We start from the raw sequence: 57,533 nt of genomic DNA, 5'->3' as shown, positions 1-57,533 counted from the left end.
AATTGGCCGAAGCCGACGCCATGATCACTGGGTTGATCCATGACAACAGCCTCGCCGCACCCAAGGCTGTGCAACGCTAATGAGCAATAACGCCTCCTTCACGCCACCCAGCCTGTTGATGGCCACTATTGGCCTGTCGCTGGCGACTTTTATGCAGGTGCTCGACACCACCATCGCCAACGTGGCGTTGCCGACCATCTCCGGCAACCTCGGCGTAAGTTCGGAGCAGGGCACTTGGGTAATCACCTCGTTTGCGGTGAGCAACGCCATTGCCTTGCCGCTCACTGGCTGGCTGAGCCGCCGGTTTGGCGAGGTGAAGTTGTTTTTGTGGGCGACCATCCTGTTTGTGCTGGCCTCGTTCCTGTGCGGTGTTTCCACTTCGATGCCTGAGTTGATCGGTTTCCGGGTGCTGCAAGGCTTGGTGGCGGGGCCGTTATACCCGATGACTCAGACATTGCTGATCGCGGTCTACCCGCCCGCCAGGCGCGGCATGGCCCTGGCGTTGCTGGCGATGGTCACGGTGGTGGCGCCGATTGCCGGCCCGATCCTCGGTGGCTGGATCACCGACAGCTACAGCTGGCCATGGATCTTCTTTATCAACGTGCCGATCGGCATCTTTGCGGTCATGGTGGTGCGTTCGCAGTTGAAGAAACGCCCAGTGGTCACCAGCTACCAACCGATGGATTACGTCGGGCTGCTGAGCTTGATCGTCGGTGTCGGCGCCTTGCAGATCATCCTCGACAAGGGCAATGACCTGGACTGGTTCGAATCCAACTTTATCCTCGTGGGTGCGGCGATTTCGGTGATCGCCCTGGCAGTGTTCATCATTTGGGAAATGACCGACAAACACCCGGTGGTCAACCTGCGGCTGTTTGCCTACCGCAACTTCCGCATCGGCACCATCGTGTTGGTCCTGGGTTATGCGGGTTTCTTCGGCATCAACCTGATCCTGCCGCAATGGTTGCAAACCCAGATGGGCTACACCGCCACTTGGGCGGGTCTGGCGGTGGCGCCGATCGGCATCCTGCCGGTATTGATGTCGCCTTTTGTCGGCAAGTACGCGCACAAGTTCGACCTGCGCTTGTTGGCGGGCTTGGCGTTCCTGGCGATTGGCTTGAGCTGCTTTATGCGGGCTGGCTTCACCAATGAGGTGGACTTCCAACATATCGCTCTGGTGCAGTTGTTTATGGGGATCGGTGTGGCGTTGTTCTTTATGCCGACCCTGAGCATCCTGATGTCTGACTTGCCGCCAAGCCAGATTGCCGACGGTGCGGGCCTGGCGACCTTCCTGCGGACCTTGGGCGGCAGCTTTGCAGCCTCGCTGACCACCTGGATCTGGATTCGTCGGGCGGACCAACACCATGCGTACATGAGCGAGAACATGACCACCTATGACTCGGCCACCCGTGATGCGTTGAACGCGCTGGGCGGGGCAGGGCACAAGGCGTATGCGCAGTTGGATCAGATCCTCACCAGTCAGGCCTACATGATGTCCACCGTGGACTACTTCACGTTGCTGGGGTGGATGTTCATGGGCTTGTTGCTGCTGGTGTGGCTGGCGAAACCGCCGTTTGGGGCGAAGGCGGGGCCGGAAGCGTCCGGGCACTAAAGGATAATGATCGTTCCCACGCTCCGCGTGGGAACGCCTCCAGTGGCGCTCCGCGTCACGACTCTCAAAGCGGACGCAGAGCGTCCTGGACGGCATTCCCACGCAGAGCGTGGGAACGATCAGTTGAGAAGGAGGGGGGTGAAGTCGAACGCCGCCAACTGAAAACCTTGCTCATCCACCTGCAACGCCCACCCTTGCTTATCCCAATCCCCCAGCACAATACGCTTGGCCGCCTGGTCACCAATCTGCAACTTGTGAATGGCCGGGCGGTGCGTATGGCCGTGGACTAGCGTGCGCACGCCAAATTGCTGCATCACCCGAGGCACTTCCTCGGGCGTGACATCAACAATATCGTTGGCTTTCATGCGGGTCTGCGCGCGGCTCTCGCTACGCAGTTTGCGCGCCAGCTTGTGCCGGGTGCGCAAAGGCAGGTGTCGCAGGATAAACAACACAATCGGGTTACGCAGGATGCGCCGCAGCTTCATATAGCCGACGTCGCGGGTGCAGAGGCTGTCGCCGTGCATCAGCAGTACGGGCTCGCCTGCGAGCTGCACGACACTCGGGTCCTTGAGCAAGGTGGCACCTGCAGCTTTGCAGAACGCCTTGCCGATCAGGAAATCGCGGTTGCCATGCATGATAAAAATCGGGGTGCCGCTGTCGCTCAGCTCGCGCAGAGCCTCGCAAATCGAACGTTGGAAGGGTGTCATCCCGTCGTCGCCAATCCAGGCTTCAAAGAAGTCCCCCAGAATGTACAACGCCTGGGCGCCACGGGCGCGACCGTGAAGCAAATCCAGAAACGCCCGGGTTATATCCGGGCGCTCCTCTTCCAGATGCAAATCTGAAATCAGCAATATCACCCAACGATCTCGGCTTTCTCGACGATAACGTCTTCTACCGGAACGTCCTGGTGACCGGCTTTACCGGTGGTCTGCACGCCTTTGATCTTGTCAACGACGTCCTGGCCTTCGGTGACTTTACCGAACACGGCGTAGCCCCAACCCTGCACGTTCTTGCCGCTGTGGTTCAGGAAGGCGTTGTCGGCAACGTTGATAAAGAACTGCGCGGAGGCCGAATGCGGCTCCATGGTACGGGCCATGGCAACGGTGTACTTGTCGTTGGAAAGGCCGTTGTCCGCTTCGTTCTGGATGCTTGGGCGCTTGTCTTTCTTTTCTTTCATGCCAGGCTCAAAACCGCCGCCCTGGACCATGAAGTTACCGATCACACGGTGGAAAACGGTGTTTTCGTAGTGGCCGGCTTTAACGTATTCGATGAAGTTGGCGACGGTGATCGGCGCTTTCTCGGCGTTCAGCTCGATGACGATGTCACCGTGGTTGGTGGTCAGTTTGACTTGAGTCATGTTCACTACTCTTTTCAGGGAATTCGTGGGTGTGGACGCCGGGGCGCCTTACCGATTTGGCGAAACTTCGGCCAAGGCGCGCAGTTTAGCGCGCCCTGCAGGAATTTCGAGGTGGTTTTTTACCAGCGGGCTAATAAATGCGGCAGTTTTGGGTCGTGCTCTGTCAGGTAGTTGACAGCATCGGCTATGATAAGCGCTTTGTTTTATCGGCCCTACTTCTGGCCAAGCACTTCGTCTGTTCAAGGATCCTATGAGCAAGCCCACTGTCGACCCTACCTCGAATTCCAAGACCGGACCTGCCGTCCCGGTCAATTTCCTGCGCCCGATCATCCAGGCGGACCTGGATTCGGGCAAGCACACGCAGATCGTCACCCGCTTCCCGCCAGAGCCTAACGGCTACCTGCACATCGGTCACGCCAAGTCGATCTGTGTGAACTTCGGCCTGGCCCAGGAGTTCGGTGGCGTCACGCACCTGCGTTTCGACGACACCAACCCGGCCAAGGAAGACCAGGAATACATCGACGCCATCGAAAGCGACGTGAAGTGGCTGGGTTTCGAGTGGTCCGGTGAAGTGCGCTATGCCTCGCAATACTTCGACCAGTTGCACGACTGGGCCGTCGAGTTGATCAAGGCCGGCAAGGCCTACGTCGACGACCTGAGCCCGGAACAAGCCAAGGAATACCGCGGCAGCCTGACCGAGCCTGGCAAGAACAGCCCGTTCCGCGACCGTTCGGTAGAGGAGAACCTGGACTGGTTCGCCCGCATGCGCGCCGGTGAGTTCCCGGACGGTGCCCGCGTACTGCGCGCCAAGATCGACATGGCCTCGCCGAACATGAACCTGCGCGACCCGATCATGTACCGCATCCGCCATGCCCACCACCACCAGACCGGTGACAAGTGGTGCATCTACCCGAACTACGACTTCACCCACGGTCAGTCGGACGCCATCGAAGGCATCACGCACTCCATCTGCACCCTGGAGTTCGAAAGCCATCGTCCACTGTACGATTGGTTCCTGGACAGCCTGCCGGTCCCGGCGCACCCGCGTCAGTACGAATTCAGCCGCCTGAACCTGAACTACACCATCACCAGCAAGCGCAAGCTCAAGCAACTGGTTGATGAAAAGCATGTACATGGCTGGGACGACCCGCGCATGTCGACCCTGTCGGGCTTCCGCCGTCGCGGTTACACCCCGGTGTCGATCCGCAATTTCTGCGACATGGTCGGCACCAACCGTTCCGACGGCGTGGTTGACTTCGGCATGCTCGAATTCAGCATCCGTCAGGACCTGGACGCGAACGCTCCGCGCGCCATGTGCGTGCTGCGCCCGTTGAAAGTCGTGATCATCAACTACCCGCAAGACAAGGTCGACAACCTCGAGCTGCCGCGTCATCCGCAGAAAGAAGAGTTGGGTGTGCGCAAACTGCCATTCGCGCGTGAAATCTACATCGACCGTGATGACTTCATGGAAGAGCCGCCAAAAGGCTACAAGCGTCTGGAGCCGAATGGCGAAGTGCGCCTGCGCGGCAGCTACGTGATCCGTGCCGACGAAGCGATCAAGGACGCCGATGGCAACATCGTCGAACTGCGTTGCTCCTACGACCCGGAAACCCTGGGCAAAAACCCTGAAGGCCGTAAAGTCAAAGGCGTGATCCACTGGGTGCCGGCCGCGGCCAGCATCGAGTGCGAAGTGCGACTGTACGATCGTCTGTTCCGCTCGCCGAACCCTGAAAAGGCCGAGGACAGCGCCAGCTTCCTGGACAATATCAACCCTGATTCCCTGCAAGTACTCACTGGTTGTCGTGCTGAGCCATCGCTTGGCGACGCACAGCCGGAAGACCGTTTCCAGTTCGAGCGCGAAGGTTACTTCTGCGCGGATATCAAGGACTCGAAACCAGGTCAGCCGGTATTCAACCGTACCGTGACCTTGCGTGATTCGTGGGGCCAGTGATCAAGTCTTAAGGGAAATGTCGTGCTAACGATCTACAACACACTCAGCAAGACCAAAGAAGTCTTCAAGCCGCTGGACGGCAACAAGGTGCGCATGTACGTGTGCGGCATGACCGTGTACGACTACTGCCACATCGGCCACGGCCGCAGCATGGTTGCCTTCGACCTGGTGACCCGCTGGTTGCGTTTCAGCGGCTATGACTTGACGTACGTGCGCAACATCACCGACATCGACGACAAGATCATCAACCGTGCCAACGAAAACGGCGAGTCGTTCGACGCGCTGACCGAGCGCATGATCGCCGCCATGCACGAGGACGAGGCGCGCCTCAACATCCTCAAGCCGGACATGGAGCCGCGTGCCACGGACCACATTCCTGGTATGCACGCGATGATCCAGACCCTGATCGACAAGGGTTACGCCTACGCCCCAGGTAATGGCGACGTGTACTACCGCGTTGCCAAGTTCATGGGGTACGGCAAGCTGTCGCGCAAGAAGATCGAAGACCTGCGCATCGGCGCACGCATCGAAGTCGACGAAGCCAAGCAAGACCCGCTGGACTTCGTGCTGTGGAAAGGCACCAAGCCCGGCGAGCCGAGCTGGGAGTCGCCATGGGGCGCCGGGCGTCCGGGCTGGCACATCGAATGCTCGGTAATGTCCACCTGCTGCCTGGGTGACACCTTCGACATTCATGGCGGCGGCAGCGACCTCGAGTTCCCGCACCACGAAAACGAAATCGCCCAAAGCGAAGCCGCCACCGGCAAGACCTACGCCAACGCCTGGATGCACTGCGGCATGATCCGCATCAATGGCGAGAAGATGTCCAAGTCCTTGAACAACTTCTTCACCATTCGCGACGTGCTGGAAAAGTACCATCCGGAAGTGGTGCGGTATCTGTTGGTGTCGAGCCACTACCGCAGCGCGATCAACTATTCGGAAGACAACCTCAAGGACGCCAAAGGCGCTCTGGAGCGGTTCTACCATGCGTTGAAAGGCTTGCCGGCTGTTGCTCCTGCGGGGGGTGAGGCGTTTGTTGAGCGTTTTACCCAGGTGATGAACGACGACTTCGGCACGCCGGAAGCCTGTGCGGTGCTGTTTGAGATGGTGCGTGAGATCAACCGTCTGCGTGAGAGTGATCTTGATGCAGCGGCTGGGCTTGCTGCTCGCTTGAAAGAGCTGGCCAGTGTGCTGGGCGTGTTGCAGATGGAAGCGGATGACTTCCTGCAAGCGGGTGCTGAAGGGCGTGTGGATGCGGCTGAGGTTGATGGGCTGATTCAGGCGCGTTTGACTGCTCGGGCTAATAAAGACTGGGCGGAATCCGACCGGATCCGTGACCAACTGACCGCGATGGGTGTGGTGTTGGAAGACGGGAAGGGTGGGACGACGTGGCGGTTGGCTGATCAGGCTTGATCGGTAAACGCTGAACAAAAAACGCCCCGACTGGTTCGGGGCGTTTTTTTGCGCCAGAGAAACTCAATCCAAATGTGGGAGCGGGCTTGCTCGCGAATGCGGAGGATCAGTCAGCTCATGTGTAACTGACCCACCGCATTCTTCGTAAAACCCTCATTTCTTTTGACGCCCACCGCATCGTGCTTTTAGATGGTCGCCACGACCAAACCCATGATGAAACTGGCGGTGATTTAAATGGATTGTATTTTCTGCAGCATTGTTCGAAAGACCTCTCCGGCCCACATCCTGTGGGAAGACGAACACCATATGGCGTTCCTTTCGATTTTCCCCAACACCCCCGGTTTCAGCGTGGTGATCCCCAAGCAGCATTACGGCAGTTATGCGTTTGCGCAGTCGGATGAAGTGCTGGCGGATCTCATCGTGGCGACCAAGAAGACCGCGCTATTGATCGACCGGGCGTTTCCAGATGTAGCGCGCACGGGGATGATGCTGGAGGGGTATGGTGTGGATCACCTGCATGCGAAGCTGTTTCCCATGCATGGGACAGGATCGGACAGTGCATTCAAGCCTTTGAGTTCGAAAGTGGATAAGTTTTTCGAGGCGTATGAAGGCTATATCTCGTCACATGATCATGTCCGGGCGGATGATGCCGGGTTGGCGGAACTGGCGGCCAGAATTCGATCTTTCGCCTAGCGCAAAACCAAATGTGGGAGCTGGCAAGCCAGTTCCCACATTTTGACCGTGCTCACTTCAGGTGTCAGCGGCGGCTGCTGACTTCGGCGGGCACGTCATCCCCAGCCATACGCTTACGGAACAGCGCAGTGCGGGCGAGCAGCAGGGTCGTCACCGGCACCGTGATCGACAACAAAATCGGAATCAGCCACCCGTGCAATACCGGGCCGGACTTGAGCTCCGAAAAGTAAATAATCGACGCCAACGCCACACACCACGCCCCCAATGTCGAGGCCAGCGCCGGCGGGTGCATGCGCTGGAAAAAATCCTTCATCCGCAACAGGCCAATCGCACCAATCAGCGCAAACACGCTGCTCAGTATCAGCAGCACCGCCACGATCACTTCAACCCATAACGGCATCATTCAATCACCTCGCCACGCAGCAGGAATTTCGCCAGTGCAAACGAGCCCACAAAGCCAAACAGCGCAATCAGCAGCGCCGCTTCAAAGTAAGTATCACTGGCATAGCGAATGCCCAGCACCAGCATCATCAGCATCGCCAGGATGTACAGATAGTCCAGCGCCAGAACCCGGTCTTGGGCGGACGGACCTTTGAACAGTCGTATCAAGGTCAGCACCATGGCCAGGGAAAACAGGAACAGGCTGAACAGGATCGCATTGGAGAACAGGGCGCTCATTCGAAGATCTCCATCAGGGGCCGTTCGTAGGCGTGTTTGAAGTGCTCGATAAACTGCGCTTCGTCATCTAGGTCGAACACGTGCAGCAGCAGAATGCTGCGGTCCAAGGCGAGTTCCGACCAGACGGTGCCGGGTGTTACGCTGGTGATCATCGACAGCACCGCCAAGCCGTTGGCGTCTCGCAGGTCCAGGGGGATCTTGATAAAGCGCGAGCGCGGTGGGCGCGAGCCGCAGATCAGGATGCCCCAGGCCACGGCGAGGTTGGAGATGATCACGTCGCGGCCCACCAGAAAGAACAGGCGGATGATCACGCCAGGGCGACGGATGCGGACCGGCAGCGGGCGCAGCGGCGCCATCAACAGCGGCGCAAGAAACCCCATCAGTGCGCCCAGCAGCAGATTGCCGGGGCTGACGGACAGGTTCAGCACCAGCCACAACAACCACAGCGCGAGCGATAGCCATGGGGCAGGGAACAGGCGCTTCATGGCTGTACCTCCGTTGCGGCGGCCTTGGCTTCAGGGCTTGGGATCGGACGCGTTGCCATAACGGCCATCACATAGTGTTCCGGGTTGTTCAGGCTCTCGGCAGTGGCTTGGGTGTAGCGCATCAGCGGTTCGGCTTTGAACGTCAGGGCGATGCTCAGACCCAGCAGGAAGAAGATCGGTATGCACTCATAGCGACGCAGCAGCGGCGATGGGCGCTCCTCGGGGGTCCAGAAGCGCTGGATACCCAGGCGGGCGAAGGCAATCAGCGAGGCTAGGCCGGACAGGATCAGCAGCGCTACCAAGCCCCAGGCCGCAGGGCGGATCGGTTCATCAACGCTAGCCCCAAGCCCCAGCGGATTGACCAGTGCACTCAACAAGCTGAGTTTGCCGATAAACCCGGACAGCGGCGGCATGCCGATAATCAGCAGCGCGCAGGCGATAAAGCTCAGGCCCAGGAACGCCATGGTCCAGGGAATCACCTGCCCGACCACAGCCTGTTGTTCATCGTCGAGGTTAACGCCGGGGCGTGGATGCAGGGACTCCATTGCCTTCGGCAGCGCATCAATTTCTTCATCCAGAGGCAAATCGTTGGCCGAGCGCGAACGCTCGATCAATTCGGCCAGCAGGAACAATGCGCTCAACGCCAGCGTCGAGCTGACCAGATAGAACAACGCGCCTGCCGTCAGGCTTGGCTGGGCAAAGCCCACCGCCGACAGCAGAATCCCGGCCGACACCAGAATGCTCAAGCTGGCCATACGCTCCAACCGCTGCGCAGCGACCATTGCCAGCCCGGCGCAGATGATGGTTGCCATGCCGCCATACACCAGCCAATCGCCGCCAAACAACGCCGACGCACCGGCTTGGCCGGAGAACAGCAAGGTCCACAACCGCAGCACGGTGTACACGCCGACCTTGGTCATGATCGCGAACATCGCCGCGACCGGCGCACTGGCCGAGGAGTAGGCGGGCGCGAGCCAGAAGTTCAGCGGCCACATGCCGGCCTTGGCCAGGAACGCAGTGGCGAGGATTGCAGCACCGGCATGCAACAGGCCGCGGTCGGCTTCCGGCACCAGTGGGATTTTCAGCGCCAGGTCGGCGAAGTTCAGCGTGCCGGTGACGCCGTAGATCATCGCCGCGCCGATCAGGAACAACGATGACGCCAGCAGGTTGATCGCGATGTAATGCAAGCCCGACGACACCCGTGCGCGGCCTGAACCGTGCAGCATCAAGCCATAGGACGCCGCCAGCAGCACCTCGAAGAATACGAACAGATTGAACAGGTCTGCGGTGAGGAAGGCACCATACAAACCCATCATTTGGATCTGGAACAACGCGTGGAAACTGGTGCCCGCACGGTCCCAACGGGCCATGGCGAACAACAACGCACTTACGCCGATAATCCCGGTGAGCACCAGCATCAGCGCCGACAGTTGGTCCACCACCAGCACAATGCCGAACGGTACCTGCCAGTTGCCCGGCAGGTACACGCCAATGGAGCCGGGGCCGCCTTTTTGTGTCCAGTACAGCAGCAAGATGGCAATGCCCAGACCGATCAGGCTGGAAAACAGGTTGATCTGCGCTTTGAGCGGGCGGCGCTTCTCGCCGAGCATCAGCATCAATGCGGCGGTCAGCAGCGGCAGCAGGATCGGCGCGACGATCAGTTGATTCATCCAGGTCATTCCTTGGGCTCCCGGCCGTCCACATGGTCGGTGCCGGTCAGGCCCCGGGATGCCAGCAGCACCACCAGGAACAACGCGGTCATGGCGAAGCTGATCACGATCGCCGTCAGCACCAGCGCTTGGGGCAGGGGATCGGTGTAGTGGAGCAGGTCTTGCGGCACGCCATCCTTGATGATCGGCTCTTTACCGATAAACAGGCTGCCCATGCTGAAAATGAACAGGTTGACCCCGTAGGACAACAGGCACAGGCCCATTACCACCTGGAACGTTCGTGGCCGCAGGATCAACCAGACGCCGGAGGCCGCCAGGACTCCAATGGCAATTGCGATGACTTCTTCCATCAGGCGGCTCCTTCCGTTGCGGCAATGGCCTTGGCCTGGTTGCTCGGTTTATGCGCTCGTACCGACTGGTGACCGAGGGCTGTGAGCATCAGCAATGTCGAGCCTACGACCATGGCGTACACGCCGATATCGAAGAACAAGGCGCTGGCGATATGGATATCGCCGAGCACCGGCAAACTGACATGCCAGGTATGAGTGGTGAGGAACGGATAACCTGCAAACAATGCGCCGAGCCCGGTCAGGGTCGCCGACAGCAGGCCAAAGCCCATCCAGCGCATCGGGCGAAGGCTCATCTGCGCCTCCACCCACTGCGTACCCGCCACCATGTATTGCAGGATAAACGCCACCGACATCACAAGACCTGCGACGAAACCACCGCCCGGTTGGTTGTGGCCGCGCATAAACAGGTAGAACGACACCACCAGCGCAATTGGCAGCAGCAGGCGCACCAGCACCGCCGGCACCATCATGAAGCCCAGGGCGGTGTCGCTGGCCTGACGCGGGTTGACCAAATCAGTGGCCACATCCGGTGCCAATTGGCGCTGTTGCGCGGGCAGTTGCATGCTTTCTTTCGAGGGGCGGAAGCGCCGCAGCAGCGCGTAGACCGTCAGCGCCACGGCGCCGAGCACGGTAATTTCGCCGAGGGTGTCGAAGCCACGGAAATCCACCAGCATTACGTTCACCACATTGCTGCCGCCGCCTTCGGGCAGGGCGCGGCTCAAGTAGAACGAGGAGATATCGTTGGGGGTCTGGCGCGTCAGCATCGCGTAGGACAGCAATGCCATACCGCCACCCACCACGGTGGAGAGCAGGAAGTCACGCAACCTTCGGATGCGTGCCTTGGGCAACGAGCTAGGCAGTGGCGAGACTTCTTCGATCCGCCGTGGCAGCCAGCGCAGGCCCAGCAGGATCAGCACGGTGGTGACGACTTCTACAACCAACTGCGTCAGCGCCAGGTCCGGCGCCGAGAACCACACGAAAGTGATGCAGGTCATCAGGCCGCACACGCTGACCATGGTCAGGGCTGCCAGCCGGTGGTACTTGGCTTGCCAGGCAGCGCCCAACGCACAGGCAATCGCCAGCAGCCACAGGGTGACGAACACGATGGAACCGGGGATCTTCGGCCGGTCGCCCCAACTGATGCCGCTGTGCAGCATCGGGATCAAGCCTGCGATCACCGCCGCCAGCACCAGCAGGAACAGCTGGGTTTGCAGGCGCTTGGTGCTGATGCGTTTTTCTATCTTGCGCACACCGCGCATCATCACCACCAGGCAGCGCTCGAACATGCGCTTGCCGTTGAAGTAGCTGATGATTGGTGGGTACTTGAAGCGGCCGCGCTTGAGTTGCTTGCGCAGCAGCAGGTACAGCACCACGCCGCCGGACATGGCCACCAGGCTCATGATCATCGGCGCGTTCCAGCCGTGCCAGATCGCCAGGCTGTACTCCGGCAGCACGCCACCAACCACAGGCAGCGCGGCGGCAGCGAGGATCGAACCGACGACCTGGGCCGGGAATATCCCTACCAGCAGGCAAGTGAACACCAGCAGTTCAACCGGTGCGCGCATCCAGCGCGGCGGCTCATGCGGTGTGTGTGGCAGATTGGTCGCTGTGGGGCCGAAGAACACATCGACGGTAAAACGCAGCGCATAGACGACGCTGAACGTGCCGGCGATGGTTGCGATCACCGGCAGGGCGATTTCCACCCAAGCGGTGGCAGAGATAAATACGGTTTCAGCGAAGAACATCTCTTTGGACAGGAAGCCATTGAGCAACGGCACCCCGGCCATGGACGCACTGGCGACCATCGCCAGGGTCGCGGTAAACGGGATCAACCGCACCAGGCCACTGAGTTTGCGGATATCACGGGTGCCGCTTTCGTGGTCGATAATCCCCGCCGCCATGAACAGCGAAGCCTTGAAGGTCGCGTGGTTGAGGATATGGAACACTGCGGCGACAGCAGCCAGCGGGCTATTGAGGCCCAGCAGGAGGGTGATCAAACCGAGGTGACTGATGGTGGAATAGGCCAGGAGGCCCTTGAGATCGTTCTGAAAGATGGCGCAGTAAGCGCCGAGGAGGAGGGTAATGGCGCCGGCACCGCCGACGATCCAGAACCATTCTTCGCTGCCGGACAGCGACGGCCACAGGCGGGCCAGCAGGAACACGCCGGCCTTCACCATCGTCGCCGAGTGCAAGTAGGCCGAAACCGGCGTCGGTGCCGCCATCGCGTGGGGCAGCCAGAAGTGGAAGGGGAACTGCGCGCTTTTGCTCAACGCGCCGATCAGCACCAGAGCGAGCATGACCGGGTACAGCGAGTGCGCGCGAATCTGATCGCCCGCCGCCAGCACCTGATCCAGGTCATAGCTGCCGACGATATGCCCCAGCAACATGACGCCCGCCAGCAGGCACAAACCGCCCGCGCCGGTGACCATCAACGCCATGTACGCACCGCGCCGCGCATCGGCGCGGTGGTGCCAATAGCCGATCAGCAGGAACGAGAACAGGCTGGTCAGTTCCCAGAAGAACACGATCTGGATCAGGTTGCCGGAGATCACCAGGCCGAGCATGGCGCCCATAAAGGCCAGGAAAAACGCGAAGAAACGCGGCACCGGGTCTTCCGGCGACATGTAGTAACGCGCATACAGCGACACCAGCGTGCCGATGCCGAGCACCAGCATCGAGAACAACCAGGCAAAACCGTCCATGCGCAACACGAAGTTCAGCCCAAGGCTGGGCAACCACATGAATTCTTCGCGGATCACGCCACCATGGGCGATCTGGGGGTAGAGCAGGGCGACTTGAATGGTGCCGACCAGAGCCACGAGGCCGGCCAACAGGGATTCGGTGTTACGTGCATTATGCGGCAGCAAGGCCGCCAGACAGCTGCCGATAAAAGGCAGAAGCAGTAGAACTATCAGGGACATAGGCTTCTAATCTGCGGGAGTTTGGGATGCATCATACGTGCCGCTTTCTCGATCACCAAACGGCAAGATGTGGCAGGATCCTACAAGGTAGGCTGAAAACTGCCGTTTGGCATTGTTTCAATGCTCCGCTTAGCCCTGACGCTCCTGTTCCAGCTCATTGTCCAATTCGACTGCCTTCTGCCCGCGTGTTTTCATCTCACTGACAATCACCGCCACCACAATCAACGCCGCCCCGACCATCGCAATCGGCGGGAAGCGCTCCCCGGCAATCCGCCCGATCACCCCGGCCCACACAGGCTCACCGGCATAAATCAACGTGGCTCGGGTGGGTGAAACACTCTGCTGCGCCCAGTTCATCGCTACCTGGATCACCGCACTGGTCAAGCCCAGGCCCACCGCACTGAACAGCAACAACCACGAAAACCCCGGCAGCGCCTCGCCCATCGGCACCACCATCATGAATGACAGCGCAGAAGCGGTGGCCAGTTGCACCACGGTTACCCGGCGCACATCCACTTGGCCCGCAAACGCGCTGATCAAAATAATCTCGGCTGCAACCGCTATGGCGCATATCAGCGTGGCGATTTCACCCGCGCTGAAATTCAGCGAGGCGCCTGCCGGACCGGTTAACAGCATTAAGCCGGTAAACGCCAGCATGATGCCGATGCTCGGCATCAAACCAGGGCGCCGGCCCAGCACCAGCCATTGCAGCAGCGGCACGAACGGCACATATAAGGCGGTTATAAACGCTGACTGGCTGCTCGGAATGCTCTGCAAGCCAATGGTCTGCAAGCCGTAGCCAAACATGATCGACACGCCGATAAACACCCCAGCCTTCAATTCCAGCAGGGTCAGTTCGCGCAAGGTTCGCAAGGTAAAAAAACCGACCACAATCGCCGCCGCCGCAAAGCGCAGACCCACGAAAAACATCGGCCCGCTGACGGTCATGGCATTTTGCACCAGCAAAAAGGTGCCGCCCCAGATCATGGTGATCATCACCAGGATGCATTCGGCTTTGCTGAAACGCTTGAAACGCGCTGAGGAATTCGGGGAGGTCATGGCGGCTCGGTCTTGCAAGGGAAAGGCACGGACCGCACAATGCGCCGCACGCTGGGCAGTATACTGCGCACACCCACTCTATGAGCAATATAGTGCACAAAGAAAATCCACAACGGGCTTCAGTCCTGCAACACGTTAGCCAGAACGTCCGTCGTCTGCGGCATGCTGCGGACTTGAGCCAGACCGCACTATCGGAAAAGTCCGGGGTCAGTCGGCGCATGTTGGTGGCCATAGAGGCGGGGGAGAAGAATGTCAGCCTGTCCACGCTGGACCGCGTAGCCGAGGCGTTGGACGTGGCGTTCAGCGACCTGATCCAGGCCCCGGATGCGGGTGACCACAGTCGTATCAACGAGCTGGCCTGGGCCGGTGATATTCCCGGCAGTAAAGCGGTGTTGCTGGCCAAGGCCACCGCCCGTCGCGAAGTGGAACTGTGGGAGATGCGCCTGGAGCCGGGTGACCGCTACAGCCCCGAACCGGACCCTGAAGGCTGGAGCGTGCAGCTGTTTGTCTTCGAAGGCAGTTTGACCCTGATACTCGATGACGAAGAAAAACACGTCACAGCCGGTGAGTTTTTCATGTTCGCCAGCCGTCAGGCTCACGGCTATCGCAATGACGGCGACGTGGCAGTGCGCTTTGTGCGCAACGTAGTGATCTAACTGTTGGTGGCGCAACAGTGGATGGACACTTTGCTGGTTTGAAACGCGGCATATAGCCTGATTTTTAAAGTAACCAGCTGATTTTATTGGTTATTAAATTCAGGCACGACTCCTGCAATCACACAGGTATCTCATCGGAGCCTGGAGTCGGCCCATGTCAGCCCATCCTCAACACCCTGCCCATATCATTCGCTCGGACGCGGAGGCCATCGAGGTTGCTAAGCGCTTGGCCGCACGTTTCGCCGTCGACGCCAGCGTGCGCGACCGCGAGCGACGCCTGCCCATTGCCGAGCTCGACGAGTTCTCCGCCAGCGGCCTGTGGGGTATCACCATTCCCAAGGCCTACGGCGGCGCCGAGGTGTCCTATGTGACTGTGGCCGAGGTGATCAAGTTGATCTCCGCCGCCGACCCATCATTGGGGCAGATCCCGCAAAACCACCTCGGTGTGGTGGACATCCTCCTGCAAACCGCGACCGAGGAGCAGAAGCACCATTACTTTGCCAAGGTCCTGGCGGGTTACCGTTTCGGCAACGCCTTCTCCGAAGCCAAGAGCAAACACGCCGGTACCTTCGACACCCAGATCCGTTTCCACGGTGACACCGCCCAGGTCAACGGCGAAAAGTTCTACTGCACCGGTGCGCTGTTCGCGCACATCGTGCCGACTGTCGGTAACAACGAAAACGACCAGGCGTTTATCGCCTTCGTTGAGCGTGACGCCCCGGGCCTCACAGTGATCGACAGCTGGGACGGTTTCGGCCAGCGCACCACGGCCAGCGGCGGTGTGACCCTCGACGGCGTAACCGTGCCCCTGAGTGCGGTGATCCCCGCCCACCAAGCCTTCGACCAACCCACCGCCAACGGCCCGATTTCGCAAATCATCCAGGCAGCCGTCGACACCGGCATCGCCTTGGGGGCCCTGGAGCACGCCAAGATCTACGCCCGCCAAGCGCGCCCGTGGATCGACAGCCAGCAGGATCACGGCTGGCAAGACCCGTTCACCATCGCCGCCATCGGCGATCTGGAGTGGCGCGTGCACGGCACCGAAGCCATCCTCGCCAAAGCCGGCAAGGCGGTGGACCACGCCCTCGCCGAGCCGAATGAAGACAGCGTGGCCCACGCCTCACTGGTCGTCGCCCAAGCCAAAGTGTTGTCCGCCGAAACCGCCTTGCTCGCCAGCAGCAAACTCTTCGAACTGGCCGGCACCCGCTCGGTCACCGGCAAGCACAACCTCGACCGCTTCTGGCGCAACGCACGCACCCACACCCTGCACGACCCGGCCCGCTGGAAATACCACCTGATCGGCAACTTCGTGCTCAACGGCGTGAAGCCCGCGCGCCACGCCTGGAATTGAGGAGTCCTACCCATGACCGTACTGAATCAGGCGCGCCAACTGTTGGAAAGCACCCGGCGTTTTGTTCAAACCAGTGATGACCCCTACGTGATCAGCCGCTTCGGCGATTTGCAGATCCGTGTCGACGTGGCCGCCGCGTTGTTTGAGCGCGCCGAAACCCACCCAAGCCCGGTTGCCTTGACCGAGGCGCAAATCGCCGCCGCCGAAGCGCTCATTGCCGCCAGCAACGCCGAATTCGAACTGACCGGCCAACGCACTGCGCTACCGCCGACCCTCGATGACCCATTGCGCTGGAAATACCAGATTGTCGGCAACTACCACCTCAACGGAGTGCTTTGATGTCCCGTGAAATCCGTTTGAATGCCTTCGACATGAACTGTGTCGGCCACCAATCCCCAGGCCTGTGGGCGCATCCCCGCGATCGTTCCTGGCAGTACAAAGACCTGGAGTATTGGACCGACCTGGCAAAAATCCTTGAGCGCGGCAAATTCGACGGCCTGTTTATCGCCGACGTGCTGGGCATCTACGACGTGTACAACGGCAACGGTGACGCGGCGATTCGCCAGGCGGCCCAAGTGCCGGTCAACGACCCGCTGTCGCTGATCGCGCCGATGGCGTTGGTCACCGAGCACTTGGGTTTTGGCCTGACGGCTTCGCTGTCCTTTGAACACCCATACCCGTTCGCCCGGCGCCTTTCCACCCTAGATCACCTGACCAAGGGCCGCATCGGCTGGAACATCGTCACCTCCTACCTGGAAAGCGGCGCCAAAAACCTCGGCCAGAAAGCCCAAACCGAACACGACGCGCGCTACGACTACGCCGAGGAATACCTGGAGGTTTGCTACAAACTCTGGGAGGGCAGTTGGGAAGAGGGCGCCGTGCTGCGTGATCGCGAGCGTCGGATTTTCAGCGACCCGAGCAAAATCCACGAGATTCGCCACGTCGGCAAACACTTCCAGGTGCCCGGCATCCACCTGTGCGAGCCCTCGCCGCAGCGCACACCGGTGCTGTACCAGGCCGGTGCGTCGAGCCGTGGCAAGCAGTTTGCCGCCGAGCAGGCCGAGTGCGTATTCGTGGCCGCGCCGTCCAAAGTGCTGCTGAAAAAGACCGTCGCCGATATCCGCCGCCGTGCGGCCGAGGCCGGGCGTGATCCGAAGAAAATCCTGATCTTCAACTTGCAGACGGTGATCGTTGGCGAGACCGATGCCAAGGCCAAAGCCAAGTTTGACGAATACAAATCCTACGTCAGCTACGAAGGCGCGATGGCGCTGATCTCCGGCTGGACCGGCATCGACTTCAGCCAGTTCAAGCCCGATGAGCCGCTCAAGCATGTGCACACCAACGCGATTCAATCGGCGGTGGAGGCGTTTTCCACTGCCGATCCGAACAAGGTCTGGACGCCGAACGAGCTGGCGGACTGGGTCGGCATTGGTGGCTTTGGCCCGCTGTTCGTCGGCGGCCCGCAAACCGTGGCCGACCTGTTGCAGGAATGGGTCGAGGAGACTGATGTGGACGGCTTCAACCTGGCCTATGCGTTGACCCATGAAACCTTTATCGACGCCGTGGACTTGCTGGTGCCGGAGCTGCAAAAGCGCGGTGTGTACAAGACCGAATACGCCCAGGGCACGTTGCGCGAGAAGCTGTTTGGCGACGGCGCGCGACTGGGGGCGAACCATCCGGGTAGCGAATATCGCAACCTTGCAGCGTTACGTAAGGCAAGCGTCGCGTAGCCGCTGTCGAGTGAAACGGTAAGTGAAGTTCCACCTACTTCGGCCAGCGGACCACCGCACGCTTAGCCACCCAATAGGAGCATCACCCCTATGAGCGTGCATCAACTCAAACGTCCGCTGGTTCTGGAGTGGCCCGCCGAACGGCTCGGCAATCTGCCCAAGGCTCAGGAGCAACTGCATCATTGGGCGCAGATCACGCCGCTACAAACTGCCCTGCGCCACAAGCGTCAGGGCCAGTGGTATGCCTGGCGCTGGATCGACGCCTTGCGTGATGTCGAGCGCCTGGCCGATGGCTTGCGCCAGCAAGGGTTCAGTGAGCAATCGCGGTTGGCCCTCAGCGGTGCTTTTGAGCCGAACCTGTTGCTGTTGGCTTTGGCTGCCCAATCGATTGGTGGGCAAGTATTGACCCTGGCTGATGACCTTGAGCCTGAGGTCCTGCGCCAACAGCTATGGCGCATTCGCCCCACGCATTCTTATGTGCAGGGTCGCCAGCAAATGCGGCATTGGAAGTCCGCTAACTTGGTGGATTTCGCTCAATTACTGGGCCCTGCAGACCCCGCGCAACACCTTAGCCGCTGGTGGCAGCCCACCGGCGAAACTACGCTGTGGAGCGAGGAGGGCACCCACTGGCAAGGGGGCCTGGCGGTGGTATTGGAGCAGTGGTTGAACAGCGGCCATGGCTTGGCGTTTCCGGAAACCCTGGCGTCGTCCCGCCGTGATCGCAGCGAAGTCGCCCCCACCGGCTTGCTGTTATCCCCTGAGCGTTTGCAGCACCTGGCCGACGACATCGAAAGCCGTCTCGCACCCCAGGGCACCTGGCGTCGACGTTTGTGCGATTGGGCCATCGCCCACCCGCAAAGCGGCCTGCGCCGGTTGTTTAAAAAACGTGTGCGCAAGCTGCTGGGTTTGCAGCGCCTGACCTACATCTGGCAACCACCGAGCCCTCACAACATCGGCAGCTATGCGTCCCAGGGCTACGTGCTGGATACTGGGCGAGTGGTCCTGGGTGGCAGCGCTGCTGAACGGCTCGCGCGAGGCGATTTGCATGACATTTATTTGGGTAAACAGTAAGGGCGAATGTGCATGACTGAATCCATCCGCAACGCTGATGTCTTGATCATCGGCGGCGGCCTGAGCGGCACGATGCTGGCTGTGCAGCTGTTACGCCTGCCCGGTCAGCGCCGGATCCTGGTGATCGAACCGCGCGCCGAGCTCGGTCGCGGCGAAGCTTACAGTGCCGTCGAACTGGGCCATACGTTGAACGGCAACGCGGCGCGCATGAGCGTCGACCCGGACAACGCCGATGACCTGACCCAATGGCTCACTGCCTACATCGGCGCTGGTGGTTGGCCGGAGTCCGACCAGCAGCACGTGCCAATCAGCGAACTGTTCCCGCCACGCGGGATTTTTGGTTTGTACGCGCAGCAAAGATTGGCCGAAGCGAAGGCGTTGTCTGCGTCCACGGTGGAGCATATCCGCGCCGAAGTGGTTGACCTTCAAATTGATCAAACCTCAACGTTGCTCACGCTGGATAACGGCCTGCAACTGCGCGGTGCCTACGCGGTCTTGGCCACCGGCATGTTCCCGGCGGCGCGCACGCCGCAGACCAAATCCAGCGGCTTGAACGCCGCCGCGGTAGACCCGTGGGACGTCAAGGCCATGACCCAGATCGACCCACAGGCGACGGTGCTGATCATCGGCTCCGGGCTGACCATGGTGGATGCCGTGGTTTCCCTGGAGCAGGCTGGCCATCGCGGGCCGATCGAGATTTTTTCGCGCCACGGTCTGTTGCCCCATGTGCGCCGGCAACCGCCGAGCTGGGTCGACTTCCTCGCCGACGATCACAGCCTGCGCAGCCCTCGGCAACTGCTGCGTGAGGTGCGTCGCCAATGCGGTATCGCGCTGGCGCAGGGCATCGATTGGCAGTCACCGCTGGACACCGTGCGCGCGCATATCGGCCGGTTGTGGAGCCAGGCCAGTGAGCGCGAGAAACGCCAGTTCGTGCGTCATGTTCGGCCGTGGTGGGAAAGTCATCATCACCGTTCGCCGCCTTTGAGTGCGCAGTTGGTGGCGCGGCTGCATGGGGAAGGGCGGTTGCGGATTCAGGCGGCGTCGTTCAAGGGGGTAGAGCCTTCGGCCGATGGCGTGAGCATCCGCCTGCGTTACCGGGGCGAACAGGCGATTACTCAGGTGTCGGGTGCGGCCCTGGTCAACTCCAGCGGCATTGAATACGACTGGCGCCGCGTGGCCCGACCATTGCCGCAGCAGTTGCTCAAGCGGGGGTTGATCCAGCCTGGGTCGTTGGCGTTGGGGATTGCGGCGGATAAGTCGGGGGCTGTCGTTGATGCTCAAGGGCAGGTCAGCCAGCGACTATTCGCCATGGGCCCGCCGTTGCGGGGTTTGTGGTGGGAGAGCACGGCGGTGACGGATGTGGCGATTCAGGCCAAGGCGCTGGCCGCAAAGTTGGCGCAAATCTAAATGTGGGAGGGGGCTTGCTCCCTCCCACATGTGGGTCTTCATTTACCTTGAGGTCGTGTCCACTTTTACGAAACCGGGCTTGAGCCCAAACACTTCGACCCCCTGCGCCGTCGATTGCCCGGTAGTCACCTTCACCCGCTCCACCGGTTTATCCATCGCCGCGCGATACTCCACCGTCATGTCATCACGGTGGATCGACTGGCTCGGAACAACGATCGCCTGTTCGTTGTTGTAGGTGACGATGGTCAACCGCGCACTCATCCCCAATCGGACCCGCTGCAACTGTTGTGCTGTGAGCTTGGGGATCGCCAATGTCACTGGGAACTGCGCGCTGCCCTGGCTATCGCCGGTAATCGCCAAGCCACTGACCACGCTGACAGACCCGGTCAGCCGCTCGCCATCGAACCCATCGCCCATGACTTCCACGGGCTGACCCTGATGCAGTTGGTTGATGTCCAGCTCCGAAACCTTGGCAACGATTTTCAGCCGTTCGATGTTGGCCAGGCCAAACAGCACTTGCCCTTGGCTCACCTTGCTGCCGGCCTGTACCGGTGCATTAGTGTTGGCGCCGCTTTGGGATGACGCGTTGCTGCCGGGTGCAGGCACCACGATGCCGGAGAACGGCGCCTTGACCTCCTTACCATCGAGCAGCTTGTGCAGGGCGTCGTACCTCACTGTGGCATTGGTCAATTCCATATCGGCGATCTGTCGGTATTCGCCTTTGCCCTGATCCAGCGCCTGTTGCAGTTCACTGCGTGCCGCTGCCAGGTCAAGCTGTTGCTGTTGAGCCTGTTGCTTGAGGTCATCGAGTTCATTGCGTGGGATGATGCCGCGTTTGAACAGGTTTTCGCTTTCGGTGAGTTTGCGCTGGGTGTTGCCGGCGGTCATTTCGGTGGTACGCAGGCTGCGGCGCGCCCGGCTGACGGCGGGGCTGCTGTCCCAATCCTGCATTTCCTGCACGGTACGCCGGGCCTTGAGCTGGGCGGACAGGGCGTCGCGCAGTTGCACTTCAAGGGTCGCCGGGTCCATTTGCAACAGCACCTGGCCGGCCTCGACCCGTTGGCCTTGCTCTACCCGATTGTCCAGCACGTTGCCGTCGAAGGGGGCCGTGAGGGTGATGGTGGAGTCGGGCTCGATCTTGCCCACCAGGCCAATCTGATGCACCAGCGGGTCGGGCTTCACCGCCAGCCATTGTTCGGCAGCGGTGGCCAGGTTGGCGGCCGGGCTGCGCAGGCTGAAGAAGGCAATCCCCGCACCTGCCAGCAAGACGGTCAACACGGCGCCGAGCAGGCGTTTATTTTTAGTAGTCATTGAGGGCGATTTCCCAACTTTCCAGCGTCATGCCCAGGGTCAAGTCGAGCTGGGTCTGGGCGTTCAGATAAGCGATCAGTGCATTGAGCTGCGCGTTTTCGGCGTTGCGCAAGTCGGTCTCGAAACTCAGCACCTGGAAGTTGGTGGAGCGTCCGGCGCTGAGCTTTTCCCGTTCGATCTCGATCTTGCGCCGCGACAGTTCAACGGCGCGCTGGGAGATTTCATACTGGCGCCAGCGTGTGCCGAGATCGCGCACCACGTCGTTGACGCTGCGCTCCAGTGCCTGGCGTGCATCGGTGATACGAATCTCCTGGTCTTCCACATTGACCCGTGCCCGCACTTCGGCCTGGCGGGTGCTGATATCGCCGATAGGGATCTGCACCTGCACCCCGGCGTAACTGTCCCAGTTGCGGTTATTGGTATTGCCGTTGTCGTTGTTGTAGGCATCGCGAATCTGGTTGGCCCCGGCCACCAGGTCCACTTGCCAGCGCCCGGAGTCCTTGGCGATCACCAGGTTGAGGTCAGCCTGCTGGCTGCCGAGCAGGGCGGCGAGGTATTCCGGCTGCTGGTTCTGCGCCAGGTTGAAGGCTTGTCGCTTGTCGATGGTCATCGGTCTGGCCTCCAGGGCTTCGCTGGCGCGGATCGGCGTCGACAGGTCCAGGGCCAGCAGGCGAAGCAGGGCCAGGCGGCTGGTATCCAGTTGATTGCGGGCTTCCTCTACGCCCAGTTGCTGGGTGGCGATATCGGCTTCGGTCTGCACGATTTCGAACTCGGCCATGCGTCCGGCACTGATCAACGCCTTGTTCACCTCCAGCAAGGTGCCGGAACGCTTGAGCGCGTCTTGCACGATGCTCAGTTGCTCCTGGGCGCGCAGCAGTTCGCGGTAGGTGGCGATGATTTGGCTGATGGTCTGCGCCACGGTGGCCTTGAGGTTCAGGCGGTTGGCCTGCTCCGACAGGCGCGAGAGGCGCAACGGTGCGGTGGTGGCGTCCCAGCCTGCGCCGCGCATCAGCGGCTGGATGAGCGCCAGGTCCAGGCCATCGCTGCGGTAGCGGCCGGCGCGGTCGGCGTTGTTCAGTTGCTGGGTCCAGGCCATGCTTAGCCGGGTGCCGTACTCGCCGAGCAACGTCGCGTTCGGGGCCAGGTTGGCATTGCGCGAGTTGTCGTTCGAACCACGGCTGTTGCGGTAATAACTGTTGAGGGTGAGCTTGGGGTTGAACACGTCCTCGGCCACCCGCAGGTCGAACTTCTGCGCCACCCGCTGCAGGTAGGCGCTGCGGATCGCCGGGTTGTTGCGCAAGCCCAGGTACACCGCATCGCCCAGGGTCATGGTGGTGGCCTGGGCATTCAACGACACGCCTCGGTCGTAACCGCTACGGGTGGTGCTGGGCGCCGAAGGGTTGATCACCACGTCGGCTGCCACGGCGGGCAGGCTCACCAGTGCGAGCAACCATAGCCATTTATTCATCACGCAAGGCCTCCACCGGCTGCAACCGTGAGGCAGAAACCGCCGGGTAGATGCCAAAGAACAAGCCCACCAGCAACGTGCTGCCCACCCCCAGTGGCAGGGCGGCGGCGGCCAGGGCAAATTCCCAGCCCGACAGCCAGGCGTAAAGCCAGGCGGCAGTCATGCCCAGCACCGCGCCGCACAGTGCGCCGACGGCGGTGAGGGTGACCGCCTCGAGCAAAAACAGATTGCGGATGTCTCGTTGGCGTGCGCCCAAGGCCATACGGATGCCGATCTCACGGCGACGCTCCGAGACATTCATCAGCATCACGTTCATCACGCCGACGCCGCCACCGACCAGGGAAATGGCGCCCAAGGCCAGCAGCAGGTAGGCGAACGTGCGGCTTTGCCGGGTCATGCCGTCGATCATTTGCTGGGGCACCTGGATATCGACATCGTGGTCGGTGAGTTGGCTTTTGAGCGCCGTAGCGGCGTCGCGCGCGATGCGTTCCATGTCCTGGCCTGGCGCCGCGCGGATGATCACGTTGCCGATTTGCGGGGAGGGGTAAATGCGGCGCATGCCTTCGGCGGGGATGAACAGCGAATCGTTGGCTTGCACCGGCATCAGCATGGCTCGGGGTTGGTTGTGCAGGATGCCCACCACCAGGAACAGGTAGTCGTTGATGCGAATGCGGTCCCCCAGCTTGAGCGGGTCGCCAGGTTTACCCAACGCCTGGGCGATCTGGTCACCGATCACACCGTAGGTTTCATTGGCATCGAACGGCGACAGAAAGCGCCCGTCGCGCACGACCAGGCGCATAGCGTCCTTGATGTCCGGCGTGCTGCCGACAAAATTGGCGATGACCGCGCGGCCATTGAACACGATGGGCCCGCTGAACTGGGTGAGCGCGCCGATATGGGCGATACCCGGCACCGCCTGGCGCACGGCCTCAAGGTCGAGACTGGCGCGCATGGGTGCGGTGCTGCTGCCCTTGGGCGGGAACTGGGCGATCAGGGTATCGGTGCCCATGTCCTTGAAAATCATCGCGGCATCCACCGCCGCGTTATGGCCGATATTGATCAAGGCCACCACCGACGAACTGCCGATCACAATGCCCAGCAGCGCCAGGACCGAGCGTTTGCCCAGGGTGCGCAGGCTGACGAACGCTTCATGCAGCAGCTGGCTGAGGCTCTGTTCGACCCGCAAGCTCATAGGCGCCCGGCCTCATGCACCACACCATTGCGCACCAGGATCTTGCGCTCCAGGCGCTCGGCGATATGCGGGTCGTGGGTGACGATGATCAGCGTCACCTGCTGCTCGCGGTTGAGGGCCAGGAGCAGGTCCATGATGTCTTGGGCGGTGGTGCTGTCGAGGTTGCCGGTGGGTTCGTCGGCGAGAATCACCGAAGGCTTGCCAACCAACGCACGCGCAATCGCCACGCGTTGGCGCTGGCCACCGGAGAGGTCGGCGGGGCGGTGGTGGGCGCGGTCGGCCAGGCCGACTTGCTCCAGCATGCGTAACGCCTGTTCCAGCGACTCATGGCGCGACACACCGCGGTAACTCAAGGGCAGGGCGACGTTGTCCAGGGCGCTGAGGCGCGGCAGCAGGTTGAAGCTCTGGAACACGAAACCGATCTGTTGGTTGCGGATCGCCGCAAGCTGATCGGGGCTGGCGTTGAAAATGTCGTGGCCGGCAAAGTGATATTGGCCGCAGTTAGGCAAATCCAGCAGGCCGAGGATATTGAGCAGGGTGCTTTTGCCGGAACCGGAAGCCCCGAGAATGCCGCAACTGTCACCGCTGGCGATGGTCAGGCACACATCATTGAGAATGGACAGGTGTTGCCCGGCAAGCTGATAGCTTTTGCCGATGCCTTGCAGGGAAATCAAGCCTGGGTGCGCGAGGGTATCTGTCATCATGACTACGCCTGCAGTCTCGACGGTGCCGTCATGCCCCCGGTAAAGCTTTGTAACAAGTTCGGGAGCTAGCTGGTTCACGCCACGGACTGGTTTTATTTCTTGTTTTTAAAATATTGTTTGAATAGTAACCGCGTTCAATCCGCTTCGCCAGCCATGGATGTAGAGCGGTTTTACCCTTTGAAACGAATTTTCAGCGGCTTGCTTCAAGCGCGTAAAAAATCCGTCGACTACCCTCAATAGGCCCGGCTATAAGGGCTTTTAGGTGTATGGCGCAGTGTCACTACTTGCTTTCGAAGGACGGCCCCGGTATAAAAAATCAAATTATTTTTTAAAACAATATTTCCGATGTGGAACCCCTATGGTCGCGAAGAAACTCAGCGCTCCAAACGTTACCAAGACTCGACTGCTGGATGCGACAGAGGCTCTCTTCATCAAGTACGGCTATGACGCCGTTCTGCTACGGCAGATTACCGAGCGTGCCCAGGTGAACCTGGCCGCCGTGAACTATCACTTCGGGGACAAGGACTCCCTGATGAAAACCCTGCTGATGCAGCGCCTGGAGCCGCTCAACGAGCAGCGCCTGGAATTGCTGGCGCGCTGCGAAGCCGAATCCGACGGGCCTCTCGATTGCGACACTTTGCTCGGCGTGCTGTTCGCCCCGGCCATGGGCCTGGAGCGCAGCGACCCGGGCAGCGGGGAAGGGCGTTCTTTTATTCGTTTCCTGGGCCGGGTCTACAGCGACACCTCGCCGTTTATCCAGGAATACCTCAAGGTGCATTACCAGCCGGTGTTCCAGCGCTTCTTCGAAGCGTTCGCACTGGCCTTGCCGGACCTGCCGCGCAATGAATTGGGGGTGCGCCTGCAATTTGCCCTCAAGGCGATTTCCGGGGTAATGGCCGGCACGGAGCTGCGCCTGCTGATGAACTCCATGAGCCTGGGCCGCCCGGCCACGGATGCCGAGGTGATGGCCAAGTTGATCACCCTGGTGTCGGCGGCGATTCGTGTGCCGCAGCAAAGCCCGGAAGCGGAAACAGCGCTGGCGCGGGTGCTGGATACCCAGCGCGCGATTCGCGAACACGCCGCAGTGCCCGCCGCTAAAGCCTCTCGTTGAGCCCAAATTACAGGTAAAAAAAAGCCCGCTGGGGCGGCGGGCTTGATGTGCAACATTTGTAACGGATGAGGCTTCACCCTACGGTGGTAGATGTGAATAAGTCGTGAAAAAAATGTGAGAAAAAGACTGGGTGAGGAGAGATTTACAATTACTTCGGTACCTGCCTGATATGCCTGGCATTTCTACCACTCGTCGCCACTGTCAATTCTGACAGTAGATTCGGATATTGCCCCAGGCGCCTTATTTACCTTGCCCGTCGCGTGGTTTCCGCGCGCCCTAATCCAGCAAGGTGATGGCAATGTCTACTCCTCCTGATGACTTTGACGAACTCGATGACCAGGCCTATCCGGTGCCTAGCTTCATAGACTTGAGCTTTAAAAAATATCCTGAGCCAGCAAAAAAGGGTTTGGGGCGTCGAGCTTTGATACCTTGGTCATACTGGGGCATTTCAAGTTGGCGTAATAAGAATAAGCTTGACTATTACGCCATTCGCGTTGACGACCTATCTCAACCTAGAGCCTCTGGTACGGTGACTGAAGACTTGCCTTTTTATCACCTCGCTTTTCGTGGAGATGAAGATATAGATAAAGTTGTCAAATACTTCTCCCGAGTCGTACGGTTCTCCGGTCAGGAAAGTCGGTCAGTGGTTGACGAGTTTTTGGCCCTTACGACAATTCCCTCTGGAAACGATCCTAACGAAAATGAACCTTATCACAGCGGCCTGCTGGGATGGCTTGAAGGTATACCGGAAGGCGGAATCATTACACCGGCTATTAACGAGCTTTGGTGGTGGATCTACCCGTACGTTAATATACGTCAGAATGATGAAAATATAATTGAAGTTGATGGGAATGCTTTTACACATATCGTGAGCCCGGAACAGGCGTCGAGTAAAAAAGCTTACCGCGTACAAATTCCCCCTGAAATAATTGACAAGATTACCAGGTCCGGGTCTTTCGGCATTCGTATGAAAATGCGCAATGTGATGGGCGACGAACCCGAGAGTCGGTATAAATATTCCAAGCCTTATTTTGTCTTCAGCGAGTTGGGGACTGGCAAACTTTCCCAGCCTGTGGTGACGCAAGGACCGGATGAAGACGAGGTATTCGAAATTGATCTTGATTACGAAGCCTTACTTGATTTCTTGGTAAAGGTCTATCCTGTTCGCTTTCCGAAACCGTATCCAAGTCCACGCCACACATGTCAGTTGTATGCCGAAATCACTCCAGACGGCGGAGTCACAGAGGTCCTGACCCTCGGAGCCACACCTGACAAGAACCAGGGTGGTGAGTCTATTATTCTCGATCGTAATTTTTTTAATGATAAAGTCGGACCCGGGAAAGTCCGCTTTTTCTACAAGGTGATTTCTGGTGCTGGAATAGAGGTTGGTGAATCTTATAGTAACTTGATCTACGTGATCGGCCAGCAGAGGAGTATGCCGAAGCCACTGCTGAAACCTTTTACAGGCGGGTTGATACCTCGCAGCAAAGATGTGGAGTTTGGTTTTCCAATATACTATCCCTTTGATGCCAAGAGCCTTGTGACGGCTATTTTTCGCACGAAGGGCAATAACAATGGCGCGTATGTGGTTACGTCAAAACAGTTGGCGGCGATGCAACAAAATAAAAGACTTTTTACCAGTAACTCCTTGAAGGCATTGGCGGAGAAGGGCGATTTAGAAGTTTTTTATGAAGTTGCTCAAGGTAATCTTAAACCTCCCCGTACATCCGAGAAAGAGATTGCCAGGATTGGGGAAGGTGAGGCAGAGCTACCCGCGCTATATATTGGTCTGATTAAATCGAACTATTCGAATTTCAACTTGGATCCCGCCGAATTTACTGGTTATGGAGTGATTTCAAAGATTTTTTATTCGGGGACGGTGTCCGGTAATGAAGTACAAGTTAGTATAGAAGGGGGCGGCCCAAAAAGCTCGTACAAATACAGTTTTACTATTGATAAATCTACAGAGGGGTTGAAGTTATCTGACTTGGAAATTCCTCTACCTGAAGACATATTGTTAGCGAACGTCAATACTTTAGTTACTGCCCGCTACAGCGTGGTGAGCACGGATTCGCCGCCAGTCATACGCCATTCGGAGGTATTAATCTTCAGCGTGGGTGCCCCGGTGGAACTTGAATCCTTCAAGCTCATAGAATCTGACGCTGCCCAAGCAACAATCACCCCAATGGCTGTGATCAAGGGCGGTAATTTGGAGATGAGGTACTCGAAGCCGTTGAAAGATGATTTAATTACTTTCAAGTGGATGGGGCAGTTTGGTATCAGCCAATATACGGAAGTGGTAAAAGGTAATTCGAAGGCCACAGCCTTCAAGTCCAATGTCCCGGTTGAGGTGATATCGAAAGCGTTGCGAGCCAATGGTAATAATATCGCAATGGATTGCACGATTACACGCGGTACATTCCAGTACACATTCGATACCTTGCGTCTACGGTTGCAGCCTCTCGGATTGCCTACTTTGTATATTAACGGGTATCCAACCACTGCTGGGTTGCCCCTCCATCAGATGACAATAGTTACTATCATAATCCCAGCGTGGAATTTCGCATATGCGGGACAATATATCTGGGTTGAAGTCACCGGCATACTTCAGAGTGGAGCAGCGTTTACCGATCGCCTCGAAGTCGCCCGGCCGATTACCGCTACCGAAGCCACCGCTGGTGTTCTCATCAACTGGCCGTTGGCAAGAGCACGCCAAGTCAGAGATGGTTCGCCCATTACTCTAAGTGGTAGAGTGAGTCTTCCCGGAATTCCTCTTGAGCAAACGACAACCCCGTTTGGTGGGCGGAGCTATGTCGGTGAACTATTACCTGCAACTCTGGGCTTTCCGACCTTTAAGGGGGCACCCGCCACACAGGTGGTGACGATTGATCCAATTGCGTATGAGTACAATGTAAATATCGCGGTGACTGCTGCGGGAATGCTCACCACAGACCTGATAACGGTGACATGTACTACCCAGAGTGGCGCTACGTTTCAACTGACAGCCAACGGGCTGGCGAGTGGAACAGTGGTGATTAATTTTACATCGCAAAATATAATACATAATTGTGTGGGCGGTTGGATGCAGTTCCGCTACACATTGACACGCAATGGAAAAGTGACGCCATCCAATGTGTTGACGGTATATGTTAGTGCAATCAACTTTGCCAAAAATCCAGTGGCAACCATCAATAATCAAAGTCCTCAGACTACTCTTGATTTGAATCGTATTGTTGGGGCTGCGAGCTATTCGATGGCTAAATGGCCTATGGCGAAAATAGGGCAAACAGTGTGGGTGGACTTCGCTGTCAGTGGAAGGGTTGTGCCGATACTGGTAGGTTATGCAATTCCGCCGGTGGTGGCAGCGACTGGTATACAAAAATTTGGCTTTCCTCGCGCCGCGTTGCAAGCTGCGCCGAAGGGTTCGTGGGGTTATTTGCAAATTTATTTGGCATATGATGGTAGCCCTGATAAGGGGCGAGCAGTATTGGTGTCGCAGACGCCCTATATAGTTAATGATTCCTTTGTGCCGTCTGATATAAGGCTTGTCAATGGTTTATCGCCTTGGAGTCTTGGCTCTGCGGCCTCGGGTGCTAACTTTACTCCTACCGGCCTATACGTCGGTACTGAGCGGTTTGATAACTCATTTGCAGGAACCGTGATGTCAACAGTTGTGGATTGTACAGTGGGGCATAGTTATACAGTATCGATTGTGGTGCTCAATAACACTCCGCGAGGAGGCCAGTATTATGACCCGGTGTTAGAGATTTATGTAGGCGGACGGTTGATTTATGGTGCAATCACATTACCGAAGTATACGTGGACTTGGCTAAACGTGCTTTTTACGGTTACAGCAACTGGAGCAACGAACATCGTACTTCATAATCGAACAAGTAATGGAATTGGCAACGACTTCTACGTCCATGCGGCGTCCGTCAATCGTGCAACCTGATTGAGGTGTTGCGTCAACGGGGACAGTTCTACTTTCCAGTAGACTGTCCCTTTTTCATTCATTCAAATTTTCCACTGATTAGATGTCTCCGCCAATCGCTGCCGCATGCCATCGATATTCCCCGCCAGTTGCAAGGTCAGCAACCGATACCCATCCATCGCATTCTGCACCGGCGCCTCCAACCCACTCTCATCCACTGCCGGCGCCACATTGCGTTCCAGCCGCTCCGTAACCCCCGACTTCAACGCCCGCGCCATCCCCACCAACTGCACCCGAATCTGCCGATGCTCAGCCTTCAACATCACCTGCATCCGTGCCATCGCCTGTTCATCCCGAGGATCGGGCCGGGTATTGCCGAGAATCTCCAGGGTGCTGATGCACATGCGCAAATGCCGCTGGATCGCGTCCAGCTCAGTCATGGAAATGCGCACTTCCTTGGACACCGACGGCATCAACGAACGCAGTTGCAGCATCGCCGCATTCAGGCGGTTGAGCAGTTTGAGGTGTTCATCATCAGTGACCGACTGGCCGTTGATGATCCTGCTATAAATCTGCGCGCAATCGCGCAAGGCGCTGGCCAGGTTGTAGCGCCACGAGTACACGGCATACAGCGGCAGGGCGAAGGAGAAGGCCAGGGCCAGCACGATGCCGATCAGGATGTCCACGGTACGCCACAACCCATCCGACAGCGGGTTATCCCCGTGCCCCGCGACGATAAACACCGTGATTGCCGACAGCAGTGCGATGTAACCGCCCTTGCCGATGGCGTGATAGGAGAAGAACCCGCACACCACCGACATCAACAAATAGGTCAGCAGCGGCTGGCCCAGGTAAGCCTGTTGCGCCACGATCGCCAAGCCGAAGCTGGCGCCGATCAGGGTGCCGTAGGCGCGTTCCACGGCTTTTTTGCCGATATTGCCGTGGTGCTGCAACCCGCCGATCACGATCAGCATGGTCACCGAGGCCCACTCACCATGGGGCAGGTTGATGCCGGTGGTCAGCAGGATAGTCGCCAGCAAGCCGATGGACACGCGCACGGCGTGGATCAGCTTGGCGTGGCGGTAGCGGCGGTAGGGGTCGAGCAGTGGGCGCAAGAGGCGTCGGGCAAAGAAGGGCAGGTTCATCGGTATTAAAATGGCCTCGGTAATTTGGTTGGACTGGATCTAAGTTGTGGGAGCAAGCAAGCCCGCCCCACATTTGACTTGTGGCGTTTTAGAAAATGTAGTCAGTCGTTAAAAAGCTTGAATCGCGGTTGCGCAATATGTCGCTGACCAGCGCCTTATTGCTCTCCTGGAACTTGGTCGCCACCAGCGTGCGGATCGAGAACACACGCAACGCGTCATGTACCGACAGCGTGCCCTCGGCCGAGTTCTTGCGCCCGTTGAACGGGAAGGTGTCCGGCCCACGCTGGCACTGGGCGTTGATATTGATGCGGCCGACCTGGTTGGCAAAGGTGTCCACCAGTCGCCCGACTTCCACGGCGTTAGTGCCGAAGATGCTCAGTTGCTGGCCGAAGTCCGAATCCAGCACGTACTCGATCACTGTCTCCAGGTCGCGGTAAGGCACGATCGGCACCACTGGGCCAAATTGCTCCTCGTGGTACACGCGCATTTGCGGGTTCACCGGGTACAGCACCGCCGGGTAGAAGAACGAACCGCGACTGGCGCCGCCGTTGTCATTCACCACCTTGGCGCCGTGTTGTGCGGCATCGGCCACCAGCCCGTTGAGGTAATCCACCTTGCCGACTTCCGGCAGCGGCGTCAGCGCTACGCCGTCTTCCCACGGCATGCCGGGCTTGAGGGTGGCGAGCTTCTTGTTGAATTTCTCGATAAAACTGTCGACCACATCCTCATGCACAAACAGGATTTTCAACGCCGTGCAACGCTGGCCGTTGAACGACAGCGAGCCGGTAACGGCTTCGCTCACCGCATTGTCCAGGTCGACCTCGGGCAGCACGATGCCGGGGTTTTTTGCGTCCAGGCCGAGTGCCGCGCGCAGGCGGTGGGGTTTTGGGTGCAGTTTTTTCAAATCGCTGGCGGCTTTGTTGGTGCCGATAAACGCGAAGATATCGATCTTGCCGCTGGCCATCAGCGCGCTGACGGTTTCGCGGCCGCTGCCGTAGATCACGTTGATGACGCCAGCCGGGAAGCTGTCACGGAACGCTTCCAGCAACGGGCGAATTAACAGCACGCCGAGCTTGGCCGGTTTGAACACCACCGTGTTGCCCATGATCAAGGCTGGGATCAGCGTGGTGAAGGTCTCGTTCAGCGGGTAGTTGTAGGGGCCCATGCACAGTGCCACGCCCAGCGGTACGCGGCGGATTTGCCCGAGGGTGTCCTGTTCCAGCTCGAAGCGGCTGGAGCGGCGGTCGAGTTCCTTGAGGGCGTTGATGGTGTCGGTGATGTAGTCGCAGGTGCGGTCGAACTCTTTCTGCGAGTCCTTGAGGTTCTTGCCGATCTCCCACATCAGCAGCTTGACCACCGCGTCGCGCTGTTCACGCATGCGCCGCAAGAAAGCTTCCACGTGCTGGATGCGATCGGCCACGCGCATCGTCGGCCATTCACCCTGGCCACGGTCATAGGCGCGCACGGCGGCGTCGAGGGCGGTGAGGGCGGTCTCGGCATCCAGCAGCGGCGTGCTGCCGATATGCACGCGTTCGTCGCCCAGTTGCACCGGGCTTTGCACCTTGGCCAATGGGCCGTTCCACACCTGCAACTGGCCATCGACCAGGTAATCACGCTGCTCAATGGGCGCCGCCAGGCGAAATTGCTCAGGAATATCAGCGGCGGAGTTGGGAAACAGCTGGGCGAGCAGGTTACTGGTGGTCATCTCACTACCCCTGGAATAGTTGCAAAACATGACTAGAGAGTCACCCAACAACGGGCTCTATGGCAAGGCTTGTGCGCTTTCTCCTACGCACGGCGGCATGTGCCGGGTAAACTGCGCAGCTTTATTAAAGGAGTTCACATGAGTCAGTACCAGCCGGGCATTCTTGCCGCACCGGTGCCGTTGCAGGCACGCCATCTGTTTTTTGCCGTGGATTCCCTGGCAACCGTGCCCGACGCGTTGGACGCGCTGGTGCAACTCGTGGATTCGGCGGCAGTGGTCGGTTTCGGTGAGCCGCTGGTATCGGCACTCGGTGCTCAGGTTGAAGGGCTGCGCACATTCCCGGCTGTCAGCGCTCCGGGCGCGCATAACCCGTCCACCCAGCAGGCGCTGTGGGTGTGGTTGCACGGGGTTGATCGCGGTGAGTTGTTGTTACGCAGCCGCGCGTTTGAAAAAGCCCTGGCCCCGGCGTTCCGCCTGGTGCAGATGACCGAAGGCTTCCGCTACAAGACCGGTTTCGACTTGACCGACTATGAAGATGGCACCGAAAACCCACACGACGATGCCGCCGTGGAAGCCGCGCTGACCGACAGCGGCGCCAGCTTCGCCGCGATCCAGCAATGGCAGCACGACCTCGATGGCTTCGCCGCGTTGCCCGCCCAAGAGCGCGACCACATCATCGGCCGCCGCCATGGCGATAACGAAGAACTGGACGACGCCCCCGAGTCCGCCCACGTCAAACGCACCGCCCAGGAAAGCTTCACCCCGGAAGCCTTTGTGGTTCGTCGCTCGATGCCTTGGGCCGAGAACGGCCAGGCGGGGCTGATGTTCCTGGCGTTTGGCCATTCCTTCGATGCCTTTGAAGCGCAACTGCGGCGTATGAGCGGCTTGGAAGATGGGATCGTCGATGGCCTGTATCGCATCAGCAAACCGTTGACCGGCGGCTACTACTGGTGCCCGCCGATCAAGGATGGGCATCTGGACCTGAGTGCACTGGCCGGCTGATCCTGCTGATGGCGAACATGAAAAATCCGACAGCCAGGCAATTGGCCACTGAAAAAAATCCCCGCTGCCCGTAATCTAGGGGCCTTTGTCACCTGTGCGGATTGTTCATGTCTTCTGTTGCCGATGGGTTGCCCCTCAATAAACGCCTGCCGGCAGTCATTGCCATCTCCCTGGGGATCGGCATGGCGACCCTGGATACGGCCATCGTCAACACCGCGCTGCCCACCCTGGCCGAAGGCATTGGCACCGATTCCGCCTCGGTAATCTGGGTGGTCAACGCCTACCAGTTGGCGATTGTTGCCACGGTGCTGCCGTTTGCTTCGTTGAGTGATGTGCTGGGGCACCGTCGGGTGTACCTCGGCGGTTTGCTGCTGTTTATCGTCTCGTCGCTGTTTTGCGGGATGGCCGGGTCGCTGGTGAGCCTGACCGTTGCGCGTGTGGTGCAAGGGCTGGGCGCGGCGGCGATCATGAGCGTCAACACAGCGTTGTTGCGGTATATCTACCCGTCAAAAATGCTCGGGCGCGGCCTGGGCTATAACTCGCTGGTGGTGGGGCTGGCGTTTACCCTGGGGCCGACCGCTGCGTCGGCGATTCTGTCGGTGGCGACCTGGCATTGGCTGTACCTGGTCAATGTGCCGCTGGGTTTGTTGGCCCTAGCCTTGGGCCTGCGTGCATTGCCGACGATACCGATGACCGGGCACGCGTTTGACCGCCTCGCTGCGTTGCTGTGTGCCGGGTTATTCGCGTTATTGGTGCTGGGCCTGGGCACTGCGGTGCACGGCGCCCAGGGTGCACTGACCCTTGGTTTGATTGCCGTGGCGCTGCTGTGCGGCGCGTTGCTGTTGCGCCGTCAGGCCGGTCACCCGGCGCCGATGCTAGCGCTGGACTTGTTCAAGCGCCCGGTGTTTGCCTTGTCTTCCCTCACCGCAATTTGCGCCTTCAGCGCCCAGGGCCTGGCCTTTGTGTCGTTGCCGTTCCTGTTGCAGGCGGTGCTGGGGCATAGCCAGGTTGAGACCGGTTTTCTGATGACGCCCTGGCCGGCAGTCGTTGCGGTAATGGCGCTGGTGGCGGGACGTTTGGCGGATCGCGTGTCTCTGGGGCTGTTGTGTGGCATCGGCCTGTTGATGCTCAGCGTTGGTATGGCTGCGCTGGCGACCTTGGGCAATGGCGCGTCCGCCTTTGATATCGGCTGGCGAATGGCCTTGTGCGGCGCCGGTTTTGGGTTCTTCCAGTCGCCCAACCTCAAGGCGTTGATGACCAGCGCGCCGTTGGCCCGCAGCGGTGGGGCCAGCGGTATCGTGGCTATCTCGCGGTTGCTGGGTCAGACCTTGGGTGCGTCGCTGGTGGCGTTGTGTTTCCACCTGTCTCTGGTCAGCGGCCCTCAATATGCGCTGTGGTTGGGTTGTGGATTTGCGCTGGTGGGCAGTGTGGCCAGCGGTCTGCGTTTGTTGCCCTATGGAAAAAGGCGTGATTGAGCGTTGTAAATCGCGGTCAGGGAAGGCTACCGTGGCGACCTGAATATTTCGGGATGTTTCAGATTTATGTCCAGCCTGGCCCAACGCACCGCCGATGTAAATTCCCGCCGCGCTGCGCTGACGCTCGCTTTATGCCTGCCCAGTGATGTGTTGCTCTACTTGCTGCTGCCTATGGAATCCCAGGCTTTCGGCATCACCTTGGCGCAGGCCGGGGTACTGCTGGCAGCCAATCGCTTGGTGCGGATTTTTGGCTACCGGCATGTATTGAATTTTTACGCGCGCAACGGTGACCGGCTGACGTGCATGATCGCCGCCGGTGCTGCGACGGTGTGCGCCCTGGGCAACTCGATGTTGTCGGGTTTCGCTGCGCTATTGGGGTTGCGGTTGATCTGGGGCCTGTGTTTTGCCGCGTTGAACCTGTCGACCCAAGTGTTGGCGACTTCCGAACCTGCGGGTGCCGCACGCCGGGCAGGGCGCTCGCGGGCAGTGATCGCCCTTGGGCCGATGCTGGCGCTACCGCTGGGTGGTTGGCTGACGTTATGGGCCGGGCCGCGCCCGATCTTTCTGATTCTCGCCGGGTGTTGCCTGGTGGGCTTGTGGGCGGCGCGTGGTTTGCCTACCGCCGGCCATGATTTACACAGCACGGGGCGCCGCTTCAAGTGGCCCGACAGCGTGGCGACCTGGTCGTTTATCGAGGGCGTGGCGTTGGATGGGCTGTTCATTTTCGGCCTGTCGATCCAGGCACAGAAGATTCTCGGCGGCGACGCAGTGCTGATTGCCGGTGGCTTGATGGCTTTGCGGTATGCCTCGGAGATGCTCCTGAGCCCATTGGGTGGCCGCGCGGCGCAGCGCTTTGGTGCCACGTCGATGTTGCTGCTGTTCTCGTTTTTGAGTGCCTTGGCCCTGACGGCGTTTGGCAGTTACTGGGTGATCGTCGGTGCGGCGGCGGTGTTGGTGTTGCGGGCGCTGCAACTGCCGTTGGTGACGACCTTGGTGGCCGAACGCAACCCCGGTTCGATGCGCGTGTCGGCCCTGGCCTCTAATGCCGTGTGGCGGGATGTCGGTGCCGGCCTGGGGCCGTTACTGGCGGGCCTGTTGCTGCCGGTGGCCTCGGCGCCCTGGGTATTTGGCCTGGCAGGCGCGGCAATTGCCGTGAGTGCGGTGTTCTGCTGGCGGGCCAAGGTCTCAACTGACGGCGCGTCGGCTTAAGCGCCTTTAAAACCCTCCAGCCACGCAGGGTCAAATTGGGTTTGCTCGGTGTCGATCCCCAGTGCCTGCATCTTCGCCTTATGCGCCTCGATCTCGCCTACAAGCTGTGCCTGGGCACTGGAGTTGGCGTCCAGCTCATGCATTTGCGTCAACCCCAGATGGTAAAAGCGCAGCACCTTGATCGCCGTCGGGTCGTTGGCCTGCACCCGTTCAGTGACCTTATGCATCACGTTGGTTACGCGCATCAGGCTGCGCTTGAGCTGCCACCCATACACCGCAGGCGCAAACCAGGGCTGGGTCCAGAATGGGCCGCGTACCAAGGCGAGGGTGATCAATACCCCGGCGAACACGCCGCCGACATTGAAGCGGAAGTTGTCACCGCCGGGTTCACCGAACAGCATCACAGCCAAACTTGATAGCAGCATGGCCAGGGCCACGAACAGCACTGCCACGATGATGGTGCTGCGCCGAGTCTGTTGGCGGTAGGTGCTGGGGTCGTAAGGCTTGAGTTCAAACATCCGGGTCAGGTCTCCATCGTGCGGGATGCAAAGGAGCGCATCTTCGCACGGTGGCGGGGCTTGTGCTTACTTGGGTGCGATCCAGGTGACGTCGGTTATACCGAACTTCTCCGCCCAGGGCCGGGTGGTTTTTTTCACCTGTTCGTGGCCGACGCGACCCACGCGGCTGACATGTGCGATGTCGGCATCGACCGCCGCCCAGTGCCAGGCCTCGGCGTTGTTCATCACGTCGGCGCGCACCACAAAGGACTTCGGTTGACCGTGCAGTTGATAGTGGATGGTGTAGATTTTTGCGGTACTCATGTTGCCTCCCTGTCTTGTTATAGATGGATAGGTTTGCGCTCCAAAAGGTTCATTCAAAATGACAAGTCACACGCCGTCGCGGCATAGTGACGCCTTCGCCACGTGCCCAAGGATTGCGCAATGTCCCGCCTGACTCACAGCCAGCTCTACCTGCAACGCCTGGGTTACGACTCGCCGCCACCGCCCACCCTGCAAACCTTGCAGGACCTGCAGTTGCGCCATGTGTGCACGTTCGCTTTTGAGAGCCTGTCGACCTTGCTGCACTTGCCGGTACCGATTGATTTGCCCAGTGTTGAGCAAAAAGTGCTGTTCGACGGGCGCGGTGGGTATTGCTACGAGTTGAACCAGATGTTCCTGGCCTTGTTGCAGGAGTTGGGTTTTGAGGCACGCGGCCTCACCGGTTGGGTGGTGATGGGCGGGCCGCCGGACGCGCGCACGGGGCGTACTCATCGCTTGAGCGTGGTGACGCTGGACGGCGTGCGTTACATCACCGACGTCGGCTTTGGCGGCATGGTACCGAGCAGCCCGCTGCAACTGGACACTGATACGGTCCAGGCCACCGCCCACGAACCGTATCGCCTGACGTTTAATGACGGCAACTACACGCTGTGGGCACAGGTCGCCGAGGAGTGGCGGGGCTTGTATGTGTTCGACCTGCAAGTGCAGGCAGGCATCGACTATGAAATCGGCAACTGGTACGTGTCTACGCATCCGTCTTCCCCCTTTGTGGGCCAGTTGAAAGCAGCACTGTTGGCGCCGGGTAAGCGCCATACCTTGAACAACGTCAACTACGCGGTTCACTACTTGGACCGGCCCAGCGAAAAACGCACGATTGAGAGTGCCGATGAATGGCTGGATTTGCTCAGCAATACCTTTGGTATCCGCGCGCCCTCGCGTACGCAGCTGCGCGAAACGTTTGAGGGGTTGCGTGGGGCTTGAGCTCTGGAAAGCGTGCATCCAGACGAGTCAAGGTCGCTGCCTGAACGTTGGGTTTTGACAGGATTCTGTAGCGAGGGGGGCAAGCCCGCTCGCCACATGCGTGAAATTTTTAGAGTCCCTTAAATGCAAAACGGCGCCCAAAGGCGCCGTTTTTTTACTTGCATCCCGCTAAGCGATCAAACGCCCAACACCGCGTGCTGCACCAGGGTGAGCAACGGTTGTGGGTACACGCCCAGGAAGAAGGCGAGCAGGGCGATTGCCAGCAGCATCACGCCGCCGGCTTTCTGTTCCCAGTGCAGCTCGGCGTCCACACGGCGCAGGTTTGGCTCGATCAGGTACAGGGTGACCATCACACGCAGGTAGTAGAACACGCCGATGGCGCTACCCAGCACGAGCGATGCAACCAACCACCACTCGTGGGCTTCAACACCGGTCGCCACGATGTAGAACTTGCCGATGAAGCCGGCAGTCAGCGGGATACCGGCCAGGGACAGCATCATCACGGTCAGTACGGCGGTCAGGTACGGACGGCGCCAGAACAGGCCGCGGTATTCGTACAGGGCGTCGGCGTCACGGCCTTTGAACGGCGAGGACATCAGCGTGATCACGCCGAATGCACCAAGGCTGGTGATCACGTAGGTGACCAGGTACACGCCCATGGCTTCCACGGCCAGGCCTTTGCTCGCCACCAGGGCGATCAGCAGGTAGCCGAAGTGGGCGATGGAGGAGTAACCCAGCAGACGCTTGAGGTTGTTCTGGGTCAGTGCCAGCAGGTTACCGAACAGGATCGACGCAATGGCGATCACGGTCAGCACGTTGCTCAGCACGCCAGTGTTGGCCGCAGGCGAGATCTGGAACAGACGCACCATCACCGCAAACACAGCAACCTTCGAGGCGGTGGCCAGGAACGCGGCGACCGGCGCCGGGGCGCCTTCGTACACGTCCGGGGTCCACAGGTGGAACGGCACCAGGGAGAGCTTGAACGCCAGGCCGATCAGCATCATGGCCAGGCCCAGTTGGGCGATCGGCGCAGGCATGCTGGTGGTCGCCAGGGCGTGGCCGATACCGGTGAAGCTCAGGCTGCCGGCTTCTGCGTAGAGCAGGGCCATACCGAACAACAGGAACGCGGAGCCGGCGGCCGACAGCACCATGTACTTGATGCCGGCTTCCAGGGAGCGCTTGTTGAAGAAGGCGTAGGCCACCAGGCCGTAGGTCGGGATCGACAGCAGTTCCAGGCCGATGAACAGGCCGGCCAGGTGCTGCGCGCTGACCAGCACGATGCCACCGGCCGCAGCCAGCAGGATCAGCAGGTACAGCTCTTCCTTGTTACCCGGGTAACCGGTGCCGCCTTCGCCGAGGTAGGCGTGGGCGAGGGTGACGCACGCCAGCGTGGCGACGAGGATCAACGCGATATACAGCAGCGCGAAGTCATCGACCATCATCAGCGGGGTCACCGCCAGTGGCGCGACCTTGAGTGCCGGGATGATCGACAGCAAGGCCAGGTTCAACCCTGCACAGGACAGCAGGAATGTTTGCGAGTGATTGCGGCGCCAGGCGATTGCCAGCATCACCGCCACAACGGTGAGGCTGGTGATCAGCAGCGGCGCAAGCGCGATAAAGTGTTGGATCGTGAATTCCATAGCGCTCTTACCGTGCCGAAGCGAGTTGAGTGAAGGCGGTGCTGAACCACTGCTGCACGCCATGCATCGTCGCGGCAGAAGTGTCCAGGAACGGTTGCGGGTACACGCCGATGTAGATCAGCAGTACCGCAAGGCCGAGCACCATGATCAGTTCGCGAGCATCCATCCCTTGCAGGACAGTGTCGGACTTGGCCGGGCCGAAGTAGGCGCGGTGGATCATGATCAGCGAGTAAACCGAACCAAACACCAGGCCGGAAGTTGCAATGGCACTGATCCACGGCGTGTGCACAAACGAACCCATCAGGATCAGGAACTCGCCTATGAAGTTACCGGTACCCGGCAAGCCCAGGGACGCGGCGGCGAAGAACAGGCTGATCGCCGGCAAGTAAGCGATGCGTGACCACACGCCGCCCATCTCACGCATGTCACGGGTGTGCAGGCGCTCGTACAACTGGCCACTCAGGATAAAGAGAGCCGCGGCCGAAACACCGTGGGCCAACATCTGGATGACAGCGCCTTGCAGCGCCAGTTGGCTACCGGAGTAGATGCCGATCAGTACGAAGCCCATGTGGGAAACGGACGAGAAGGCAATCAGACGCTTGATGTCGGTCTGCGCGAACGCCAGGAACGCACCGTAGAAAATCCCGATCAGACCCAGGGTCATGGCGATCGGCGCGAACTCGGCCGAGGCATTCGGGAACAGCGGCAGGGCGAAACGCAGCAGGCCGTAGGCCGCAGTCTTCAGCAGGATACCCGCCAAGTCCACGGAACCTGCGGTCGGCGCCTGGGCGTGCGCATCCGGCAGCCAGGAGTGGAACGGCACCACCGGCAGCTTCACCGCGAACGCGATGAAGAAGCCCAGCATCAGGATGTACTCGGTGGTCAGGGACATCTTGGTTTTCAACAGGTCGGCGTAGTTGAACGTAATCACGCCGGTGTTGTTGAAGTTGACCAGTACCAGACCCAGGATCGCCACCAACATGATCAGGCCGGAAGCCTGGGTGAAGATGAAGAACTTGGTCGCCGCGTAGATCCGGGTTTTCTTGCCGTCCGAAGAACTGTGACCCCAGAGCGCGATGAGGAAGTACATCGGCACCAGCATCATTTCCCAGAAGAAGAAGAACATGAACAGGTCGAGGGCGAGGAACACGCCGACAACGCCGCCCAAAATCCACATCAGGTTCAGGTGGAAGAAGCCCACGTGACGCTGAATTTCTTTCCAGGAGCAGAGTACCGAGAGGATACCCAGCAGGCCGGTCAGCAGGATCATCAACAGCGACAGGCCGTCGAGGGCCAGGTGCACGTTGATGCCGAAGCGCTGGATCCACACGTGCTTGAATTCAAGCGCGAAGGTTGGATCGGCACCCGGTGCCGGAGCGAATGAATAGTCGCCATGGGCCCACAGCCAGAGGCCGAGAGCGAGTTCCAGGGACATGGTCAGCAACGCAATCCAGCGGGGGAGGGTGGCGCCGAAGCGTTCACCCATCCAGCAGAGCAGGCCGCCGATAAAGGGGATCAGGATTAGCCAGGGCAGAATCATGACAGGCTCGTTTCCTTTCGCAAGTTCGCAAAGTTGGCAATGTTCATAATCAGACTGCTACCACAACGATGGCGCCGATCACCAGAACGGCACCGGCAGCCATGGAAGCAGCGTACCAACGCAACTGGCCCGTCTCGCTGCGGCTCAAGGCGGTGTGACCGGCCTTGGCGGTGCGCGGGATCAAACCGATGGTCTGGTCGAGCGGGTCTTTGCGCAGTACATGGCTGATGGCCAGGTAAGGCTTGACGAACAGTTTGTCGTAGATCCAGTCGAAGCCCCAGGCGGCGAACCACCAGGCCGACAGGAAGCGGCCAATGCCACTGTTGGCGACAGCGGTAACGAAGCGACGCTTGCCGAGGAACAGCAAGGCTGCCAGCAGGATACCGGCGATGGCGATAGCACCCGAGACGAGTTCCAGGCTGTGCTTGGCTGCACCGCCGGCATGGCCAGCGCTTTCCGGCAGTACACCGGCCAGTGGCGGAGTGATCAGGGCGCCGATGAAAGTCGACAGGATGATCAGTACCGACAATGGCAGCCAGTGCGAGATGCCATGGCCTGCGTGCGCTTCGGTCTTGGCTTCACCGTGGAAGGTGATGAAGATCAGGCGGAAGGTGTACAGCGAGGTCATGAACGCACCCACCAGGCCTGCGTAAAGCAGGTTCTGGTTACCGCTGGCAAAAGCTTCCCAGAGGATTTCGTCTTTCGAATAGAAACCTGCGGTCACCAGCGGCAGGGCTGCCAGGGCGGCACCACCGACGATGAAGCTGGCGTAGGCCAACGGCAGTTTCTTCCACAGGCCGCCCATCTTGAAGATGTTCTGCTCGTGGTGGCAGGCAACGATCACCGCACCGGAAGCAAGGAACAGCAGGGCCTTGAAGAAGGCGTGGGTCATCAGGTGGAAGATCGCCGCGTCCCAGGCGCCAACGCCCAGGGCCAGGAACATGTAGCCGATCTGGCTCATGGTCGAGTAGGCGAGGATACGCTTGATGTCGGTCTGCACCAGCGCGGCAAAACCGGCCAGTACGAGTGTCACTCCACCGACCAGTCCTACAAGATGCAGGATTTCCGGCGCCAGGGTGAACAGGCCGTGGGTACGGGCGATCAGGTAGACACCGGCGGTTACCATGGTTGCGGCGTGGATCAGTGCTGACACCGGGGTAGGACCGGCCATCGCATCCGCCAGCCAGGTTTGCAGCGGCAGTTGTGCGGATTTACCGACAGCGCCGCCCAGCAGCATCAGGGTAGCGAACGTGATCCAAAAGTCACCGACCTGGAATTTCTGCGGTGCCAGCACCAGCAGTTCCTGGATGTTCAGCGTGCCCACTTGTTGGAACAGGATGAACAGGCCGATGGCCATGAACACGTCGCCGATCCGGGTCACGATGAAGGCTTTAAGGGCGGCGTTACCGTTGTTGCGGTTGCTGTAGTAGAAACCGATCAACAGGTACGAGCACAGGCCCACGCCTTCCCAACCGAAGTACAGGAACAACAGGTTATCGCCGAGTACCAGGAACAGCATGCTGGCGATAAACAGGTTGGTGTAGGCGAAGAAGCGCGAGTAACCGGCTTCACCGCGCATGTACCAGGACGCGAACAGGTGGATCAGGAAGCCGACACCCACCACCACGCCGAGCATGGTGATCGACAGGCCGTCGACGTAGAGGGCGAAGTTGGGCTTGAAGCCGTCCACCGACATCCACTGCCACAGCACCAGGGTGTAGTGGCCGCCTTCGGGAGGTGCCACGTTGAATTGCCAGATGACGTAGGCGGCCACGATGGCCGACAGGCCAATGGAACCCACGCCCACCAGGGCAGACAAGTTTTCCGACCAGCGTCCACGGGAGAACGACAGCAGCAGGAAACCGATCAGGGGAAATACGAAAGTCAGAAAGATCATGTTCATCCGCGCATCTCACTGGCAGCGTCGATATCAAGCGTGTGGAAGCGACGATACAGTTGCAGCAGGATCGCCAGGCCAATACTGGCCTCGGCAGCTGCCAGGCTGATCACCAGGATGAACATGACTTGTCCATCCGGCTGGCCCCAACGTGCACCCGCAACAATGAACGCCAGTGCCGCAGCGTTCATCATGATTTCCAGGCTCATCAACACGAACAGAATGTTGCGGCGGACCATCAGGCCGACCAGGCCAAGGCAGAACAGGATGCCGGCGACCGCCAGACCATGCTCCAAAGGGATAGCAGGCATCGTCATTGCTCCTTGGCTTCGTTGCGGCCCAAGTGGAAGGCGGTGATGGCTGCAGCGAGCAGCAGCATCGAAGCCAGTTCGACCACCAGCAGGTACGGACCGAACAGGCTGATGCCCACGGCCTTGGCGTCTACGGTGGTGTGGCCGATGGCCTGGCCGCTCTGGTGAGCGAACAGCACATACAGCAGTTCACCCAGCAGCAGGGCTGCCAGCACAACCGGGCCGAGCCAGATGCCGGGTTTGAGCCAGACGCGTTCCTGGGCGACCGACGCCGGCCCCAGGTTGAGCATCATCACCACAAACACGAACAGCACCATGATGGCGCCGGCGTAGGCGATCACTTCCAGCACGCCGGCGAACGGAGCGCCGAGTGCGAAAAAGGTCATGGCCACGGCGATCAACGAAATGATCAGGTAGAGCAGGGCGTGCACGGGGTTGGTGTTGGTGATCACGCGAAGCGTGGACACCACTGCAATACCGGACGCGAAATAGAAAGCGAATTCCATCTTTCTTCCTTAAGGCAGCAAGCTCTTCACGTTGATCGGCTCGGCTTCGTTTTGTGCGGCGCCTTTGGGCTTACCGGCAACGGCCATACCTGCAACACGATAGAAGTTGTAATCAGGGTTTTTACCGGGACCAGAGATCAAAAGATCTTCTTTCTCGTACACCAGGTCCTGACGTTTGAACTCGGCCATCTCGAAATCCGGTGTCAGCTGGATTGCGGTGGTCGGGCAAGCTTCCTCGCAGAGGCCGCAGAAAATGCAGCGCGAGAAGTTGATGCGGAAGAAGTCCGGGTACCAGCGACCGTCTTCGGTTTCAGCTTTCTGCAGGGAGATGCAACCCACCGGGCACGCCACGGCGCACAGGTTGCAGGCTACGCAACGCTCTTCGCCATCGGGGTCGCGGGTCAGCACGATGCGGCCGCGATAGCGCGGCGGCAGGTACACCGCTTCTTCCGGGTATTGCAGGGTGTCGCGTTTGCGAAAGCCATGGCCGAAAATCATCACCAGGCTTCGCAACTGGGTACCGGTACCCTTAACGATGTCGCCAATATATTTGAACATGGGTCAAATCCTCACTGAACCGCGGCTGCTGGCGTGTTCAACAACACAACGGCGGCAGTCACCAGCAAATTGATCAGGGTCAGTGGCAGGCAGAAGCGCCAGCTGAAATCCATCACCTGGTCGTATCGTGGACGCGGAATGGAAGCGCGAAGCAGGATAAACAACATGATGAAGAACGCGGTCTTCAGGAAGAACCAGAAGAAGGCCAACTGCGGCAGGATGCCGAACGGACCGTGCCAGCCGCCGAAGAACAGCGTGACCAGCAGGGCCGAGATCAAGATGATGCCGATGTATTCGCCAACGAAGAACATGCCCCATTTCATGCCGGCGTATTCAATGTGGTAACCGTCGGCCAGTTCCTGTTCCGCTTCCGGCTGGTCGAACGGGTGACGGTGAGTCACGGCGACGCCAGCGATGAAGAAGGTGCAGAAGCCGAAGAACTGCGGAATGATGAACCACAGGTTCTGTGCCTGGTACTCGACGATGTCGCGCATGTTGAACGAGCCGACCTGCACCACGATGCCCATCAGCGCGAGGCCCATGAACACTTCGTAGGACACGGTCTGGGCCGAAGCCCGCAAGCTGCCCAGCAGGGCGAACTTGTTGTTACTCGACCAACCGGCGAACAGCACCGCGTAGACCGACAGACCGGCCATGGCGAAGAAGAACAGCAAGCCGATGTTCAGGTCCGCCACGCCCCAGGTCGGGGTGATCGGGATGACCGCAAAGGCAATCAGCAAGGCGCTCATGGCCACGACCGGTGCCAGGGTGAAGATCACCTTGTCGGCAAACGGTGGGGTCCAGTCTTCCTTGAAGAACATTTTCAGCATGTCGGCAGCGATCTGGAACATACCGAATGGGCCAACGCGGTTCGGACCGTAACGGTCCTGCCACCAGCCCAACAGGCGACGTTCGACGAAGCTGAGCAGGGCGCCCGCAACGACCACGGCCAACAGGATCACGATGGCCTTGACGACCGAGATGATCACGTCGATCACTTCAGGGGTGAACCAGGTCATTGCGCTGCCTCCTGCAGACCGTCAACGGTTTTGCCAAAGATCGCCGCTGGAATACCGGCGATGCCCTTAGGCAGTGCGACCAGGCCTGCACCCAACTCATCGTTGATGCGCAGCGGCAGACGCAGGGTCTGGCCGGCCACGTTCAGGCTCAGCAAGGCACCTTCGTTGACGCCCAGGCGATCAGCTTCCGACTTGGCCACGGACACGTAAGCGGCTGGAATGCGCTCTTGAACCGGTGCGGCTTTGGAAGAAGTCTCTTCGCTGCCGAACAGGTGGAAGAACGGCACAACCTGCCAGGTACCCTGGGCCGGGTTGAACGGACGCGGTACGGCGGCGAACCAGTTCAGCGAATCACCGGTGCTTTCGATCAGGCGGGTGCCCGGGTCGCCAGCGCGGATATGACCACCGACTTCGTCCTGGAACTTGTTCCAGGCTTGCGGCGAGTTCCAGCCCGGCGACCAGGCAAATGGCACCTGCTGACGTGGCTCGACCGAACCCGAGTAACCTTCCATGGAGAAGGCGAACGCGGTGTCGTTGTCTTGCGGAGTACGTGGCTCATGCACGCTGATGTCAGCCCGCATGGCGGTACGACCGGAGTAGCGCAGCGGCTCGCGGGCGAGTTTCATGCCCTTGATGCGGAACGCGGCGGACGGTGCTGCATCGACAATCCGCGCAAGCTGCGGCGCGCTTGTGGCGACGGCAGCAGTCACGTGGTCGAGTTGGGTCCAGTCGATCGGTTGATTCAGCAGGGTCGCGCGCAGGGCATGCAGCCAGCGCCAGCCTTCGTGAACCAGGATGCTGGCGTCCATGTACTTCGGATCGAACACCTGGAAGAAGCGTTGGGCGCGGCCTTCCTGGCTGACCAGAGTACCGTCGCCTTCGGCGAAGGTGGCGGCTGGCAATACCAGGTCGGCACGGTCGCTGGTGGCGGTCTTCTGGTGATCGGCAACGATCAGCACTTTGGCGGCGTCCAGCGCTGCGTCGACCTTGGCCGAATCAGTGCGGGTGTACAGGTCGTTTTCCAGTACCACGATGGCGTCGGCATTGCCGTCGATCACGGCTTGCAGGGCAGCGTCCAGGGACTCGCCACCGAGCATGGCCAGGCCAAGGCTGTTGGCTTCCGGCACGACCAGGCTGATGGAACCGTTCTTCTCACGCAGTTTCAAGGCTTTGGCGATGTTGGCAGCGGCTTCGATCAGCGCCTTGGAACCCAACGAGGTGCCGGCAATGATCAATGGGCGCTTGGCAGCCAGCAGGGCGTCGGCGATGCGCTGGGCCAGTGCCAGGGCTTCGCTGTCCAGGCCTTCGACGGCAGGTGCGCTGGCGTCCAGGGCGTGAGCCACGGCGAAACCGATGCGGGCCAGGTCGTCTGGGGCTGCGTGGACGCATTCTTCGGCGATGTCGTCGAGCTTGGTTTCAGCCAGGCTTGCGATAAACAGCGGGTTCAGCGCGTGCTGGCCGATGTTTTTCACCGCGGCGTCGAGCCAAGGCTGTACGCGCATGGCGTCGGCCATGTCTTCGGCCTTGCCTTTGACCGACTGGCGCAGCGACAGGGCGATGCGGGCAGCGGTTTGGGTCAGGTCTTCACCGAGGACGAAGATAGCATCGTGGTCTTCGATGTCGCGCATGTTCGGAACCGGCAGCGGGCTGTCGTTCAGCACTTGCAGGACCAGGCGGATGCGCTCCAGCTCAGCGGCTTCGATACCGGAGTAGAAGTGCTCGGCGCCGACCAGTTCGCGCAACGCGTAGTTGCTTTCGAGGCTGGCGCGTGGCGAACCGATACCGACGATGTTGCGACCGCGCAGCAGGTCGGCGGCTTTATCCAGCGCATCGTCCAGGCTCAGTTTTGCACCACCGGCCAGCAGCGGCTGGCGAGGGCGGTCTTCGCGGTTGACGTAGCCATAGCCGAAACGGCCGCGGTCGCACAGGAAGTACTGGTTGACCGAACCGTTGAAGCGGTTTTCGATGCGACGCAGTTCGCCGTAGCGCTCACCCGGGGAAATGTTGCAACCGCTGGAGCAGCCATGGCAGATGCTCGGCGAGAACTGCATGTCCCACTTACGGTTGTAGCGCTCGGAGTGAGTCTTGTCGGTGAACACACCGGTCGGGCAGACCTCGGTGAGGTTGCCGGAGAACTCGCTTTCCAGCACGCCGTCTTCAACGCGACCGAAGTACACGTTGTCGTGGGCGCCGAAAACGCCCAGGTCGGTGCCGCCGGCGTAGTCTTTATAGAAGCGTACGCAGCGGTAGCAAGCGATGCAGCGGTTCATCTCGTGGGAAATGAACGGGCCCAGTTGCTGGTTCTGGTGGGTACGCTTGGTGAAGCGATAACGGCGCTCGTTGTGGCCGGTCATCACCGTCATGTCTTGCAGGTGACAGTGACCGCCTTCCTCACAGACTGGGCAGTCGTGGGGGTGGTTGGTCATCAGCCATTCAACGACACTGGCGCGGAACGCCTTGGATTCTTCATCTTCGATGGAGATCCAGGTGTTGTCGGTGGCTGGGGTCATGCAGGACATGACGATACGACCACGGGTGTCGTTCTCGTCGGTGTACTGCTTGACCGCACACTGGCGGCAAGCACCGACGCTACCAAGCGCGGGGTGCCAGCAGAAATACGGGATGTCGAGGCCTAGTGAGAGACATGCCTGTAACAGGTTGTCTGCCCCATCGACTTCGAGCGCTTTGCCGTCTACGTGGATAGTGGCCATGGTTCAAAGTTCTTCGTTGGCCCGTTGTCAGCGGGCGTGGCTAATGGAATCTTGTTATTCATGTGCATCTACACAGCCTTTACGGCGTCAGCCCATGAGAAAGCTACGGGTGTGGACCCTTCGCCTTTTAAAGCGTTACGCGCCGACTACGATCGGCCTTGCCAGAGGCGGGACGGCGGCGCTGGTGGGCGCGATGCCGGCTTCGAACTCCGAACGGAAGTATTTGATTGCGCTGCCCAATGGCTCCACGGCGCCCGGTGCGTGAGCACAGAAGGTTTTGCCTGGGCCGAGGAAACCGACCAGACCCAGCAGGGTCTCGATATCGCCGGGCTGACCTTCGCCTTTCTCGATGGCCATCAAGAGCTTGACGCTCCATGGCAACCCATCACGGCAAGGGGTGCAGAAACCACAGGATTCGCGAGCGAAGAACTGTTCCATATTGCGCAGCAACGAGACCATGTTCACGGTGTTGTCGACCGCCATCGCCAGGCCGGTACCCATACGGGTGCCCACCTTGCCAATGCCGCCGGCATACATTTGTGCGTCCAGGTGCTCAGGCAACAGGAAACCGGTACCGGCGCCGCCTGGCTGCCAGGCTTTCAAGGTGTAGCCGTCGCGCATGCCGCCGGCGTAGTCCTCAAACAGCTCGCGTGCGGTCACGCCGAATGGCAGTTCCCACAGGCCAGGGTTCTTGACCTTGCCGGAGAAGCCCATGAGCTTGGTGCCCATGTCTTCGCTGCCTTCGCGGGCCAACGACTTATACCAGTCCACGCCGTCGGCGATGATCGCCGGCACGTTGCACAGGGTTTCAACGTTGTTCACGCAGGTCGGCTTGCCCCACACGCCAACGGCGGCAGGGAAGGGCGGCTTGGAACGCGGGTTGGCGCGGCGACCTTCGAGGGAGTTGATCAGTGCGGTTTCTTCACCGCAGATGTAACGCCCGGCGCCGGTGTGCACGAACAGTTCGAAGTCAAAGCCCGAACCGAGGATGTTTTTGCCCAGCAGCCCTGCCGCCTTGGCTTCTTCCACTGCACGGTTGAGGTGCTTGGCGGCGGTGGTGTATTCGCCACGCAGGAAGATGTAGCCACGGTAGGTTTTCAGCGCGCGGGCGCTGATCAGCATGCCTTCGATCAGCAGATGGGGCAGTTGCTCCATCAGCATGCGGTCTTTCCAGGTGTTCGGCTCCATTTCATCCGCGTTGCATAGCAGGTAGCGGATGTTGATGGATTCGTCTTTGGGCATCAGGCCCCACTTCACGCCCGTGGGAAAACCTGCACCGCCGCGGCCTTTAAGGCCTGCGTCTTTCACGGTCTGGACGATGTCGTCCTGGGCCATGTCGGCGAAGGCTTTGCGCGCAGCGGCGTAACCGTTCTTGGCCTGGTACTCGTCGAGCCATACGGCCTCGCCGTCGTCACGCAGACGCCAGGTCAGCGGGTGAGTCTCGGCCGAACGCTTGATCAGGTTGGCCGGGCCGAAAGAAGTCAGGGTCATGGGTAGCCCTCGAGCAATTGGGTCACGCCAGCAGGCTGCACGTCACCGAATGTGTCGTCGTCGATCATCAACGCCGGCGCCTTGTCGCAGTTGCCCAGGCAGCACACTGGCAGCAGCGTGAAGCGGCCGTCCGCAGTGGTTTGGCCGAGGCCGATGCCCAGTTTGGTCTGGATCGCGTCAACCACCGATTCGTGGCCGCCGATGTAGCAGACCATGCTGTCGCATACGCGAATGATGTGGCGGCCGACCGGTTGGCGGAAGATCTGGCTGTAGAACGTGGCCACGCCTTCAACGTCGCTGGCAGGGATGCCGAGCAGTTCGCCGATGGCGTAGAGGGCGCCGTCCGGCACCCAGCCACGTTCCTTCTGGACGATCTTCAAGGCTTCGATCGACGCCGCGCGCGGGTCTTCGTAGTGATGCAGCTCGTGCTCGATGGCCGAGCGCTCGGTTTCACTCAAGGTGAAACGGTCTGTCTGGATAAGCGTGCTATTCATGCTTAGCGGTCCACGTCGGCCATAACGAAATCGATACTACCCAGGTACGCAATCAAGTCCGCGACCATTTCACCTTTGATCACCGAAGGGATCTGCTGCAGGTGCGGGAAGCTTGGCGTACGAATCCGGGTGCGGTAGCTCATGGTGCCGCCATCGCTCGTCAGGTAATAACTGTTGATACCCTTGGTCGCTTCAATCATCTGGAAGGATTCGTTGGCCGGCATCACCGGGCCCCACGAAACTTGCAGGAAGTGCGTGATCAGGGTTTCGATGTGTTGCAGCGTGCGCTCTTTCGGCGGCGGCGTGGTCAGCGGGTGATCCGCCTTGTACGGACCGGCCGGCATGTTGCGCATGCACTGCTCGATGATCTTCAGGCTTTGGCGCATTTCTTCGACGCGCACGATGCAACGGTCGTAGGCATCGCCGTTGGCCGCCAGCGGCACTTCGAATTCGAAGTTCTCGTAGCCGGAGTACGGGCGCGCTTTACGCAGGTCGAAGTCGCAACCGGTCGAACGCAGGCCAGCACCGGTGACGCCCCATTCCAGGGCTTCTTTGGTGTTGTACGCGGCGACGCCGATGGTCCGGCCTTTGAGGATGCTGTTGTCGAGTGCAGCTTTCTGGTACTCGTCCAGACGCTTGGGCATCCAGTCGATGAACTCCTTGACCAGGCGGTCCCAGCCGTTCGGCAGGTCGTGGGCCACACCGCCAATGCGGTACCAGGCCGGGTGCAGGCGGAAACCGGTGATGGCCTCGATAACCTTGTAGGCGCGCTGACGGTCGGTGAAGGTGAAGAACACCGGAGTCATGGCGCCGACGTCCTGGATATAGGTACCCAGGAACAGCAAGTGGCTGGTGATCCGGAAGAACTCGGCCATCATGATGCGGATGGTGTCGACGCGGTCCGGAACCTTGATGCCGGCCAGCTTTTCGACCGAGAGCACGTACGGCAGGTTGTTCATCACGCCGCCGAGGTAGTCGATACGGTCGGTGTACGGGATGAAACTGTGCCAGGACTGACGCTCGGCCATCTTCTCGGCACCACGGTGGTGGTAGCCGACGTCCGGCACGCAGTCGACGATTTCTTCGCCGTCCAGTTGCAGGATGATACGGAAGGCACCGTGAGCCGAAGGGTGGTTCGGGCCCAGGTTGAGGAACATGTAGTCCTCGTTGGTGCCGGAGCGTTTCATGCCCCAGTCTTCCGGGCGGAAGCGCGCGGCCTCTTCCTCAAGCTGTTGCTTGGCCAAGTTGAGGCTGAACGGATCGAATTCGGTGGCGCGGGCAGGGAAGTCCTTGCGCAGCGGGTGACCTTCCCAGGTCGGCGGCATCATGATGCGCGACAGGTGTGGGTGGCCCGGGAAGTCGATGCCGAACATGTCCCACACTTCACGCTCGTACCAGTTGGCATTTGGCCAGATACCGGTCACGGTCGGAATGCTCAGGTCGCTCTCGGACAGGGCAACCTTGATCATCACGTCGCTGTTACGTTCCAGCGACATCAGGTGATAGAACACGGTGAAGTCGGCGCCGCTCGGCAGGCCTTGACGCTTGGTGCGCAGACGCTCGTCCACGCCATGCAGGTCATACAGCATGACGTACGGCTTGGGCAGGTTACGCAGGAAGGTCAGGACTTCGACGAGCTTGGCGCGCGCCACCCACAGCACCGGCATGCCGGTGCGTGTGGCCTGGGCGGTGAAGGCGTCAGGGCCAAAACGGTTATTGAGTTCGACGACCACATCCTGGTCGTCTGCCTTATAAGGCGGGATGTACAGAGCACTGCCTGTAGTCATGGTTTTTTTATCGCTTTGGGTCAACGTAAAGAATGAAGCCAGGTTTTCGTTCTATAGAAGAAGCGGGCTGGATCAGACTTCGTCAGGGCTGCGCAGGTTGGTGACTGCGATTCGCTGTTCGCGGCGCTCTTCCTTTTGCGAAGGCATCTCGGCGCGGTACACGCCTTGATCGCCGACGACCCAGGAAAGCGGACGACGCTCCTTGCCGATCGATTCCTGCAACAGCATCAAGCCTTGCAGAAATGCTTCAGGGCGAGGCGGGCAGCCAGGCACGTAGACGTCCACGGGCAGGAACTTGTCCACCCCTTGAACGACGGAGTAGATGTCGTACATGCCACCGGAGTTGGCGCACGAACCCATGGAGATAACCCACTTCGGCTCGAGCATTTGCTCGTAGAGGCGCTGAATGATCGGCGCCATCTTGATAAAGCAGGTTCCGGCGATAACCATGAAATCCGCCTGGCGCGGTGATGCCCGGATAACTTCGGCGCCAAAGCGCGCGATGTCATGGGGCGCCGTGAAGGCGGTGGTCATTTCCACGTAGCAGCAGGACAGGCCGAAGTTGTACGGCCACAGGGAGTTTTTACGCCCCCAGTTGACCGCGCCACTCAGCACGTCTTCCAGCTTGCCCATGTAGATGTTTTTGTGGACTTGATCTTCTAACGGATCGGAAACGGTTTCCCGTTCGCCGATAGGGTACTGATCGTTAGGAGCATCCGGGTCGATCCTGGTGAGATTGTATTGCATCGCCAAAGCCTCATTGTTTCAGCTTCGCTTGCCGCTTGCGACGAGCTTCCGGAGCCCAATCAAGGGCGCCCACTCGAAATAGGTAGACAAGGCCTGCCAACAGAATTGCTATGAAAACGAGGGCTTCGACGAATCCGGTCCAGCCGCTTTCGCGGACGGACACAGACCAGGCAAAGAGAAAAAGGGCTTCGATATCGAAGATCACGAAGAGCATCGCGACCAGATAGAATTTGGCTGAGAGCCGTAAGCGGGCGCCACCTGTAGGCAGCATGCCGGACTCGAACGGTTCGTTTTTGCTGCGGCCCCAGGCTTTTGACCCGAGGAGGCTGGAGACACCGAGCATGAAGGCGCAAAGGCCGACAACACCGAGGAGGAAAATGGCAAAGCCCCAGTTGTGGGCTATGAGTCCTGTCGCTTCGGTCATGCTGGAAATCCTTAACAGAGAGCAAAGGTCTCTGAGCTCGAAAAAGTAACGATGCAGTGACGATATGTCGCACTGCAATCAATCGCGGTGATTTTATGGCTAAACACCGGGCAAGTAAAATTCCTATAGCGAAATTATTCGATGGAATAAGCACATAGTGCACCTTCTTGGGGCTGTAACCCTTGTGGGGCGGGCATTAGCGGGCGTTTTATCAATTGAGTTTTGTTTAATCGGTAACGAAGTTTTCATGCTCCAAATGATAATGAATGTTGTTTGCGTGGGATTTAAGCGAATGTTTCTCGTGTGGCGAGGGAAGTTGCCGTTACTTGCTTGATTTGCCGCTAGTTGCTGGCGTGGATCTTTTAACCGATTTGATCGATGTGAACACCGCTCTAGGTCAATGTTTTGCACAAAACCTCCAGGCTGAATGCATTCCCCTTGTGGGAGCGGGCTTGCTCGCGAATGCGGTAGGTCAGCTAGCACACCTTAAACTGACAAGCCGATTTCGCGAGCAAGCCCGCTCCCACATTTTTGATCTTCAGGGTGCCAGGGGGATTTTTTTTCGAGGCAAAAAAACGCCCCGAACAGGTCGGGGCGTGATCTTTGAGCGGCACGGCGGTTAGGTCTTCCGTGGGGCCGCCGTGGCCGTGTACTCAGTGCTGCTTAGTGGAACTGCTCTTCTTCGGTCGAGCCGGTCAGTGCAGTCACGGACGAGGAGCCACCCTGGATCACAGTAGTCATGTCGTCAAAGTAGCCAGTCCCCACTTCCTGCTGGTGAGCCACAAAGGTGTAGCCCTTGGCGGCGTCAGCGAACTCTTGTTCTTGCAGCTTCACGTAGGCAGTCATGTCGTTGCGGGCGTAGTCGTGCGCCAGGTTGAACATGCTGTGCCACATGTTGTGAATGCCGGCCAGGGTAATGAACTGGTGCTTGTAGCCCATGGCAGACAGCTCGCGCTGGAACTTGGCGATGGTCGCGTCGTCCAGGTTCTTCTTCCAGTTGAAAGAAGGCGAGCAGTTGTAGGACAGCAACTGGTCCGGGTATTCCTTCTTGATCGCTTCAGCAAAGCGACGAGCCTCGTCCAGGTCCGGCTTGGCGGTTTCGCACCAGATCAGGTCGGCGTATGGCGCGTAGGCCAGGCCGCGAGCGATGGCCTGGTCGAGACCGGCGCGCACTTTATAGAAACCTTCTTGGGTACGCTCGCCAGTAACGAATGGCTTGTCGTACGGGTCGCAATCCGACGTCAGCAAGTCAGCGGCGTTCGCGTCGGTACGCGCCAGGATGATGGTCGGCGTACCGGCAACGTCAGCGGCCAGGCGGGCAGCGGTCAGTTTCTGTACGGCTTCCTGGGTCGGCACCAGTACCTTACCGCCCATGTGGCCACATTTCTTCACCGAAGCAAGCTGGTCTTCGAAGTGCACGCCGGCAGCGCCTGCCTCGATCATGCTCTTCATCAGCTCGTAGGCGTTCAGCACGCCGCCGAAACCGGCTTCGGCGTCAGCCACGATCGGCGCGAAGTAGTCGATGTAACCTGCGTCGCCTGGGTTCTTGCCGGCTTTCCACTGGATCTGGTCGGCGCGACGGAACGAGTTGTTGATGCGCTTGACCACGGTTGGTACGGAGTCCACCGGGTACAGCGATTGGTCGGGGTACATGGATTCAGCGGAGTTGTTGTCCGCCGCCACTTGCCAGCCGGACAGGTAGATCGCCTGGATACCGGCTTTTACCTGTTGTACTGCCTGGCCGCCGGTCAGGGCGCCCATGCAGTTGACGAAATCTTTATCGGGGCGGAAGGAAGGCTTGGCACCTTGGGTGACCAGGTTCCACAGCTTCTCGGCGCCGAGTTTTGCAAAGGTGTGCTCAGGTTGAACCGAGCCACGCAGGCGGACGACGTCAGCAGCAGAATAAGCGCGGGTCACGCCTTTCCAGCGTGGGTTTTCAGCCCAGTCTTTTTCAAGGGCTGCAATTTGCTGTTCGCGTGTCAGTGCCATGGGGAAAACCTCGTCGCATAGGTCTAGGTGGAAAATTCCATTTGCCAGCCACGTATTCAGTGCGTGGTTATGGCTGCTCGCTGACCAGAAGCTTAGGCGGTCAAGTCAGGTTTGGCGGGGAAGGCGACGGGATGAACGAGTGACGAGAGGGAGAGTTGAGCAGGTAAGGGCGAACTGCGAACAGTCTTCGGGCGTCGTGGGCCTTGGTACGGTCAGTCAGTGTATTGCCGGGTTACCTGGTTAGCTTCCGTCCCTCGGGACAACTTCGTTCCAGTCGCAACCTCGTCAAACACACCTTGTGGGCGGTACAGACACGAATCGGCTCAGGTGGGTGGCTTAGAGCGGCGATCCGAAGGCCCTTGCCAGGGCCTCTGATTAGCGGGAGCGAGGCCATCATGCACAGGCTTTTTTGGATCGTCAAATGTTTTGTAGTGCTTTTTCTGTGGCACTACATCTTTAGTCTAATGCGACCCGCCAGTCAGTTTTTGGTGCTTCAGTTCAGGGTGTCGACCTTGACCCGTAAAGTCAGGTCATCGCGGCCCTGAGTAGAGTAGCTGCGGGTTGTAGAGGATTTGTCGGCCTGTGTCTCGCGATTGATGCCCGCCAGGGAAATCCATTCACCCAGACGGCCGCTGACGGTTGTGTCGGTACTTTGAATATTCACTACATCGGGACGTTCCTGGCTCATGCGGTCACGATTGGTGCTGATGGCTAGGTGAACGGTCTCGCCGGTGACGCTGGCGGTGACGTAGAAACCTTGGGTGACGTTGCGATACTGGGTCTGGTTCTGCGGGCGGCCGTAGGCGTCGGGTTGGGTGGTGGTCAACGGCACGCTCTGGCCGACTTGAATCAGTGCGGGCACGCCTTCGCTGGCCTGGATCTGCTGGATGCCGCCGTCACGGCTGGCGGTGCCGTAACTGATGATGCGGGTCTGGCTATCGCCGGTGTTCTGCTGATTGTTTTCGTTAGTGTCGACGGTGATCAGCAGGCGCTTGGCGGGTGTGTCCAGTTGCGAGAGTAGGGCGCGCAGGTCCTGGATCTTGCCGGGGTCGGCATTCACGATGAGTTGATTGCCGTAAGCGCTGACGGTGCCGTCCTTGCCGATAAAATTCTGTGCGACTGGCAGCAAGTCAGCGCTGGTGCGGTTGCTCAGGTTGACGACTTCGGTGTCGGCCATTGCTGAAGCGCTGGCAGCCAGGAGGAGGGCGGTGAGCAGGGTGCGTAGGGACATGTCCGTTATCTCTGCGAGTCAAAGTCTTGATAGTGCCAGTTTGTCGGCCTGGCAGGTCGCAAGTTTAGTAAGGATCAAGCCAGCAGCGTGAGGCGGCCTTGTTGTGGCGAGCGGGCCCACTCATCACAGGTTGTCAGCCTTCGCGCACCATATCCACGTGCGGAATCCCGACCTCAAGAAACTCATCACTGACGATCTTGAAGCCCAGTCGCTCATAGAACGGCGCCGCATACACCTGTGCGCTGAGAAACTGTTTGGTCTGGCCGCGCTTTTCGGCCATGCCAATCACGGCTTCCATCAGCTTGTCGCCGACCTTCAGTCCGCGCCAGTCTTTGAGCACTGATACGCGCCCAATTTCGCCACTGGGCAGCAGCCGAGCGGTGCCGATTGGAAAGTCGCCTTCGAACGCCAGGAAGTGCACGGCACCTGCGTCGTCAGCATCCCATTCCAGCTCGGGGGGAACCGATTGCTCAGCGATAAATACCGCTTCACGAATGCGCCGAATCTCAGCGATATCCTTTTGCCAGTCCGCGACACTTACGTGAATTTTATTCATCGGCAAATCCCAGGCTTCCTTGCTTGACCAGTTCGCACAGCAGATCGCGGCCATCTTCATCCGCGAGCCACGGGCCGAGGTTTTCGGCGTGCAGGGCGTCGGCGGCGCAAATCAGTTTCAGCAGTTCACGCAGCTTGCCCGGCAGATAACGGCTCTGGCCGCTGGCGAACAGCAGCACGTCATCGTCGACTTCCGACCAGGCCATGCGTGCGCTCGGGTTG

Annotated in this window: 51 protein-coding genes (2 of these 51 running past the window's edge); 17 read left to right on the top strand and 34 right to left on the bottom strand. The window is 59.7% G+C overall.

Translation table 11 applies throughout. From position 1 onward, the window contains the following. Positions 1-80: the final stretch of an HlyD family secretion protein gene (locus tag BFL40_RS28745; protein WP_071487103.1), read on the top strand. It extends 1,120 nt beyond the left edge of the window; only the last 80 of its 1,200 coding nucleotides appear in the window; the start codon falls outside the window, past its left edge; it ends in the stop codon at positions 78-80. Beyond that, positions 80-1,609, top strand: a complete 1,530-nt coding sequence (locus BFL40_RS28740; RefSeq protein WP_071487102.1) for a DHA2 family efflux MFS transporter permease subunit — start codon at positions 80-82, stop codon at positions 1,607-1,609. The genes BFL40_RS28745 and BFL40_RS28740 overlap by 1 nt, the downstream gene beginning before the upstream one ends. A gap of 119 nt (positions 1,610-1,728) precedes the next feature. Here BFL40_RS28740 and lpxH read toward each other — a convergent pair whose 3' ends face one another. After that, on the bottom strand, positions 1,729-2,466 hold the full coding sequence (gene lpxH, locus BFL40_RS28735) for a UDP-2,3-diacylglucosamine diphosphatase (RefSeq protein WP_071487101.1): 738 nt from the start codon (positions 2,464-2,466) through the stop codon (positions 1,729-1,731). Next, complete coding sequence (locus tag BFL40_RS28730) at positions 2,463-2,966, bottom strand: peptidylprolyl isomerase (protein ID WP_043205556.1); 504 nt, start codon at positions 2,964-2,966, stop codon at positions 2,463-2,465. The genes lpxH and BFL40_RS28730 overlap by 4 nt, the downstream gene beginning before the upstream one ends. 250 nt (positions 2,967-3,216) lie before the next feature. Here BFL40_RS28730 and BFL40_RS28725 point away from each other — a divergent pair, with 250 nt between their 5' ends. The 3 genes from BFL40_RS28725 (at position 3,217) to BFL40_RS28715 (ending at position 7,020) form a co-directional block, all read left to right on the top strand. Next, positions 3,217-4,917, top strand: a complete 1,701-nt coding sequence (locus tag BFL40_RS28725; protein ID WP_071487100.1) for a glutamine--tRNA ligase/YqeY domain fusion protein — start codon at positions 3,217-3,219, stop codon at positions 4,915-4,917. 21 nt (positions 4,918-4,938) lie between these two features. Further along, on the top strand, positions 4,939-6,327 hold the full coding sequence (gene cysS, locus BFL40_RS28720) for a cysteine--tRNA ligase (RefSeq protein WP_071487099.1): 1,389 nt from the start codon (positions 4,939-4,941) through the stop codon (positions 6,325-6,327). A gap of 234 nt (positions 6,328-6,561) precedes the next feature. Continuing rightward, positions 6,562-7,020 (top strand): HIT family protein, encoded by a 459-nt coding sequence (locus tag BFL40_RS28715; protein ID WP_071487098.1) that lies wholly within the window; start codon positions 6,562-6,564, stop codon positions 7,018-7,020. 64 nt (positions 7,021-7,084) lie between these two features. On the opposite strand, the gene BFL40_RS28710 is transcribed toward BFL40_RS28715, so the two are convergent. The 7 genes from BFL40_RS28710 to BFL40_RS28680 form a co-directional block, all read right to left on the bottom strand. Beyond that, positions 7,085-7,423 (bottom strand): Na+/H+ antiporter subunit G, encoded by a 339-nt coding sequence (locus tag BFL40_RS28710; protein ID WP_071487097.1) that lies wholly within the window; start codon positions 7,421-7,423, stop codon positions 7,085-7,087. Then, positions 7,420-7,698, bottom strand: coding sequence for a K+/H+ antiporter subunit F (locus BFL40_RS28705; RefSeq protein WP_071487096.1), 279 nt, complete (start codon positions 7,696-7,698; stop codon positions 7,420-7,422). Before BFL40_RS28705 ends, BFL40_RS28710 begins: the two co-directional genes overlap by 4 nt. Further along, entirely contained in the window at positions 7,695-8,183 is a 489-nt protein-coding gene (locus BFL40_RS28700; protein ID WP_071487095.1) for a Na+/H+ antiporter subunit E, read from the bottom strand. Before BFL40_RS28700 ends, BFL40_RS28705 begins: the two co-directional genes overlap by 4 nt. Continuing rightward, positions 8,180-9,862 carry a monovalent cation/H+ antiporter subunit D gene (locus BFL40_RS28695; RefSeq protein WP_071487094.1) on the bottom strand — a complete coding sequence of 561 codons (1,683 nt, stop codon included), beginning with the start codon at positions 9,860-9,862 and terminating at the stop codon, positions 8,180-8,182. The genes BFL40_RS28700 and BFL40_RS28695 overlap by 4 nt, the downstream gene beginning before the upstream one ends. After that, positions 9,859-10,203 carry a Na+/H+ antiporter subunit C gene (locus BFL40_RS28690; protein ID WP_007986256.1) on the bottom strand — a complete coding sequence of 115 codons (345 nt, stop codon included), beginning with the start codon at positions 10,201-10,203 and terminating at the stop codon, positions 9,859-9,861. Before BFL40_RS28690 ends, BFL40_RS28695 begins: the two co-directional genes overlap by 4 nt. Beyond that, positions 10,203-13,124, bottom strand: a complete 2,922-nt coding sequence (locus BFL40_RS28685; RefSeq protein WP_071487093.1) for a monovalent cation/H+ antiporter subunit A — start codon at positions 13,122-13,124, stop codon at positions 10,203-10,205. Before BFL40_RS28685 ends, BFL40_RS28690 begins: the two co-directional genes overlap by 1 nt. A 129-nt stretch (positions 13,125-13,253) precedes the next feature. Further along, the gene (locus BFL40_RS28680; RefSeq protein WP_071487092.1) at positions 13,254-14,183 is read right to left on the bottom strand and encodes a DMT family transporter; all 930 of its coding nucleotides are present in this window, start codon (positions 14,181-14,183) and stop codon (positions 13,254-13,256) included. Between the two features lie 92 nt (positions 14,184-14,275). Here BFL40_RS28680 and BFL40_RS28675 point away from each other — a divergent pair, with 92 nt between their 5' ends. The 6 genes from BFL40_RS28675 (at position 14,276) to BFL40_RS28650 (ending at position 20,398) form a co-directional block, all read left to right on the top strand. Beyond that, entirely contained in the window at positions 14,276-14,839 is a 564-nt protein-coding gene (locus BFL40_RS28675; RefSeq protein ID WP_071487091.1) for a helix-turn-helix domain-containing protein, read from the top strand. A gap of 154 nt (positions 14,840-14,993) precedes the next feature. Continuing rightward, a complete protein-coding gene (locus BFL40_RS28670) occupies positions 14,994-16,190 on the top strand; it encodes an SfnB family sulfur acquisition oxidoreductase (RefSeq protein ID WP_071487090.1) in 1,197 nt (398 codons plus the stop codon). A 12-nt stretch (positions 16,191-16,202) separates the two neighbouring features. Further along, positions 16,203-16,529, top strand: coding sequence for an acyl-CoA dehydrogenase (locus BFL40_RS28665; protein WP_071487089.1), 327 nt, complete (start codon positions 16,203-16,205; stop codon positions 16,527-16,529). Further along, entirely contained in the window at positions 16,529-17,920 is a 1,392-nt protein-coding gene (locus BFL40_RS28660) for an LLM class flavin-dependent oxidoreductase (RefSeq protein WP_071487088.1), read from the top strand. The genes BFL40_RS28665 and BFL40_RS28660 overlap by 1 nt, the downstream gene beginning before the upstream one ends. Before the next feature lie 90 nt (positions 17,921-18,010). Further along, complete coding sequence (locus BFL40_RS28655; RefSeq protein WP_139213488.1) at positions 18,011-18,991, top strand: acyl-CoA synthetase family protein; 981 nt, start codon at positions 18,011-18,013, stop codon at positions 18,989-18,991. A 12-nt stretch (positions 18,992-19,003) separates the two neighbouring features. Beyond that, positions 19,004-20,398, top strand: coding sequence for an FAD/NAD(P)-binding protein (locus tag BFL40_RS28650; RefSeq protein WP_071487087.1), 1,395 nt, complete (start codon positions 19,004-19,006; stop codon positions 20,396-20,398). 42 nt (positions 20,399-20,440) lie between these two features. Here the strand turns inward: BFL40_RS28650 and BFL40_RS28645 are convergent, their stop codons facing one another. From BFL40_RS28645 to BFL40_RS28630, 4 genes are read right to left on the bottom strand one after another with little or no spacing between them, the layout of a single operon-like run. Beyond that, entirely contained in the window at positions 20,441-21,709 is a 1,269-nt protein-coding gene (locus tag BFL40_RS28645; protein WP_071487086.1) for an efflux RND transporter periplasmic adaptor subunit, read from the bottom strand. Next, the gene (locus tag BFL40_RS28640; RefSeq protein ID WP_071487085.1) at positions 21,699-23,177 is read right to left on the bottom strand and encodes a TolC family protein; all 1,479 of its coding nucleotides are present in this window, start codon (positions 23,175-23,177) and stop codon (positions 21,699-21,701) included. The genes BFL40_RS28645 and BFL40_RS28640 overlap by 11 nt, the downstream gene beginning before the upstream one ends. After that, positions 23,170-24,369, bottom strand: coding sequence for an ABC transporter permease (locus BFL40_RS28635; protein ID WP_071487084.1), 1,200 nt, complete (start codon positions 24,367-24,369; stop codon positions 23,170-23,172). The genes BFL40_RS28640 and BFL40_RS28635 overlap by 8 nt, the downstream gene beginning before the upstream one ends. Then, positions 24,366-25,073, bottom strand: coding sequence for an ABC transporter ATP-binding protein (locus BFL40_RS28630; protein ID WP_071487083.1), 708 nt, complete (start codon positions 25,071-25,073; stop codon positions 24,366-24,368). Before BFL40_RS28630 ends, BFL40_RS28635 begins: the two co-directional genes overlap by 4 nt. Before the next feature lie 358 nt (positions 25,074-25,431). On the opposite strand from BFL40_RS28630, the gene BFL40_RS28625 reads away from it, so the two are divergent. Both BFL40_RS28625 and BFL40_RS28620 read left to right on the top strand, forming a co-directional pair. Continuing rightward, on the top strand, positions 25,432-26,184 hold the full coding sequence (locus tag BFL40_RS28625; RefSeq protein WP_071487082.1) for a TetR/AcrR family transcriptional regulator: 753 nt from the start codon (positions 25,432-25,434) through the stop codon (positions 26,182-26,184). Between the two features lie 298 nt (positions 26,185-26,482). Next, positions 26,483-30,136, top strand: coding sequence for a hypothetical protein (locus tag BFL40_RS28620; protein WP_071487081.1), 3,654 nt, complete (start codon positions 26,483-26,485; stop codon positions 30,134-30,136). A 62-nt stretch (positions 30,137-30,198) separates the two neighbouring features. Here the strand turns inward: BFL40_RS28620 and BFL40_RS28615 are convergent, their stop codons facing one another. Both BFL40_RS28615 and BFL40_RS28610 read right to left on the bottom strand, forming a co-directional pair. Beyond that, complete coding sequence (locus BFL40_RS28615; RefSeq protein ID WP_071487080.1) at positions 30,199-31,260, bottom strand: FUSC family protein; 1,062 nt, start codon at positions 31,258-31,260, stop codon at positions 30,199-30,201. A gap of 88 nt (positions 31,261-31,348) precedes the next feature. Beyond that, complete coding sequence (locus tag BFL40_RS28610) at positions 31,349-32,965, bottom strand: NADP-dependent glyceraldehyde-3-phosphate dehydrogenase (protein WP_071487079.1); 1,617 nt, start codon at positions 32,963-32,965, stop codon at positions 31,349-31,351. A gap of 138 nt (positions 32,966-33,103) precedes the next feature. Between BFL40_RS28610 and BFL40_RS28605 the strand changes: the two genes are divergently transcribed. The 3 genes from BFL40_RS28605 to BFL40_RS28595 all read left to right on the top strand — a co-directional run bounded on the left by BFL40_RS28605 (position 33,104) and on the right by BFL40_RS28595 (position 36,651). Continuing rightward, complete coding sequence (locus BFL40_RS28605) at positions 33,104-33,967, top strand: Dyp-type peroxidase (protein WP_071487078.1); 864 nt, start codon at positions 33,104-33,106, stop codon at positions 33,965-33,967. Positions 33,968-34,074: 107 nt separating this feature from the next. After that, positions 34,075-35,442: an MFS transporter gene (locus BFL40_RS28600; RefSeq protein WP_071487077.1), complete on the top strand. Its 1,368-nt coding sequence runs from the start codon at positions 34,075-34,077 to the stop codon at positions 35,440-35,442. A 66-nt stretch (positions 35,443-35,508) separates the two neighbouring features. Next, positions 35,509-36,651 carry an MFS transporter gene (locus BFL40_RS28595; protein WP_071487076.1) on the top strand — a complete coding sequence of 381 codons (1,143 nt, stop codon included), beginning with the start codon at positions 35,509-35,511 and terminating at the stop codon, positions 36,649-36,651. Here BFL40_RS28595 and BFL40_RS28590 read toward each other — a convergent pair. Both BFL40_RS28590 and BFL40_RS28585 read right to left on the bottom strand, forming a co-directional pair. After that, a complete protein-coding gene (locus tag BFL40_RS28590) occupies positions 36,648-37,169 on the bottom strand; it encodes a DUF3087 domain-containing protein (protein ID WP_071487075.1) in 522 nt (173 codons plus the stop codon). The two genes, BFL40_RS28595 and BFL40_RS28590, sit on opposite strands and share 4 nt — an antisense overlap. 66 nt (positions 37,170-37,235) lie before the next feature. Then, entirely contained in the window at positions 37,236-37,472 is a 237-nt protein-coding gene (locus BFL40_RS28585; RefSeq protein WP_071487074.1) for a DUF6555 family protein, read from the bottom strand. Between the two features lie 120 nt (positions 37,473-37,592). Here BFL40_RS28585 and BFL40_RS28580 point away from each other — a divergent pair, with 120 nt between their 5' ends. Further along, complete coding sequence (locus BFL40_RS28580) at positions 37,593-38,411, top strand: arylamine N-acetyltransferase family protein (protein ID WP_071487073.1); 819 nt, start codon at positions 37,593-37,595, stop codon at positions 38,409-38,411. Between the two features lie 176 nt (positions 38,412-38,587). On the opposite strand, the gene nuoN is transcribed toward BFL40_RS28580, so the two are convergent. The 17 genes from nuoN to BFL40_RS28490 form a co-directional block, all read right to left on the bottom strand. Then, positions 38,588-40,051, bottom strand: a complete 1,464-nt coding sequence (gene nuoN / locus BFL40_RS28575) for an NADH-quinone oxidoreductase subunit NuoN (RefSeq protein WP_071487072.1) — start codon at positions 40,049-40,051, stop codon at positions 38,588-38,590. 7 nt (positions 40,052-40,058) lie between these two features. After that, complete coding sequence (gene nuoM, locus BFL40_RS28570; protein ID WP_071487071.1) at positions 40,059-41,591, bottom strand: NADH-quinone oxidoreductase subunit M; 1,533 nt, start codon at positions 41,589-41,591, stop codon at positions 40,059-40,061. 49 nt (positions 41,592-41,640) lie between these two features. Continuing rightward, on the bottom strand, positions 41,641-43,494 hold the full coding sequence (gene nuoL / locus BFL40_RS28565) for an NADH-quinone oxidoreductase subunit L (RefSeq protein WP_071487070.1): 1,854 nt from the start codon (positions 43,492-43,494) through the stop codon (positions 41,641-41,643). Beyond that, entirely contained in the window at positions 43,491-43,799 is a 309-nt protein-coding gene (gene nuoK / locus BFL40_RS28560; RefSeq protein ID WP_003174727.1) for an NADH-quinone oxidoreductase subunit NuoK, read from the bottom strand. Before nuoK ends, nuoL begins: the two co-directional genes overlap by 4 nt. Positions 43,800-43,801: 2 nt before the next feature. Then, positions 43,802-44,305, bottom strand: a complete 504-nt coding sequence (gene nuoJ, locus BFL40_RS28555) for an NADH-quinone oxidoreductase subunit J (protein ID WP_057721781.1) — start codon at positions 44,303-44,305, stop codon at positions 43,802-43,804. A gap of 9 nt (positions 44,306-44,314) precedes the next feature. After that, positions 44,315-44,863 (bottom strand): NADH-quinone oxidoreductase subunit NuoI, encoded by a 549-nt coding sequence (gene nuoI / locus BFL40_RS28550; protein ID WP_027979511.1) that lies wholly within the window; start codon positions 44,861-44,863, stop codon positions 44,315-44,317. A gap of 11 nt (positions 44,864-44,874) precedes the next feature. Continuing rightward, positions 44,875-45,882 carry an NADH-quinone oxidoreductase subunit NuoH gene (gene nuoH, locus BFL40_RS28545; RefSeq protein WP_012724954.1) on the bottom strand — a complete coding sequence of 336 codons (1,008 nt, stop codon included), beginning with the start codon at positions 45,880-45,882 and terminating at the stop codon, positions 44,875-44,877. Next, entirely contained in the window at positions 45,879-48,593 is a 2,715-nt protein-coding gene (gene nuoG / locus BFL40_RS28540) for an NADH-quinone oxidoreductase subunit NuoG (RefSeq protein ID WP_071487069.1), read from the bottom strand. Before nuoG ends, nuoH begins: the two co-directional genes overlap by 4 nt. Positions 48,594-48,728: 135 nt before the next feature. Next, the gene (gene nuoF, locus BFL40_RS28535; protein ID WP_071487068.1) at positions 48,729-50,084 is read right to left on the bottom strand and encodes an NADH-quinone oxidoreductase subunit NuoF; all 1,356 of its coding nucleotides are present in this window, start codon (positions 50,082-50,084) and stop codon (positions 48,729-48,731) included. After that, positions 50,081-50,578, bottom strand: coding sequence for an NADH-quinone oxidoreductase subunit NuoE (gene nuoE / locus BFL40_RS28530; protein ID WP_071487067.1), 498 nt, complete (start codon positions 50,576-50,578; stop codon positions 50,081-50,083). The genes nuoF and nuoE overlap by 4 nt, the downstream gene beginning before the upstream one ends. A gap of 2 nt (positions 50,579-50,580) precedes the next feature. Then, a complete protein-coding gene (nuoC, locus tag BFL40_RS28525) occupies positions 50,581-52,365 on the bottom strand; it encodes an NADH-quinone oxidoreductase subunit C/D (RefSeq protein ID WP_071487238.1) in 1,785 nt (594 codons plus the stop codon). 72 nt (positions 52,366-52,437) lie between these two features. Next, positions 52,438-53,112 (bottom strand): NuoB/complex I 20 kDa subunit family protein, encoded by a 675-nt coding sequence (locus BFL40_RS28520; RefSeq protein ID WP_016975544.1) that lies wholly within the window; start codon positions 53,110-53,112, stop codon positions 52,438-52,440. Positions 53,113-53,122: 10 nt separating this feature from the next. Continuing rightward, a complete protein-coding gene (locus BFL40_RS28515; RefSeq protein WP_015372409.1) occupies positions 53,123-53,536 on the bottom strand; it encodes an NADH-quinone oxidoreductase subunit A in 414 nt (137 codons plus the stop codon). Between the two features lie 663 nt (positions 53,537-54,199). Beyond that, positions 54,200-55,525, bottom strand: coding sequence for an isocitrate lyase (gene aceA / locus BFL40_RS28505; protein WP_071487065.1), 1,326 nt, complete (start codon positions 55,523-55,525; stop codon positions 54,200-54,202). Between the two features lie 493 nt (positions 55,526-56,018). Beyond that, positions 56,019-56,756, bottom strand: coding sequence for a secretin N-terminal domain-containing protein (locus tag BFL40_RS28500; RefSeq protein ID WP_071487064.1), 738 nt, complete (start codon positions 56,754-56,756; stop codon positions 56,019-56,021). 133 nt (positions 56,757-56,889) lie between these two features. Then, the gene (locus BFL40_RS28495; protein ID WP_071487063.1) at positions 56,890-57,312 is read right to left on the bottom strand and encodes a GNAT family N-acetyltransferase; all 423 of its coding nucleotides are present in this window, start codon (positions 57,310-57,312) and stop codon (positions 56,890-56,892) included. Next, on the bottom strand, positions 57,305-57,533 hold the final stretch of the coding sequence (locus BFL40_RS28490) for a ribosomal protein uL16 3-hydroxylase (protein ID WP_071487062.1). The gene runs 938 nt beyond the window's last position; only the last 229 of its 1,167 coding nucleotides appear in the window; its start codon lies off the right edge, out of view; it ends in the stop codon at positions 57,305-57,307. The genes BFL40_RS28495 and BFL40_RS28490 overlap by 8 nt, the downstream gene beginning before the upstream one ends.

Source organism: Pseudomonas costantinii (assembly GCF_001870435.1).
GTDB classification, from domain to species: domain Bacteria; phylum Pseudomonadota; class Gammaproteobacteria; order Pseudomonadales; family Pseudomonadaceae; genus Aquipseudomonas; species Aquipseudomonas costantinii.
This window is presented reverse-complemented; position numbering and strand designations above follow the sequence as displayed.

Excerpts from the sequence above, each read along its gene's own strand:
- BFL40_RS28740 (WP_071487102.1), top strand. The coding sequence starts at position 80 with ATGAGCAATAACGCCTCCTTCACGCCACCCAGCCTGTTGATGGCCACT.
- BFL40_RS28730 (WP_043205556.1), bottom strand. The coding sequence starts at position 2,966 with ATGACTCAAGTCAAACTGACCACCAACCACGGTGACATCGTCATCGAG.
- BFL40_RS28725 (WP_071487100.1), top strand. The coding sequence starts at position 3,217 with ATGAGCAAGCCCACTGTCGACCCTACCTCGAATTCCAAGACCGGACCT.
- BFL40_RS28715 (WP_071487098.1), top strand. The coding sequence starts at position 6,562 with ATGGATTGTATTTTCTGCAGCATTGTTCGAAAGACCTCTCCGGCCCAC.
- BFL40_RS28710 (WP_071487097.1), bottom strand. The coding sequence starts at position 7,423 with ATGATGCCGTTATGGGTTGAAGTGATCGTGGCGGTGCTGCTGATACTG.
- BFL40_RS28705 (WP_071487096.1), bottom strand. The coding sequence starts at position 7,698 with ATGAGCGCCCTGTTCTCCAATGCGATCCTGTTCAGCCTGTTCCTGTTT.
- BFL40_RS28700 (WP_071487095.1), bottom strand. The coding sequence starts at position 8,183 with ATGAAGCGCCTGTTCCCTGCCCCATGGCTATCGCTCGCGCTGTGGTTG.
- BFL40_RS28695 (WP_071487094.1), bottom strand. The coding sequence starts at position 9,862 with ATGACCTGGATGAATCAACTGATCGTCGCGCCGATCCTGCTGCCGCTG.
- BFL40_RS28690 (WP_007986256.1), bottom strand. The coding sequence starts at position 10,203 with ATGGAAGAAGTCATCGCAATTGCCATTGGAGTCCTGGCGGCCTCCGGC.
- BFL40_RS28685 (WP_071487093.1), bottom strand. The coding sequence starts at position 13,124 with ATGTCCCTGATAGTTCTACTGCTTCTGCCTTTTATCGGCAGCTGTCTG.
- BFL40_RS28680 (WP_071487092.1), bottom strand. The coding sequence starts at position 14,183 with ATGACCTCCCCGAATTCCTCAGCGCGTTTCAAGCGTTTCAGCAAAGCC.
- BFL40_RS28670 (WP_071487090.1), top strand. The coding sequence starts at position 14,994 with ATGTCAGCCCATCCTCAACACCCTGCCCATATCATTCGCTCGGACGCG.
- BFL40_RS28665 (WP_071487089.1), top strand. The coding sequence starts at position 16,203 with ATGACCGTACTGAATCAGGCGCGCCAACTGTTGGAAAGCACCCGGCGT.
- BFL40_RS28660 (WP_071487088.1), top strand. The coding sequence starts at position 16,529 with ATGTCCCGTGAAATCCGTTTGAATGCCTTCGACATGAACTGTGTCGGC.
- BFL40_RS28655 (WP_139213488.1), top strand. The coding sequence starts at position 18,011 with ATGAGCGTGCATCAACTCAAACGTCCGCTGGTTCTGGAGTGGCCCGCC.
- BFL40_RS28650 (WP_071487087.1), top strand. The coding sequence starts at position 19,004 with ATGACTGAATCCATCCGCAACGCTGATGTCTTGATCATCGGCGGCGGC.
- BFL40_RS28645 (WP_071487086.1), bottom strand. The coding sequence starts at position 21,709 with ATGACTACTAAAAATAAACGCCTGCTCGGCGCCGTGTTGACCGTCTTG.
- BFL40_RS28640 (WP_071487085.1), bottom strand. The coding sequence starts at position 23,177 with ATGAATAAATGGCTATGGTTGCTCGCACTGGTGAGCCTGCCCGCCGTG.
- BFL40_RS28635 (WP_071487084.1), bottom strand. The coding sequence starts at position 24,369 with ATGAGCTTGCGGGTCGAACAGAGCCTCAGCCAGCTGCTGCATGAAGCG.
- BFL40_RS28630 (WP_071487083.1), bottom strand. The coding sequence starts at position 25,073 with ATGATGACAGATACCCTCGCGCACCCAGGCTTGATTTCCCTGCAAGGC.
- BFL40_RS28625 (WP_071487082.1), top strand. The coding sequence starts at position 25,432 with ATGGTCGCGAAGAAACTCAGCGCTCCAAACGTTACCAAGACTCGACTG.
- BFL40_RS28620 (WP_071487081.1), top strand. The coding sequence starts at position 26,483 with ATGTCTACTCCTCCTGATGACTTTGACGAACTCGATGACCAGGCCTAT.
- BFL40_RS28615 (WP_071487080.1), bottom strand. The coding sequence starts at position 31,260 with ATGAACCTGCCCTTCTTTGCCCGACGCCTCTTGCGCCCACTGCTCGAC.
- BFL40_RS28610 (WP_071487079.1), bottom strand. The coding sequence starts at position 32,965 with ATGACCACCAGTAACCTGCTCGCCCAGCTGTTTCCCAACTCCGCCGCT.
- BFL40_RS28605 (WP_071487078.1), top strand. The coding sequence starts at position 33,104 with ATGAGTCAGTACCAGCCGGGCATTCTTGCCGCACCGGTGCCGTTGCAG.
- BFL40_RS28600 (WP_071487077.1), top strand. The coding sequence starts at position 34,075 with ATGTCTTCTGTTGCCGATGGGTTGCCCCTCAATAAACGCCTGCCGGCA.
- BFL40_RS28595 (WP_071487076.1), top strand. The coding sequence starts at position 35,509 with ATGTCCAGCCTGGCCCAACGCACCGCCGATGTAAATTCCCGCCGCGCT.
- BFL40_RS28590 (WP_071487075.1), bottom strand. The coding sequence starts at position 37,169 with ATGTTTGAACTCAAGCCTTACGACCCCAGCACCTACCGCCAACAGACT.
- BFL40_RS28585 (WP_071487074.1), bottom strand. The coding sequence starts at position 37,472 with ATGAGTACCGCAAAAATCTACACCATCCACTATCAACTGCACGGTCAA.
- BFL40_RS28580 (WP_071487073.1), top strand. The coding sequence starts at position 37,593 with ATGTCCCGCCTGACTCACAGCCAGCTCTACCTGCAACGCCTGGGTTAC.
- nuoN (WP_071487072.1), bottom strand. The coding sequence starts at position 40,051 with ATGGAATTCACGATCCAACACTTTATCGCGCTTGCGCCGCTGCTGATC.
- nuoM (WP_071487071.1), bottom strand. The coding sequence starts at position 41,591 with ATGATTCTGCCCTGGCTAATCCTGATCCCCTTTATCGGCGGCCTGCTC.
- nuoL (WP_071487070.1), bottom strand. The coding sequence starts at position 43,494 with ATGAACATGATCTTTCTGACTTTCGTATTTCCCCTGATCGGTTTCCTG.
- nuoK (WP_003174727.1), bottom strand. The coding sequence starts at position 43,799 with ATGCCTGCTATCCCTTTGGAGCATGGTCTGGCGGTCGCCGGCATCCTG.
- nuoJ (WP_057721781.1), bottom strand. The coding sequence starts at position 44,305 with ATGGAATTCGCTTTCTATTTCGCGTCCGGTATTGCAGTGGTGTCCACG.
- nuoI (WP_027979511.1), bottom strand. The coding sequence starts at position 44,863 with ATGTTCAAATATATTGGCGACATCGTTAAGGGTACCGGTACCCAGTTG.
- nuoH (WP_012724954.1), bottom strand. The coding sequence starts at position 45,882 with ATGACCTGGTTCACCCCTGAAGTGATCGACGTGATCATCTCGGTCGTC.
- nuoG (WP_071487069.1), bottom strand. The coding sequence starts at position 48,593 with ATGGCCACTATCCACGTAGACGGCAAAGCGCTCGAAGTCGATGGGGCA.
- nuoF (WP_071487068.1), bottom strand. The coding sequence starts at position 50,084 with ATGACCCTGACTTCTTTCGGCCCGGCCAACCTGATCAAGCGTTCGGCC.
- nuoE (WP_071487067.1), bottom strand. The coding sequence starts at position 50,578 with ATGAATAGCACGCTTATCCAGACAGACCGTTTCACCTTGAGTGAAACC.
- nuoC (WP_071487238.1), bottom strand. The coding sequence starts at position 52,365 with ATGACTACAGGCAGTGCTCTGTACATCCCGCCTTATAAGGCAGACGAC.
- BFL40_RS28520 (WP_016975544.1), bottom strand. The coding sequence starts at position 53,112 with ATGCAATACAATCTCACCAGGATCGACCCGGATGCTCCTAACGATCAG.
- BFL40_RS28515 (WP_015372409.1), bottom strand. The coding sequence starts at position 53,536 with ATGACCGAAGCGACAGGACTCATAGCCCACAACTGGGGCTTTGCCATT.
- aceA (WP_071487065.1), bottom strand. The coding sequence starts at position 55,525 with ATGGCACTGACACGCGAACAGCAAATTGCAGCCCTTGAAAAAGACTGG.
- BFL40_RS28500 (WP_071487064.1), bottom strand. The coding sequence starts at position 56,756 with ATGTCCCTACGCACCCTGCTCACCGCCCTCCTCCTGGCTGCCAGCGCT.
- BFL40_RS28495 (WP_071487063.1), bottom strand. The coding sequence starts at position 57,312 with ATGAATAAAATTCACGTAAGTGTCGCGGACTGGCAAAAGGATATCGCT.